General features: G+C 53.2%; 56 protein-coding genes, 1 tRNA gene and 1 pseudogene (1 of these 58 only partly in view). 27 read left to right on the top strand and 31 right to left on the bottom strand.

Features of this window, described 5'->3' with window-relative positions; translation table 11 throughout:
* The 4 genes from ctaD to CKL79_RS13890 all read right to left on the bottom strand — a co-directional run.
* Positions 1–428: the start of a cytochrome c oxidase subunit I gene (ctaD, locus tag CKL79_RS13905; protein WP_121970180.1), read on the bottom strand. It extends 1294 nt beyond the left edge of the window; only the first 428 of its 1722 coding nucleotides appear in the window; it begins with the start codon at positions 426–428; its stop codon lies beyond the left edge, outside the window.
* A complete protein-coding gene (locus CKL79_RS13900) occupies positions 421–1338 on the bottom strand; it encodes a cytochrome c oxidase subunit II (protein WP_121970179.1) in 918 nt (305 codons plus the stop codon). Before CKL79_RS13900 ends, ctaD begins: the two co-directional genes overlap by 8 nt.
* Before the next feature lie 113 nt (positions 1339–1451).
* Positions 1452–2108, bottom strand: a complete 657-nt coding sequence (locus CKL79_RS13895; protein WP_121970178.1) for a DUF2231 domain-containing protein — start codon at positions 2106–2108, stop codon at positions 1452–1454.
* On the bottom strand, positions 2105–2608 hold the full coding sequence (locus CKL79_RS13890) for a DUF2231 domain-containing protein (protein ID WP_121970177.1): 504 nt from the start codon (positions 2606–2608) through the stop codon (positions 2105–2107). The genes CKL79_RS13895 and CKL79_RS13890 overlap by 4 nt, the downstream gene beginning before the upstream one ends.
* Positions 2609–3049: 441 nt before the next feature.
* Between CKL79_RS13890 and CKL79_RS13885 the strand changes: the two genes are divergently transcribed.
* Complete coding sequence (locus CKL79_RS13885; protein ID WP_121970176.1) at positions 3050–3520, top strand: hypothetical protein; 471 nt, start codon at positions 3050–3052, stop codon at positions 3518–3520.
* 27 nt (positions 3521–3547) lie between these two features.
* Here the strand turns inward: CKL79_RS13885 and CKL79_RS13880 are convergent, their stop codons facing one another.
* Positions 3548–4414, bottom strand: coding sequence for a GNAT family N-acetyltransferase (locus CKL79_RS13880; protein WP_121970187.1), 867 nt, complete (start codon positions 4412–4414; stop codon positions 3548–3550).
* 91 nt (positions 4415–4505) lie between these two features.
* On the opposite strand from CKL79_RS13880, the gene puuE reads away from it, so the two are divergent.
* The 5 genes from puuE to CKL79_RS13855 all read left to right on the top strand — a co-directional run bounded on the left by puuE (position 4506) and on the right by CKL79_RS13855 (position 8946).
* Positions 4506–5426 (top strand): allantoinase PuuE, encoded by a 921-nt coding sequence (puuE, locus tag CKL79_RS13875; protein WP_121970175.1) that lies wholly within the window; start codon positions 4506–4508, stop codon positions 5424–5426.
* Between the two features lie 82 nt (positions 5427–5508).
* Positions 5509–5991, top strand: a complete 483-nt coding sequence (locus CKL79_RS13870) for a hypothetical protein (protein ID WP_121970174.1) — start codon at positions 5509–5511, stop codon at positions 5989–5991.
* Between the two features lie 304 nt (positions 5992–6295).
* The gene (locus CKL79_RS13865; protein WP_141242212.1) at positions 6296–6862 is read left to right on the top strand and encodes an HdeD family acid-resistance protein; all 567 of its coding nucleotides are present in this window, start codon (positions 6296–6298) and stop codon (positions 6860–6862) included.
* A 271-nt stretch (positions 6863–7133) separates the two neighbouring features.
* Positions 7134–8618: a DUF3370 domain-containing protein gene (locus CKL79_RS13860; protein WP_121970172.1), complete on the top strand. Its 1485-nt coding sequence runs from the start codon at positions 7134–7136 to the stop codon at positions 8616–8618.
* Between the two features lie 88 nt (positions 8619–8706).
* Positions 8707–8946 carry a hypothetical protein gene (locus tag CKL79_RS13855; RefSeq protein ID WP_121970171.1) on the top strand — a complete coding sequence of 80 codons (240 nt, stop codon included), beginning with the start codon at positions 8707–8709 and terminating at the stop codon, positions 8944–8946.
* Positions 8947–8978: 32 nt separating this feature from the next.
* On the opposite strand, the gene ald is transcribed toward CKL79_RS13855, so the two are convergent.
* The 4 genes from ald to CKL79_RS13835 form a co-directional block, all read right to left on the bottom strand.
* Positions 8979–10076 carry an alanine dehydrogenase gene (gene ald / locus CKL79_RS13850; protein ID WP_121970170.1) on the bottom strand — a complete coding sequence of 366 codons (1098 nt, stop codon included), beginning with the start codon at positions 10074–10076 and terminating at the stop codon, positions 8979–8981.
* A 236-nt stretch (positions 10077–10312) separates the two neighbouring features.
* Positions 10313–10804 (bottom strand): photosystem I reaction center subunit XI, encoded by a 492-nt coding sequence (locus CKL79_RS13845; RefSeq protein WP_121970169.1) that lies wholly within the window; start codon positions 10802–10804, stop codon positions 10313–10315.
* Between the two features lie 89 nt (positions 10805–10893).
* Positions 10894–11022 carry a Photosystem I reaction center subunit IX gene (locus CKL79_RS13840; protein WP_121970168.1) on the bottom strand — a complete coding sequence of 43 codons (129 nt, stop codon included), beginning with the start codon at positions 11020–11022 and terminating at the stop codon, positions 10894–10896.
* A 165-nt stretch (positions 11023–11187) separates the two neighbouring features.
* Entirely contained in the window at positions 11188–11688 is a 501-nt protein-coding gene (locus CKL79_RS13835; protein ID WP_121970167.1) for a Photosystem I reaction center subunit III, read from the bottom strand.
* Positions 11689–11930: 242 nt separating this feature from the next.
* On the opposite strand from CKL79_RS13835, the gene tsaD reads away from it, so the two are divergent.
* On the top strand, positions 11931–12986 hold the full coding sequence (gene tsaD / locus CKL79_RS13830) for a tRNA (adenosine(37)-N6)-threonylcarbamoyltransferase complex transferase subunit TsaD (protein ID WP_121970166.1): 1056 nt from the start codon (positions 11931–11933) through the stop codon (positions 12984–12986).
* 21 nt (positions 12987–13007) lie between these two features.
* Here tsaD and CKL79_RS13825 read toward each other — a convergent pair whose 3' ends face one another.
* Both CKL79_RS13825 and CKL79_RS13820 read right to left on the bottom strand, forming a co-directional pair.
* The gene (locus tag CKL79_RS13825; protein ID WP_121970165.1) at positions 13008–13973 is read right to left on the bottom strand and encodes an alpha/beta hydrolase; all 966 of its coding nucleotides are present in this window, start codon (positions 13971–13973) and stop codon (positions 13008–13010) included.
* 59 nt (positions 13974–14032) lie between these two features.
* Positions 14033–14773, bottom strand: a complete 741-nt coding sequence (locus tag CKL79_RS13820; protein WP_121970164.1) for a hypothetical protein — start codon at positions 14771–14773, stop codon at positions 14033–14035.
* Positions 14774–15151: 378 nt separating this feature from the next.
* Between CKL79_RS13820 and CKL79_RS13815 the strand changes: the two genes are divergently transcribed.
* Entirely contained in the window at positions 15152–15673 is a 522-nt protein-coding gene (locus tag CKL79_RS13815; protein WP_121970163.1) for a GNAT family N-acetyltransferase, read from the top strand.
* 54 nt (positions 15674–15727) lie between these two features.
* On the opposite strand, the gene CKL79_RS13810 is transcribed toward CKL79_RS13815, so the two are convergent.
* On the bottom strand, positions 15728–16135 hold the full coding sequence (locus tag CKL79_RS13810) for a DUF4332 domain-containing protein (protein WP_240518858.1): 408 nt from the start codon (positions 16133–16135) through the stop codon (positions 15728–15730).
* A gap of 781 nt (positions 16136–16916) precedes the next feature.
* On the opposite strand from CKL79_RS13810, the gene CKL79_RS13805 reads away from it, so the two are divergent.
* Positions 16917–17879: an MBL fold metallo-hydrolase gene (locus CKL79_RS13805; RefSeq protein ID WP_121970161.1), complete on the top strand. Its 963-nt coding sequence runs from the start codon at positions 16917–16919 to the stop codon at positions 17877–17879.
* Positions 17880–17893: 14 nt separating this feature from the next.
* Here the strand turns inward: CKL79_RS13805 and CKL79_RS13800 are convergent, their stop codons facing one another.
* Positions 17894–18733, bottom strand: coding sequence for an LPS biosynthesis glycosyltransferase (locus tag CKL79_RS13800; protein WP_121970160.1), 840 nt, complete (start codon positions 18731–18733; stop codon positions 17894–17896).
* Between the two features lie 119 nt (positions 18734–18852).
* On the opposite strand from CKL79_RS13800, the gene CKL79_RS13795 reads away from it, so the two are divergent.
* The 6 genes from CKL79_RS13795 to CKL79_RS13775 all read left to right on the top strand — a co-directional run bounded on the left by CKL79_RS13795 (position 18853) and on the right by CKL79_RS13775 (position 24088).
* On the top strand, positions 18853–19593 hold the full coding sequence (locus tag CKL79_RS13795; RefSeq protein WP_121970159.1) for a hypothetical protein: 741 nt from the start codon (positions 18853–18855) through the stop codon (positions 19591–19593).
* A gap of 119 nt (positions 19594–19712) precedes the next feature.
* Positions 19713–21218, top strand: coding sequence for a cryptochrome/photolyase family protein (locus tag CKL79_RS13790; protein ID WP_121970158.1), 1506 nt, complete (start codon positions 19713–19715; stop codon positions 21216–21218).
* 239 nt (positions 21219–21457) lie between these two features.
* Complete coding sequence (locus CKL79_RS13785; protein ID WP_121970157.1) at positions 21458–22615, top strand: pentapeptide repeat-containing protein; 1158 nt, start codon at positions 21458–21460, stop codon at positions 22613–22615.
* Positions 22616–22760: 145 nt separating this feature from the next.
* Positions 22761–23213, top strand: a complete 453-nt coding sequence (locus CKL79_RS13780; RefSeq protein WP_121970156.1) for a hypothetical protein — start codon at positions 22761–22763, stop codon at positions 23211–23213.
* Positions 23214–23255: 42 nt separating this feature from the next.
* Positions 23256–23390 (top strand): hypothetical protein, encoded by a 135-nt coding sequence (locus CKL79_RS24210; protein WP_276300288.1) that lies wholly within the window; start codon positions 23256–23258, stop codon positions 23388–23390.
* 86 nt (positions 23391–23476) lie between these two features.
* Positions 23477–24088 carry a Uma2 family endonuclease gene (locus CKL79_RS13775; RefSeq protein ID WP_121970155.1) on the top strand — a complete coding sequence of 204 codons (612 nt, stop codon included), beginning with the start codon at positions 23477–23479 and terminating at the stop codon, positions 24086–24088.
* A gap of 30 nt (positions 24089–24118) precedes the next feature.
* Here CKL79_RS13775 and CKL79_RS13770 read toward each other — a convergent pair whose 3' ends face one another.
* The 4 genes from CKL79_RS13770 to CKL79_RS13755 form a co-directional block, all read right to left on the bottom strand.
* A complete protein-coding gene (locus tag CKL79_RS13770; RefSeq protein WP_121970154.1) occupies positions 24119–26767 on the bottom strand; it encodes a DEAD/DEAH box helicase in 2649 nt (882 codons plus the stop codon).
* Between the two features lie 87 nt (positions 26768–26854).
* On the bottom strand, positions 26855–27523 hold the full coding sequence (locus tag CKL79_RS13765; RefSeq protein WP_121970153.1) for a dienelactone hydrolase family protein: 669 nt from the start codon (positions 27521–27523) through the stop codon (positions 26855–26857).
* A gap of 161 nt (positions 27524–27684) precedes the next feature.
* A complete protein-coding gene (locus tag CKL79_RS13760; RefSeq protein WP_121970152.1) occupies positions 27685–28257 on the bottom strand; it encodes a type 1 glutamine amidotransferase domain-containing protein in 573 nt (190 codons plus the stop codon).
* A 77-nt stretch (positions 28258–28334) separates the two neighbouring features.
* Complete coding sequence (locus CKL79_RS13755) at positions 28335–28760, bottom strand: OsmC family protein (RefSeq protein WP_121970151.1); 426 nt, start codon at positions 28758–28760, stop codon at positions 28335–28337.
* A gap of 419 nt (positions 28761–29179) precedes the next feature.
* Here CKL79_RS13755 and CKL79_RS13750 point away from each other — a divergent pair, with 419 nt between their 5' ends.
* The 4 genes from CKL79_RS13750 to CKL79_RS13730 all read left to right on the top strand — a co-directional run bounded on the left by CKL79_RS13750 (position 29180) and on the right by CKL79_RS13730 (position 33209).
* Positions 29180–30415, top strand: a complete 1236-nt coding sequence (locus CKL79_RS13750) for an HhoA/HhoB/HtrA family serine endopeptidase (RefSeq protein WP_121970150.1) — start codon at positions 29180–29182, stop codon at positions 30413–30415.
* Positions 30416–30617: 202 nt separating this feature from the next.
* On the top strand, positions 30618–31298 hold the full coding sequence (locus tag CKL79_RS13745; RefSeq protein WP_121970149.1) for a hypothetical protein: 681 nt from the start codon (positions 30618–30620) through the stop codon (positions 31296–31298).
* 798 nt (positions 31299–32096) lie between these two features.
* On the top strand, positions 32097–32759 hold the full coding sequence (locus CKL79_RS13735) for a LemA family protein (RefSeq protein ID WP_170944061.1): 663 nt from the start codon (positions 32097–32099) through the stop codon (positions 32757–32759).
* A gap of 165 nt (positions 32760–32924) precedes the next feature.
* Entirely contained in the window at positions 32925–33209 is a 285-nt protein-coding gene (locus CKL79_RS13730; protein ID WP_121970146.1) for an MSMEG_0570 family nitrogen starvation response protein, read from the top strand.
* 26 nt (positions 33210–33235) lie between these two features.
* Here CKL79_RS13730 and CKL79_RS13725 read toward each other — a convergent pair whose 3' ends face one another.
* From CKL79_RS13725 to CKL79_RS13710, 4 genes are all read right to left on the bottom strand, one after another.
* Positions 33236–33691: an SRPBCC family protein gene (locus CKL79_RS13725; RefSeq protein ID WP_121970145.1), complete on the bottom strand. Its 456-nt coding sequence runs from the start codon at positions 33689–33691 to the stop codon at positions 33236–33238.
* A gap of 24 nt (positions 33692–33715) precedes the next feature.
* Complete coding sequence (locus CKL79_RS13720) at positions 33716–34438, bottom strand: transaldolase family protein (protein WP_121970144.1); 723 nt, start codon at positions 34436–34438, stop codon at positions 33716–33718.
* Positions 34439–34602: 164 nt separating this feature from the next.
* A complete protein-coding gene (locus tag CKL79_RS13715) occupies positions 34603–36192 on the bottom strand; it encodes a matrixin family metalloprotease (protein WP_121970143.1) in 1590 nt (529 codons plus the stop codon).
* 435 nt (positions 36193–36627) lie between these two features.
* Positions 36628–38079 carry a TldD/PmbA family protein gene (locus CKL79_RS13710; RefSeq protein WP_121970142.1) on the bottom strand — a complete coding sequence of 484 codons (1452 nt, stop codon included), beginning with the start codon at positions 38077–38079 and terminating at the stop codon, positions 36628–36630.
* Positions 38080–38260: 181 nt separating this feature from the next.
* Here CKL79_RS13710 and CKL79_RS13705 point away from each other — a divergent pair, with 181 nt between their 5' ends.
* On the top strand, positions 38261–38818 hold the full coding sequence (locus tag CKL79_RS13705) for a DUF3611 family protein (RefSeq protein ID WP_121970141.1): 558 nt from the start codon (positions 38261–38263) through the stop codon (positions 38816–38818).
* Between the two features lie 24 nt (positions 38819–38842).
* On the opposite strand, the gene CKL79_RS13700 is transcribed toward CKL79_RS13705, so the two are convergent.
* A complete protein-coding gene (locus CKL79_RS13700) occupies positions 38843–39460 on the bottom strand; it encodes a DUF924 family protein (RefSeq protein ID WP_121970140.1) in 618 nt (205 codons plus the stop codon).
* 85 nt (positions 39461–39545) lie between these two features.
* Between CKL79_RS13700 and CKL79_RS13695 the strand changes: the two genes are divergently transcribed.
* From CKL79_RS13695 to CKL79_RS13680, 4 genes are all read left to right on the top strand, one after another.
* Entirely contained in the window at positions 39546–39836 is a 291-nt protein-coding gene (locus CKL79_RS13695) for a hypothetical protein (protein WP_121970139.1), read from the top strand.
* 336 nt (positions 39837–40172) lie between these two features.
* The gene (gene gmd, locus CKL79_RS13690; RefSeq protein WP_121970138.1) at positions 40173–41252 is read left to right on the top strand and encodes a GDP-mannose 4,6-dehydratase; all 1080 of its coding nucleotides are present in this window, start codon (positions 40173–40175) and stop codon (positions 41250–41252) included.
* A 210-nt stretch (positions 41253–41462) separates the two neighbouring features.
* Positions 41463–42410 carry a GDP-L-fucose synthase gene (locus CKL79_RS13685; RefSeq protein ID WP_121970137.1) on the top strand — a complete coding sequence of 316 codons (948 nt, stop codon included), beginning with the start codon at positions 41463–41465 and terminating at the stop codon, positions 42408–42410.
* Between the two features lie 137 nt (positions 42411–42547).
* Entirely contained in the window at positions 42548–43117 is a 570-nt protein-coding gene (locus CKL79_RS13680; RefSeq protein ID WP_121970136.1) for a DUF2996 domain-containing protein, read from the top strand.
* A gap of 128 nt (positions 43118–43245) precedes the next feature.
* Here CKL79_RS13680 and purH read toward each other — a convergent pair whose 3' ends face one another.
* Complete coding sequence (gene purH, locus CKL79_RS13675) at positions 43246–44811, bottom strand: bifunctional phosphoribosylaminoimidazolecarboxamide formyltransferase/IMP cyclohydrolase (RefSeq protein WP_121970135.1); 1566 nt, start codon at positions 44809–44811, stop codon at positions 43246–43248.
* A gap of 115 nt (positions 44812–44926) precedes the next feature.
* On the opposite strand from purH, the gene CKL79_RS13670 reads away from it, so the two are divergent.
* The 3 genes from CKL79_RS13670 to coaBC all read left to right on the top strand — a co-directional run bounded on the left by CKL79_RS13670 (position 44927) and on the right by coaBC (position 47363).
* Positions 44927–45598 carry an esterase gene (locus CKL79_RS13670; RefSeq protein WP_240518857.1) on the top strand — a complete coding sequence of 224 codons (672 nt, stop codon included), beginning with the start codon at positions 44927–44929 and terminating at the stop codon, positions 45596–45598.
* A 231-nt stretch (positions 45599–45829) separates the two neighbouring features.
* On the top strand, positions 45830–46099 hold the full coding sequence (locus CKL79_RS24205; RefSeq protein ID WP_276300269.1) for a DUF2555 domain-containing protein: 270 nt from the start codon (positions 45830–45832) through the stop codon (positions 46097–46099).
* Positions 46100–46112: 13 nt separating this feature from the next.
* Positions 46113–47363 carry a bifunctional phosphopantothenoylcysteine decarboxylase/phosphopantothenate--cysteine ligase CoaBC gene (gene coaBC / locus CKL79_RS13660; protein WP_121970134.1) on the top strand — a complete coding sequence of 417 codons (1251 nt, stop codon included), beginning with the start codon at positions 46113–46115 and terminating at the stop codon, positions 47361–47363.
* A 28-nt stretch (positions 47364–47391) separates the two neighbouring features.
* Here the strand turns inward: coaBC and CKL79_RS13655 are convergent, their stop codons facing one another.
* From CKL79_RS13655 to CKL79_RS13620, 8 genes and pseudogenes are all read right to left on the bottom strand, one after another.
* Complete coding sequence (locus tag CKL79_RS13655; protein WP_121970133.1) at positions 47392–48129, bottom strand: Tic22 family protein; 738 nt, start codon at positions 48127–48129, stop codon at positions 47392–47394.
* Positions 48130–48320: 191 nt separating this feature from the next.
* Positions 48321–48394 (bottom strand) — tRNA-Pro (locus CKL79_RS13650).
* A 300-nt stretch (positions 48395–48694) separates the two neighbouring features.
* A complete protein-coding gene (locus tag CKL79_RS13645) occupies positions 48695–50866 on the bottom strand; it encodes a GAF domain-containing protein (protein ID WP_240518856.1) in 2172 nt (723 codons plus the stop codon).
* Positions 50867–51104: 238 nt separating this feature from the next.
* The gene (locus CKL79_RS13640) at positions 51105–51614 is read right to left on the bottom strand and encodes a cupredoxin domain-containing protein (protein WP_121970131.1); all 510 of its coding nucleotides are present in this window, start codon (positions 51612–51614) and stop codon (positions 51105–51107) included.
* 15 nt (positions 51615–51629) lie between these two features.
* The gene (locus tag CKL79_RS13635; RefSeq protein WP_121970130.1) at positions 51630–53897 is read right to left on the bottom strand and encodes a heavy metal translocating P-type ATPase; all 2268 of its coding nucleotides are present in this window, start codon (positions 53895–53897) and stop codon (positions 51630–51632) included.
* A 44-nt stretch (positions 53898–53941) separates the two neighbouring features.
* Positions 53942–54136 (bottom strand): heavy-metal-associated domain-containing protein, encoded by a 195-nt coding sequence (locus tag CKL79_RS13630; protein WP_121970129.1) that lies wholly within the window; start codon positions 54134–54136, stop codon positions 53942–53944.
* 152 nt (positions 54137–54288) lie between these two features.
* A complete protein-coding gene (locus CKL79_RS13625; protein WP_240518855.1) occupies positions 54289–55842 on the bottom strand; it encodes a multicopper oxidase family protein in 1554 nt (517 codons plus the stop codon).
* 84 nt (positions 55843–55926) lie between these two features.
* Positions 55927–56193 (bottom strand): annotated as a pseudogene (locus CKL79_RS13620) (arsenical resistance protein ArsH); the annotation flags it as partial.
* Positions 56194–56460 lie beyond the last annotated feature (267 nt).

Below are 56460 nucleotides of genomic sequence, written 5' to 3'. Positions count from 1 at the left end.
GGGATAAAAAAGCTGGTAATGAGAATAACGCCGAACACAGGCACCATCCAAAAGGCAGCGGCGTTCAGCCGAGGGAAAGCCATATCCCTCGCCCCAATCATCAGCGGCACCAGATAGTTCGCCAGCCCGTTCAGCATCGGGAAGGTCCACATGAACAGCATGATCGTGCCGTGCATGGTGAAGAGCCCGTTATAGACCGTGCGATCTACCAGATCTGCCTCGGGCGTAATCAGCTCGCCGCGCATCACCATCGCCAGCAGCCCGCCAAACAAAAAGAAGGTAAAGGCCGTGACAATATACTGAATACCGATGACCTTGTGGTCGGTGCTGAAGGTGAAAAACCGCTGCCAGTTATCCGGTGCGCCCGGTTCGGGCTGCATAACCGGCTGCGCCTCAGGCGGCTTCACCTCCAAAGATGCATTACTCATAAGAATCCTTCACTGAACTGCTGTAGTTGACAATGGGTGCGGGGGCAGGCTTCACAGTCGCCCAGCCCAAGCTAATCGAGCCTTCAGCAGCGCGGCTAAAGGCTTCATCGGCCACATTTTCGGCGGCGGCGGGCGGCATCTGGGCAGCAGCTAACAGCCACTGCTCATAGTCTTCTTCCGATTCGACGACGACATTGGTTTGGTTGTCGGCGAAGTAGGTGCCGCTATAGGCCGAATCCCGCAGGCGGTAGCGACCTGCTCGAATGGGTGTGAACGAAAAGTCAATTTCCCTGCCGGGAATAATGTCTTGCTTCACCCTAAACGCGGGGATGTAAAAGCCGTGTAATACGTCTTCTGATGTCAGTTTGAAGCGGGCTCGCTGGTTTATCGGCAGATGTAGCTCGGTGCTGCTAACGTCGTCCTCTGGGTAGCGAAACTCCCAGGACCACTGCCGTGAATGTACTTCAATCGGCGGCCAGTTTTTGGTCGGTTCGGTATCGCCTGGCACTTTTTCCTTTTTGTCTCCAGGCACGGTGCCCGCCGTTTTCATCTCCCTCGGAGCAAAGGGGCTCAATAGGCTCATCTGATCGTAGGTGTTGTAGCTAACCGACCCAATCCAGATAATCAGCACAATAGGAACCGCTGTCCAGACGATCTCCAGCCAAAGATTGCCTTCAATCGGTGGGCCATCGGTAGGGTCGTACTTGGCTGCTCGCTGAAAGACCATGGAATACAACAGCGTCCCGACCACCCCGATAAAAATAAAGGTGCCAACGGCGGTCATAAAGCTAAAAAGCTTATCGACTAGCACCGATTCTGCGGAGGCTTGGGTCGGCATCCATTTGTAGGCTTGCTGGCCCATCCAGTAACTAATGCCTAGGTTTGCAGTCGCTAACCCGGCCAGCCCCATAATCCTGCGCCGATTGAGTACCCGGTTTAGATCGCTTGTCCTCTCGTTCTCAGTATTCACTCGACTCTCTAGGTTTCATTTTCTAAACTAATTCTCTAAACTAATTTTCTGGGCTAACCTTTTGGCCCAAAATCCCTTGGCCCAACGACCCGTGGCTGGGTCAGTACCTCGGCTGGTGGCGTGCCCGGTACCTGCTCGTTAGGATTGATCCCCGCTCGAATCAGCCGGTCGGCGGTCACATGAACGCCGAAATCACCGCCCAAATGGGCACCTAGTGTCCCCTGGGCAAACATCAGCCCAAAAATAAACAGCCCAGCAGCCAGATAGCTCCACTGCACCTGCCTAGCCCGATCTTCGCGCCATGAGTAGCGCTGAAAGCCTCGCCAAATCGTCATGCTGACAATCAGCGCCAGCAGCAAAACACCGCCAAGGCCGTGCCATACCATGGTGTCGGTGGCGTTGAGTCCCCAGGGGCTCACGATGTCATCTGGCGGATCGGCCAGCAAAATTTCGTAGAACCCAGCCGCGACTGTAAAAAAGGTGATGATGGCAGCTGCGACCAGGTTAAACCAGCCCACATCGTAAAGGCCAGAGCTGGTGACCGGAATTGCCAGAAATTTGAAAATGGGCTTTTCTAGTGGGTAAAGGGCGGCGACGATGTCGAAGGCGATCGCCACAATAAACAGCCCCAGCGTCAGATGCACCAGATTGGGATGGATCGGGATACCGTAAGGGAGGCCATTGTTGCCTGCTAAGCCAAACATCATCATTTCAGCAGACCTCCTCGCGCTGCCTCAACAACCGCTTCTGTGTGCAGACCGTACACCCACACCAGCTTGTCACCCAAGTAAACTTGAAAACCGACGAGCAGCGTCAGCACCGCGTTCAGACCCATGTAAGCCTTGGGTAACGATCCCGGTGAATTGAGCCGAATGATGTAGCGCCAGCCGGTGATCGCCGCCAAAATGCCCGACAGCGACCAACCCAGCAAAGTATGCAGGTTGAGGTCGCCCACCGCTGCCGCGTAAGGCATGGCTAATCCCGCTTCCACCTGGCCAAACAGAATCGCGATAAAAATAGAGATGGTCGCAAAGACCATATTCCACCAGCCCACCTCATGCAGTTGAGCATTTTTGGTAAAGTAGCCAACCCCATCGCAGATGACGGCAAACAGCACCATAGCGATAACAAAGTGCACCACAATCGGATGAATCGTGTCGGGATAGGGCAGATTGTGATCGTTCAATGGGGGCAATAAATTCTCGAACACTGGTTTCTCCTGAGAGCCTGAACTAACTGGGCCTGTCGGGCGGCTTATACCCGAGCTGAAGTTTTTAGCTGAAGTTTTTATAACTGGGTTTTACCTGAGGTCTTAAAGAAGGGATGATTGCGCTATCGGGCATAGCAACCTCTAGCAGCATAGACACCCCAGGTTAAAATCAGCCGCCTATCTATTGGTCCTACTACTGGTCATGATAAACACGTTTTCAAAATTCGATCAGGGCCAGCCGCGCCGCAAATGTATGAAGTAATGATCCCCGCGCCAACATAGGCATGTCCTTAGCGGGTTTTTAGCACAGTGATTCTACGGATGCTCTATGATTTAAATCAGTGCTAGAGCGAGCCGGTCAAATAGCTTAATTTAAGTGGCCTGATGACGCACTAGCTAACCCTTGACTTGCTTTGGCTGTCACCAATCGCAATAGCGCGCATGAAATTTTTTATCAGCTTAGGGACGGCTACCGTCTCGCTGCTTTTTTTGACGACGGCGGCCCTGGCACAGCAGGCGGCGACGGCGGTGCCCGCTGATACCTGCTATGTCGAATGGGAGAATGATGTTCGGGTGAGCTTGGCAAGTCTTTGTCGTGAGGTTGAGGTGAGCAGCGATCGCCCCGCTTCATCCCGCACCACCGAACCTCGCACCACCGCAGAGGTCAGATCGCCAGCAGTAGCCGTTGAGGTGGTCTCTAATGTGGGCTCTGCTGTCTATGTGAATGGCGTCCTGGTCTCCCCGCCAAACCGCGCCCAGCTTTATCCATCCCCTGCGCCCAATGCTGATAGCGCTAGCCGCAGCCACTATTCGATAACTATTCGCCCAACGATTGGTCGCCCAACGACTGGTCGCAACCGACGATACGTTCGATATCAAAGGTTTTACCCTTACTCGCAGCCCGTTCATTAGAGGATTCTTCAGCCCTTGTCGCTGACGCTAACCTAGTTCGAAGGTGGTCACGCCGAATATGCGATCTAGCGGTAGCGGGGGTATCTGCTGGTTGTACATCCTAGCGGTTTCAAAGACGCTGATTAGGCCATATCTCTCGGCTAGGGTAACGGCTGGTGAATTGGGCTCGGGTACGTCTAAGTAAAACGTGCTGCCGAGTTCAATTTGAGCAATTAGGGCGAGAAAAATTTCCTCTGCAAAGCTTGGCGTGTCTGCAAAGAGGGGGCCAATTTTGTATCCTTCTCGGCAAGGTCGCATTACGCCGTAACCGGCTAGTTTTTGATGATGGACTAAGCCGATGGCGTGGCTTCCAGGCTGAGCTAGCCAGCATTTGAGAAAGGCGGATCGCGCTGCTAAAAAGACGGCTTGGTCGTACTCTAAGACGGTGCTAAAGGGCAGCGAGGCTAGCGAGACCAGGGAAGATTGAACGCTGGGTGGCAGATCTGGCAGCTGGGTCGGACGGATTCCCTGATACCGAATGTTGCGGTGGGCTAGTCGGAATCCAGACCTGATGTAGTTATCCTGCTGAGCCACGACGCCATCTAACGCTACATTGCGTCCTTTCAGGGTCTCAAGCCCAGCGTGCCAAAGCTGCAGACCGTACCCCTGCCCCCTAAAGGCTGGCTTCACGATATACAGGCCCAAAAATCCAAAGGTGGCTCCGTATTTGACGACCGAGATCGCGGCAATCGGTTCGTCTGCTAGCTGGCCCATCAAAAAACCGGTGGGGTCAGCAGCATAAAAGCAATCGGCATCGTATAGGCCAGGGTTCCACCCTGCCGCTGCTGCCCAATCTATCGCCAAGTCTAAATCAGGGCGAGTCATGGGCCTGATGCTGTAGTCAGGCGAGATCATCGGACAAGTGCCCTCGTAGAGTGCCATCGTGGGATGCAATAATTTTAGTCAGCCCTGACCCAACTGCACTAACCCTTAGGTGATCGTTCCGATGTCTTCCAGCTATCCCCGAGATCTGATTGGCTATGGCCAAAATCCACCGCACCCTCGCTGGCCCAATGACGCCCGGCTAGCGCTGCAGTTTGTCATTAACTACGAAGAGGGAGGCGAAAACTGCGTTTTGCATGGGGATGCTGCTTCGGAAGCCTTTTTATCTGAGACGATCGGCGCTGAGCCGCTGCTGGGCGTTCGCAATATCAATATGGAGTCGATGTATGAGTACGGCAGCCGGGCCGGGTTTTGGCGGCTGCACGGGCTGTTTACCCAGCGGGATGTGCCGCTGACGGTTTATGCGGTGGCGATGGCTTTGGAGCGCAACCCGGACGTGGCGGCGGCAATGGTGGCAGCCGGGTGGGAAGTGGCTAGTCACGGCTATCGCTGGATTGACTATCAGTATGCGGGTGAGGCAATGGAGCGATCGCACATTCAAACCGCCATCGACATTCACACTCGGGTAACGGGCAGTCGTCCGCTTGGATTTTATCAGGGTCGTGTGAGCCCCAACACCCGCCGCCTGGTGGTTGAAACCGGTGGCTTTCTCTACGATGCCGACAGCTACGCCGATGACTTGCCCTACTGGAATCACGACTATGGCCAGCCCCATCTGGTCATTCCCTACACGCTAGACAACAACGATATGCGCTTTGCCACCTATCAGGGGTTTAACTCAGGCGAGCAATTTTTTACTTATCTCAAAGATGCGTTTGATGTGCTCTATGCCGAGGGCGAAACCGCCCCTAAGATGATGAGCGTCGGCCTACACTGTCGGTTGTCCGGACGCCCCGGCAGAGCCGCTGCGATCGCTAGATTTTTAGACTATGTGAAAACGCACGACCAGGTTTGGATTGCCCGCCGAGTGGATATTGCTCGCCACTGGCACACCCATCACGCGCCCGCTGTCCTATCTGCGTAGATTGTCTTTTCTATATCTGTTTTTTGAACAAGCGACCGCATCTAGCCTCTAGTATTTGGCCTAACCTTAGTGAGGAAAACCCATGTTGTTATTCGCTCAGAAAATATCGCAAATCACCAGGCAGTGGCATAGCCGTAAGGTAGTAGGACTGCTGCTGGCGTGTTTGGCGATGTTTGCTCTTACCGGCTGCGGTTTGCTCAATCAGCTGCCGCCCGATCAGGTTGTTAAGTTAGCGATCGCTCAGCAGCTCACCCAAACGCAGCAGACCATCACCCAAGCCTTAGGTCAGCCGAGCGCAGCTGAGCTTGAGCCCAACTTTAAAATCAAACAGCTAGCAGTTTCTGAACGTGAAAAGCTGTCCGGCCCGACATTGCAAAAAGCGCTAGGTGATTCCCTGTCCAATCGTCTCTCTGGGGATGTCTACCGGGTGCGCGGCACCTTCAGCGCTGCGATCGCCGCCCGGCCCCGCCAAACCCAAGACAGCCCCTTCGAGGTGTATCTCAGTCCCGATTTTCAAGCGGGAGATGCCGAAGTAGAGACCTGGTATCTCCTCAAACCGTCCTGATGTGGTCATTATCTGCAAAGCTACATCCCTTGCCTGCGCGAGCTGTCCAGAAAATTGTCTGAGCGACTGCTTAGCCAAGATTTAACTACTTTGAAATTCATTTGCAACTTATCATTGGTTTATGGAGAGAGCTAGCGCAGGCTGCTCTCTAGATTTAGAGGGATGAAATTTGAGGTTGACTTTACATACTTTACATAATAGGAACGCCGGGTTTGATTAGAGGGCTCTAGAACTACGCTCCATAACGCTAATCGTCAGAACAAGCGCAAGTCGAATGCTGACAGCCAGAAAAAGGAGATGAAAAGTGGAAAGCCGTGAACAAGTTAAGCGAGGGTCAGGCTGGGTAGTTGGCTTAGGCGCTGTCATGATTATATTGGGGATTTTGGCGATCGCCAGTCCTTTGCTAGCAGGGGTTGCAGTCAGCATATTTTTGGGCTGGGTGTTTGTTATTGGCGGCATTGTTCAGGCGGTTGATGCTTTTCGGCACCATCGCAGTAGTGGCACTCTTGCACTCCGGCTCATCCTCAGTGTTTTGTACATAGTCGTGGGCGCTTTGCTACTGTTCAATCCATTGGCTGGCGCAGTCTCGTTGACTTTGCTGATCGGCATTTTCTTTTTCGTAGACGGCATCTTTCGCGTCTTTCTCGCTTTTAGAGTGAAGCCTGCGTCCCGATGGGGATGGATTTTGCTCAATGGCATCTTGATGATTATTTTAGGCATTTTTATCTGGTCTCAGTGGCCTCTGAACGCCCCCTGGATATTGGGCTTATGGATAGGCATCGGATTATTAATCAATGGGGTAACCACGTTGGTATTTGGTACTGCCGTTTTAGCCGCTGGCGCAAATGAGGTAACTCGACGCGAACCCTAGTGGGTCAGGGTTAAGAGGCGCGTGCTTCCTTTTGAATACAACTTTAGGGAAATAGAAGATTCATAAAGGTAGCCCTCCAGGTTTAAGCGCTACTGGGCGCTAAGTTTGCCGAACCAGCGTTTTTGCTGGCACGACTGACCCTAACTGTCCACTTCCAATTGCGAGCTGTTCACCTGCAGTGATATGGTCTTATCCGTCCGTTTGACCGGGTGTCTGATCTTCTGTACACCTTGCCGAACGGTCTGTACGTTTGAGCAGGTTTCTGGAATTAATGTTTTCGCTACTCTCTTTTTTGTCACTAGCTAACGTTCTGGCTACCCCACTTTCAGCCGACACTTCACTGCCCTGGGCTGAACCGATAGAAAGCGCGCCGCTGACAGCTCAGGCCGAGAGTACCCTCATCACGATTCCGCAAGAGGTGCGCCCTCTACCCGGTGGCTTAGACAGCGTCCCAGTCTTCAATAGCAACAGCCCCGAAATCATTGAGTCTGATGGCATTTTGCTCTCTACTTTTCCCTCCCGAGGTAAGAGTGCGCCCGAAGCTCACCTTGACTACGCTTTTAACGGTCGCTTTGATATTTTTTCTCATCACGTGGCCCGAGGCCAGGACGATGCCGATACGCGAACGATATACGAAGGCATTATCGTTCATAACCCTGGCAGTCGCCCGGTGACGCTCTCTGTGCGAGAAGGCGCTTCTCAAATTAGCCAGGAGTCTCCCTGGAATCAGATCGCCTCAGGTAGCTCTAACCTGTATAGCAATAATTTTTCTGGGCCGGGTAGCCGGGTGATGAACGATGTGCTGCGCGATCGCCGTCAGTCTCCTCTACCCGATCAGCTCACCCTCCCGCCTGGTGAAAGCCGCCTGCTCTTAAACGCCCCCATTCCCTTACGTCGCTTGAGCGTGGCTACCGATGGCAGCTTACCCCCCGGCAGCGAGATTTTGCCAGCACCCGTTCGCGTCTCATCGGGAGAAGGCCCCCGGCTGAACGGCCGCTCTACCCTGGTGCGGTTGCACAGCAGCGGCCCGGTCTATGTGGCGAGTTTGGCCATGCATGCCCCTCAGGTCAATGGCACAGAGCGCGTTCCGAGCTTAGAAGATTGGAAACAGGTCTTATTCCGGGGGCGGCTAGCGACCCCTCGTGACCAGCCGCCCAGCCAGCCGGGCAGCCGCGCTAATCCCTTTCGCTATGGCCGGGTCTCCGGCGTCGCTCGGGGCTCGCAGTGGAAAGCAACCCTGACTGATGGTCGGAGCGACCAGCTAGCGATTCCCAAGCCAGGCGAGCAGTTTTCCTACGGGCTCAGCACCCTGGAGCGCAATACGTTTGGCACTGGCCAGATTCAAAGCGCGCCGATTGACGCTCGCTACTCGGACACGGCCTATCGTGCTAACGGCAACTATGGCGTCGAATATAACCTGGACCTACCGCTGACCAACAATACAGGCAGTGCGCAAACGGTGTCACTGTCTGTACAGACGCCTTTACAAAACGACAATCTGAGCGATGCGCTTCAGTTTTACACCTCACCCAGTTCTCGCATTTTCTTTCGAGGGACGGCGCTGTTTATCTATAGAGAAGACGATGGCAGGTCTCGCGCTTACTACACGTATCTAGAGCAAAGCCAGGGGCAGCAAGGTCAGCCGCTGATAGAAATTACGCTTGCCCCCGGTGAACAGCGCAACGTTAACTTTCAGTTTCTCTATCCGCCGGATGCCACGCCGCCTCAAGTGCTCACGGTTAGCACGCAAGATTAGCACATAAGATTAGCGCCCCACCACGGGCAGAGTTCGGCAGCAAATGACCTGTGCTAGTCTGCATCAGAACGATACGATTAGGATAATTATGAGCGACTATACGCCTGTGAGCTGCGAGCTATATGACAAGCTAGAGGCAATCGCCACTCTCCACCGCACCAGCCAAATCGCTTACCGCAACGAAGCTGGTGACAAAGTAGACGTAGAAAGCAAAATCGTCGATGTCTATGCCAAAGACGGCGCAGACTACTGCAAGCTAGAAAATGACACCATCATCCGCCTGGACAAGCTAGAAGCTATTGAAGCAGGCGGAGAAAAAGTGCTCTAGCTCAGACCAGCAGGCGCGCAGACCTAACAGCACTAAGCCGCTAGATCTGGGAAGACCTCTTGTACAGCTGGATGTACCAGCCGATGGTTATGAACGTTGAGGCCAGTCGCTAAACCTTTGCCGACAGCAGAGCTACTCTTGAGCGCGGTCAAACCACCTTCAGCTAGCTGTAAAACGTAGGGCAAGGTGCTATTGTTCAGCGCCTGAGTGGCTGTCCAGGGCACTGCGCCTGGCATATTGGGCACGCCGTAGTGAACCACCCCAGACTCTGTATACACCGGCTCACTATGGGAGGTTACTCGCAGCGTTTCAATGCAGCCGCCTTGATCGACAGCCACATCGACGATCACCGAGCCCGCCCGCATCTGAGCGACTATCTCACGAGTTACCAGCGTCGGTGCTTTGCGACCCGGTACCAGCACCGCCCCAATCACCAAGTCAGCGGCGGTAACGGCGGCAGCGACGTTGGCGCTGTTGCTATACAGCAGATTTACTCTAGAGCCAAAGAGCGTTTCTAGTTGCGACAGTCGCTCTATATTGATGTCGATAATAGTGACTTGCGCGCCTAGCCCAACGGCCATTTTCGCCGCTTCAGTGCCGACCACGCCGCCGCCCAAAACAGCAACGCTACCCGCAGCGACTCCCGGGACGCCACCTAACAACACACCGCGCCCGCCCTGCTGCTTTTCTAAAAAACGCGCGCCAAACTGTACTGACAGCCTCCCAGCAATCACGCTCATGGGCATTAGCAGCGGCAGGGTGCCCTTGTGTTCGACGCTTTCGTAGGCGATCGCACTCACCCCGCTCGCCATCAGCTTCTCAGTGAGTTCTCTGCCAGCGGCCAAATGCAAATAGGTAAACAGCAGCTGCTCTGAGCGCATATAGCCATATTCGGCGCTTAGCGGCTCCTTGACCTTCACCACCATTGCCTGCGCCCAAGCCGTCGCTGCATCAGGCGCAATTTTAGCCCCCGCTTTTACATAGTCCTCATCGCCAAACCCGGCTCCGATGCCCGCTTGGGTCTCGACGACCACTTGGTGATTGCGATCGCATAGTTCCTTCACACTCGCAGGACTCAGCCCCACTCTAAACTCCTGGTCCTTTATCTCTTTGGGAACACCAATATCCATGAAAAGTCGCCTGAGGCTAAGCTACGGTTAAAACATGACTATTCTAGAGCGATTTTTTCAGAAGAGCTGTAGCTTTACAGTCGCCTTTCTCTAATCTGCAACCCAAAGACAAACTGCCCAACGCCAAATATCTAAACATAAAGGAATCCCCTGCAGGCCAAGTGACCAGACAGGGGATTCTTTACTCCAATTCAATCAGTAGGCCATGCCCACCCAAATCAGATAATGGTCAGACGCTACTGAGCGCCTGCCATCAGACCAGATATCAACGGCAAATTCGCTGATAGCAGGTAGGCAAAGGCCGCGCCCCCAATACCGCCAATCAGGAAGCTGCCAGCAAACTCACTCCAGCCCTCATCGGTGCTCAGCCCTTCGGGCGGCTTATAGGGCAGAGTGTTACGAGAGATGGCGGGGCTGACGTTAGCACCGCTATAGAGCGAGAGGCAAACGGTCAAAATGATCACTAGGCCAACTGAGGCCAGCAGGCCAGCGATCGCAGGTACGTCAGTATCTCTTAGCGGCCCTAGCAAGAAAAATGGGCCATATAGCAAATAGCCATGGGCCATCCCTACTTCTAACCCGCGACGCTGAGGAGACAGCCCCTCACGGTAGGCAGGCAGGTTGCTAATGAATGCTTCTGACAGACCCGATGAATTTAACGGGGTCTCCAGGTTGCCAATCTGCGGATCGCCAGACCAGGGTTTAATAAACTGTGATGATGTCGGCATATCTTTATTATGGGTTCTCCAAACTTACTCAACACGCTACGAAAATGTTAAAAACCCGCCAAGTGTGCTCGCCACTGCGGGTACAGCCGCTACTGCGGGTACAGCAGCATGTCAGGAAAAAACCGATTGATCTCAATAATGATGCCAGAAGCAATGATCGTCACAACGGTCGCTAGCACTGGCGCTGTTGAAAGATACTTCAAGAAATTACTGCTCATAAGAACTCCTCCTGTGGAGCAATAGACAACAAATTGGCTACTTCATCAACCGGCCTCTATGTACCTTATTCATGCACCTCGTCTTTTGTTCTACTGCTGAAAAGCAAGCGATCAAAAACGGATGGCCAGATCAAAAGTAGCCCAGACTAAAATCAGCTAAGACAGCTAGCGAGGTGAGACCGTAATCTCTTCGCGCTTGGCAAACATCTCACCCGTCGTAATCTCTTTAAAAGCCAACAGAGGCCAGGTCAGTGAAGTTAGCGAACATTTGATAGCTAGCGGCACATCAATGATGACCTCTTTCTCTTCAGGAGACTTAGTCTCGCGGACGGCAATCACATAAGAACGACCGGCCCAGCCAATCCATCCAGCAATCAGCAGGAATAGAACGCTAGGAACTAGAAACTCGCCAGCATGGGCAAGATCGCCGTCTACGACAAGATGGGGAAGTCCTTCAGGGCCACACAGAAGGCTAGTGTTGGCATAGAACTCGAAGCGAGCCTTATCGGAATCAGTTGCCGCAGCAGCGGCGCGCTTTTGAAAAGCGGCTGACTCGCCACAGGGCACTAGACCTGACACATCGTCACCTGCAATGCCTGCGGTAGCCGGAGAGGCAAACCCCAAGGAAAGACAAAGAACTAAAGCCAGAGCAAACAATCGTCTCATAAATCGGTTTCCTCTCATTTGATTAAAAAGACGTAGGCTAACTTATATTTTGATTAAGTCTTAATGAATGAAGACCTACAAGCTCAGCCCAGCTTTTAGGTAATCATACTCCTCAGTCGGAAATCCCGTAAAGAAAGCATGGCAAGGCTTTACATCCCGACACACTTGCCCGCAGCGGCTCAAAAAATACCTAAAAAAGTAAATTTATCCTCTGCTACAAATCTACCTAAAGAGCCAAGCCAATGAGTACTGTTTTAGCCATAGAGACTAGCTGCGATGAAACAGCAGTTGCCATTGTTGAGGGTCGGCAGGTCCTGAGCAGTGTCGTGGCCTCGCAAATTGAAGTGCATCGGCGCTATGGCGGGGTGGTGCCTGAGATCGCCTCTAGAGAGCATGTGAGCGCTATTGGGGTGGCGATCGCACAGGCCCTCACCGAAGCGCATCTCCCCTGGTCTGCCATTGATGCAGTAGCCACCACCTGCGCCCCGGGTCTAGTCGGTGCGCTCATGGTGGGCATCACCGCTGCAAAAACCCTGGCAATGGTACACAGCAAGCCCTTCCTCGGCATTCACCATTTAGAAGGCCATATCTACGCCTCGTATTTGAGCGATGCGGCTGTAAATCCGCCGTTTTTGTGCCTGCTGGTTTCTGGCGGACATACCAGCTTTGTACATGTGCGGGGCGCTGGAGACTACGTGATTTTGGGTAAGACTCGTGACGACGCGGCGGGTGAAGCTTTTGACAAAGTGGCGCGGCTGCTGGACTTAGGTTATCCCGGCGGCCCCGTGATTGATCGATTGGCGCAAACGGGTAATCCCAAAGCCTTTGCTTTGCCAGAGGGAAAGATTTCGTTGCCCGAGGGCGGCTTCCATCCTTATGACGCCAGCTTTAGCGGGCTGAAGACAGCGGTGCTGCGACTGACTGAAAAGCTGAAGACTGAAAAAAATGAAAATGGGGGCGAATTGCCGGTAGCTGATATTGCCGCTAGCTTTCAGTCGACTGTCGTGCGGGCATTGGTGAAGCGAGCGATCGCCTGCGCTCAAGACCATAGCCTCTCTACTATCGTCGTTGGCGGTGGCGTAGCGGCCAACAGCGGTTTGCGCCGGGAACTGCAGGCAGCAGCCGCTAATCGTCATTTAAAAGTGCTGTTTCCCCCGCTCAAGTACTGCACCGACAATGCCGCGATGATTGCCTGCGCAGCGGTTGAGCATTTTGAGAAAGGAGAGCGATCGCCCCTCACCCTCGGCGGCCAATCCAAGCTATCTATCACCGACATTGCTCAGCTCTACCACAACTAGCGCCCGCCCAATGCCTACTGCCTACTGCCTACTGCCATTCTCCAAAACCACCCGCACCACTTCCCCCACCGCCTCCGGCTGCTCCACCATCGCCATATGACCGCAGTCTGCCAGCTCAGACACCGACATGCCGGCCTGAAAGTGAGGGTGAAAACTGGCCAGATAGTTCACATAGCGAGGCGGCATTACCTGATCTTTGCTAGCGGTGATGAAGTGAACAGGCTGCTTAAGCTGAGCAATTAGCTGAGGCAGTTGATGCACCGCTTCGCAGGTCGTCGATTCTAACAGTGCGCCCGCTGCCGCCTGCTTATCGGCTTGGATAAAGTCATCTATGCGCTGCCGTCCCCAACGAGTATCTAAAGGCTGGTGTACCATCAGCCGCGAAAATAATCGAGGCAACAGGGGCACGGCTGGCAGCCAAGTAGGTCTGTACTTCACCATCTGCTGACCCGCCGACCGAAACTTTTCAAACTCTTTGGGAATGTAAATGCCGCCCCCAGCATTGATACAAATTACCCCTTTGACTCGCTCAGGCAGTAGATAAGCGGCCCATAGCGCAATGCTGCCGCCTAGAGAATGGCCGAGCAGCCATACCTGGTCAAGACCTAGCCGATCTAGCAGTTCACCGAGATCTTGAGCATAGGCCGCCAAGCTATACGCCGAAGCGGAATGGGGCGCTGTCCAGCTATAGCCAGTGGGAATTTTGAGCTGACGGGGCGGCGATCCTTTTGCAGCCTGTCGTCCTTGCTTATCAGCATGAGACCCTTGAGCAGATCCACCAAAGCCGCGCAAATCGTAAGTCAGACAGCGGTGATGAGCAGCCAGTTGCGAAACTAGCGGTTGCCAGTAAGCGCGGCTCAGCAGCCAACCGTGGATAAAGACCAGCGCCTGGTCACTGCTGACAGGCTCGCTGCTAGGAGGCTCAGCAAGGGCTGGCTCGGTGAGTGTGTAACTGTGGGGGACACCCAAAATTTTGACAGTCGGCATACTTAATATGCTAGCGCCAAGCGTCACCCAGAGTCAGACAAAAAACTGTCTACACGCGGTTAGCTGACCGGCTCTCTGACCTGATGTTCTAGCAGCCGACAGCGGACGCCCTCGGCAATTTTCTGGCCCAAATACTCCGGAATCACCCCTTCGTTAGGCCCCAGCAAGTACAGAATCAGCCGAGTACGGCCTCGCCACACCAGTAAATTAGCGTTGACCACCAGCAAGTCTTCCTGCCAAATGGTGTACATCACCTTGTAAAACAGGCCGGGCTGATTGTCGGCCTCAATCAATAGCGCTGGCAGATGAAACACTGGATCAACATAAAACTCGGTTTCTACCTGCTCTAGTCCCGCATCTAAATTAAATTCTATATTGAGCATATTTTCGACTTCAAAGCGGCCCGACAGGGCCTCTCGCATCGCTCTTCGCACGTTGTCAGCGGTTTTAGCCGAAAGCTCTTTGCCCCCTCTGGAGACGACTAGCTTGGCAAATACCAGCATCGGCGGATAGATTTGCCCGTACAGGCTCAGGCTGTGGATCGTCAGGCCATAAGCGGCTAAAACGCCGAAGATATCGCTGAGTAAAAACGATTGATTGCGGTAGGCAAAATGTAGGGTGGTGCGATCGCCCTCAGCGGTCAGCTCAATCACTGCTTTTCGAGTTCTAAACAGCTGATAGGCCAGCCGCAGATTTTGCAGCTGAATATCGCTACCCACAAACTGCTCGTAGAACTGGGGAAAAGCTCTATTAAAGCGTTTGAGCAACTCTAAAGTAGAGGGGTCTAAACCAGATGCCATAAGGGGCCTGACCTCTTAAGAGGATATTTAAAGAGCATTAGACGAAATATCAGTACCCACAGAGATATAGCGGTTCCCGGATGTATTCGGGGACCGCGAGTCACTTTGCCCGTTGCAACATCAGGCTTTCAGCCGGTGTGATGTACCTTAGCAAAGTGACCAACGCTATAAACGCCTGGTACCCAATCTGAGCGCCGCTTTAGTTTGCCCGGTTTGCTGGCAATTCGTTAGGTTCTATTGGGTTCATTTGATACATTGACGCTGCGTTGAGGCTATTGCCTCAGGTAATCACAGACAATCTGGCTCATGAAGTGAGCTGACAGAGGATATACTTCTATTAAGCGCCGCTTGACTTGACGACATCATTACTTTGCCTGCATGGGTTTCTGGAAAAGCTTATTTACCACCTCTGAAGTTACTTCAGCTTCCCAGCAAACAGCCTCCGCCGGTTATCTTGCCGAAGCCCCGACTGCCGACAGTGCTGCCCGCATCTTTTTCAGCACCGACCGCGCCATCGACCTCTACGAGCTAGAGGAGCTGTGTGATGCGGTCGGCTGGTCGCGCCGCCCCATTCGCAAAGTGCGCAAAGCCATTCAAAATAGCTTTCTGGTAATCACGATGTGGGAGCAGCAAGGCAACCGCAAGCGCCTGATCGGATTTTCGCGGGCAACCTCTGACCATGCCTTTAACGCCACCATTTGGGACGTGGTCGTCCATCCCGATTCACAGGGTAAGGGATTAGGCAAAGCGCTGATGAAACAGCTGATCAAAAAGCTGCGCAGCGAAGATATCAGCAACGTCACTCTGTTTGCTGATCCGGACGTGGTGAACTTTTACAAGCAGCTTGGTTTCATGCCCGACCCAGAAGGCATTAAAGGCATGTTCTGGTATCCAGATTAAAGCAGCGATGAAATAGGAACGATGCGCGATGAATAGGGAGCGCGCCTGGTTACCTCATCGGTTCAGGCTTTTCGCCTGTTGAATCCAGGTAGCTACCTGAGCGGTGTCTGGCGCTAAATCGGCGCGGTTAAGCAACTGCACCTGAAAACGGCGAAGCTGGGGATGCAGCTGCTGTACGGACATCGCCGCTAGTTGCTGAGGAGTGCTCACGCCCGCATGCAGCAGCAGTCCGCAGTGCTGACAGCCCACGCCCGGAATCCGAGCCAGATTTGCCAGCGCCGTCCATTTATTAATGTGCTTGATGTGCGTGTCCAGCTGTCGCGAAAGCTGCTGGCGCTGGCTGAGGCTGTTACCCTGACGCAGTAGGTCGAAGGTAGTGGAGATGCCCAGGGCGCTGAGCTGCTCGATCTGAGGTTCGCTCAGGCCGGGCAAATGGGCAATTGAATGGTTGGCAGACTTCACAAGGCGGATCCGGCTGAATTGGAATGGCTGAACTTGGAATTATATAGTGGTGTGCGGATGCATCTGTACGCTGCGAGTCACTTGGCCTGTTGTTATGCAAAGGTTTTACCTGTCCTGCGCTGCTGTATTCAAGCTAAGTGACCGATGCGATCAGTGCGATCGGTGCGAGTACCTGCTCGACATATAGGTCAAAAACGTGATGCCGTCGGTACCGCCTTGCCAAGTCATCGGGGCCAGCAATCCGCTCACGCTCAAAGCCTCGATCATCTTTTTCCGGCTGAGTCCAAGGACTCGGGTGATTCTCCTCATGGTGGAATGGCTCACCCTGACTTTTTCCTGCTCTGCTACTTCAAGTGCTCAATAGTCCGGACAAAAGAAGGAGAGGCTTAGACAGAAAAGCTACCCAGGATGTAGGGTGTCAATAATCACAAAGAACCCACCTGGATAGCTATGGAAACTATTGTTCACCCGTGCCCTCCTAAGCAAGCTGCCCAACGAAACGATTAGTCAAACTACCGGTCTACCCATCACTGAGAGAAAGCGACTCCGAAATGGCGATGAATAGGTAGGCGATCGCTATCCAAGGTCCCGTTCCCGAAGTAGAAGCCGAAATTGCCGCCGTTCATCAGCGCTTTTGGCAATCGAACCCATAATACTCATTTCAGCTTGAGCGTTATTTCAACAGCTAGTAGAGGCTTAAAGTCTCTATTACGGTACAAAATATGAATACTCACTATCGTACACACCGAGCAATTTACCTGTAGAAATTGGGATATAAACAATGTCGCTATCCACGACCGCTGAAGTGATTGACTTTTCTACGCCCGCGCCCGGTAGCCTAGAAGTGAACTGGATATCGGGGTCAGTTTCCGCCAAGCACAACACCGACCCCGATATCCAAATTCACACCTACAACGAGCACACCTTTATCCTTCGGCAAAACATGGCGGTGCATGTCGAAGCGCCTTTCATGTTTTTGCTTTTTGGCAATGAGCGCGTCATTCTGCTCGATACCGGAGCAACGCGATCGCCCGAGTACTTCCCCCTCCGCCAAACCGTAGATACCCTCATCGCCCAGTGGCTAGCTAATCACCCTAGAGACGGCTATCCCCTCGTCGTGGCCCACACCCACCTGCACCGCGATCACTTTGAAGCCGACTCTCAATTTGCCGACCGGCCCGACACCACCGTCGTCGGCAAAAGCCTAGAGGCCACCATCGCCTTTTATGGCTTTCAAAACTGGCCGCAGGATGAAGTCACCTCCGACTTAGGCGATACTCCGAAGGAGTGGCTTTGCCATCGCACTCTTCGCATCATCGTCACGCCCGGCCACGAAGCCGCCGAAGTCTCCATTTACGATCCCTACACCCACATTCTGTTCACCGGAGATATCTTCTATCCTGGTAGGCTGTATATCGAAGACTGGAATGCCTTTGTCGGCAGCATTGAGCGGATGATTGCCTTTTGTGAGGCCCATCCGATTGCCTATCTTTTGGGCTGTCATATTGAAATGTCGATTTACCCCAAGCTTGACTACCTGATTCGCAGCAGCTACCAGCCCTACGAATGCCCCTTGCAAATGACGGTAGACCAGTTGAAATCGGTAAGGGAGGCGATCGCTCATGTCAACGGCAAACCAGGCACCTACATTTTTAACGACTACATCATTTACAACGGCGTCCCCGACCGCTTTTTCAGCTACGAAGATGCCCATCCAGAGGCCGAACCTGGCGACCTCTGCTGAGCCCAAATTGGCGTTTATAGGGTGAGCTGACGAGCGATCGCCCACCGAATTAGCTGCCCGCCCTGGCTTGATTTTTTAATGACTGCGCCGCGTAAATATTTCATCAGCAACAACCTTCCAAATCCTTTAATCCGACCGTATACTCTCCCTTTCAGCCACTGCCAGCGATTCACTTCACCATTTATCTCAGCGTACATCGGCGCAAAAGCGAGTTTGCCGTACAGCACATCAGCTCGGTGGGCTTTGCTAAGTTTGTTCTTGCCATGTTCAGGGTTGGGGCGTCCTCCATGTTCGCCATAGTTGCGAAAAGGCACATAGTTATGCAGGTGGCGATCCCTCAGGTAGTATTCAATTCCCGAGTCCCAGGGCGAATAAGCTCTCGGCCCCGGCTCTTTTTCTATCTGCGCAGCTAGCTCAATCAGCAGCCGGGCGCTTTTAGCGGTCACCACATAGGCCACCATCGAAGTTGAGTAGCCCTGCGCAAAATCGCTGCGAATGCTGTAAATTTGCGCTGCGCAAGTATAGAGCCAGGCAATTCCTACATCTGCATCAGCCGGGTCAAAAGGCGGCGGCAGCTCAGAAAAATTCTTCACTGGCACAAAATCAGCTTCTACGATCAGCGTGGGCTTTTCGGAGCGAAGGGCTAGCTCCCAGGCACTGCGGTGGTTTAGCAGGCACAAAAAACTGGGTGAGTAGGTTTCATAGCCCGGCTGATGGACCTGCCGCAGTACCGTACAGTCGCACCCGGCTTGAGTTAACGCTGTCGTCAGTTGCTCAGTCGGTTCTTTATAAGCAATGACAAAAGTCTGCGCGAGGCAGTCTACCAGTTTGCTGAAAGTTCCCGGATTTTGCATAGAAATACTGACTCTTTATATTAGTACGCTGTGTCTGTTTATTCTGACTTTCTCAGTATTTACACGGTAATATATTCAAACCTCAGACTACGTTAGAAAAGCTAGTGCCCCTAACCCCTATGAATCGCTACGACGATACGGCTCAAACGCCTAGAGCGTCAAGCCCTCTCAATCAATTCAATCTGACCCAGGTGCGTCCGGGTCTGTCCCGTTCTCCGCAGACCATCCGCGCCGATTTCAAGGTGCAGTCAAGCGATCAAGTGCTAAAAATTCAGTTTTCTCAGCATCGCATTCGAGAAGCCCTTTTCCCAGTTACTTCTGAAAGCCGTTCGTGGGACAGCGTCAGTCTGGGCGTGTTAACGGTTTTATGCACAGTCGTCTTTGTCGGTGGCGCTGTTATTTTTACCGGGGCGGTGTGGCCGGGTGTGATGGTGGCGGCAGTTCTGCCTATTTTCTTTGGGTTGGCAGTTCCTCCGATCAGGGTTCAGCCGGTTCGGATGGCAAGCCTGGCGATCAGCCGCTCGCCCGATGGCCGAACATTGTTGAGCCTGTCTACAGCGCCGCTGCCGCCGAGAAGCCACCTACAAAACAGTTCTAAGTCAGCCAGACACTTGAAGGGTACCCATCATCTCTTTAACATGCCGCTACGAAGCATCAAGCTAGCCCCGACCAGATGGCACAGCCTCTTGCAAGGAGAATCGCTCTCGGTCTGCTTGAGTCCGCTGAGCTGCCAGATCAGTCTTACGCTTTACGAACATCAGTCGCGCCGTATCAACCGGCTGCGCATCGGCGGCACTCGTCATGAGATTTTGTGGCTGTGTAACCATCTATCTCAGTGGGGCGTTGCGATCAAGCGTTAACGGCCTGCCCCAACACTTGATCAATGAAGCCTCTGAAGCTCTCAGCCTACCGACAGTCAAAATCCCATAGGTTCAGCGATACACTACGGCTGAGATGGGTTGGGAGTTTGAGAGTATATATGACTATCGGCATTTGGGTGTTGGGCGATCAGCTGTGGGCTGGGCAGTCGGCGATCGCTAGCTGCGCAGCGGACAAAGCCCACACATCGATTATTCTGATCGAGTCATTGAGCCACGTAAAAGAGCGGCGCTATCACCGGCAAAAGCTGATCTTGCTCTGGTCGGCAATGCGTCACTTTGCTGAGGAACTAAAAAATGACGGCTGGTCGGTAACTTATGAAACGGCTGAGATGTTTAAAGAACCTTTGGCTCAGTGGATTGAGCAAAACAAAATTAATGAGCTGAGGGTGATGGAGCCCGCCGACCGGCCTTTTGCAGAGTTTTTAGCGGGTCTCACTCTCTCTTGTAACCTGGTGCAGATGCCAAACAATCACTTTCTCTGGTCGAAAGATGAGTTTGAAGACTGGGCGGCAACTCGCAAAAGTCTTTTAATGGAATCGTTTTACCGGGAAGGTCGCAAACGATTCAACATTTTGATGAACGGCAAAAAGCCAGTGGGAGAGAAATGGAACTTTGATAAAGAGAATCGCAAGCCCCCAAAAGGTAAAATCTCTCCGCCTGCTCCGCTAGAGTTTGAGCCGGATGAGATTACCCAAGCTGTGATCAAAACGATTGAGTCGGCTGACTATTCTACCTTTGGAGATGCTGAAGGGTTTGGTTGGGCGGTGACCCGAGAGCAGGCATTGGCAGTATTGGACTATTTCGTGAGCGATCGCCTCAAAACCTTTGGTCCCTATCAAGACGCGATGGTCACAGGCGAAAGTACTATGTGGCACGCTCTCCTTTCTCCTTATCTTAATATCGGTCTGTTGCAGCCGATGGAAGTCATTGCAGCGGCAGAACATGCCTACGAAGAAAACGATCTGCCGCTCAACTGTGTAGAAGGCTTCATCCGTCAGGTCATGGGCTGGCGTGAATACATGCGCGGCATTTACAACCATGTTGATGCTGACTACCCCTCGCGCAACTACTTTGAGCATATTCAGCCACTGCCCGACTTCTTCTGGAGCGGCGACACGCAGATGAACTGCCTGCATCAGACGATTACCACGCTCAAGCAAACCGGCTACGCTCACCACATTCAGCGGTTAATGCTGCTGGCAAACTTCTCCTTAATTGCCGGGCTCTCTCCCCAACAAGTAGAAGACTGGTTTCACGCCGCCTTTATTGACGGTTATGACTGGGTAATGCAAACCAACGTGATTGGCATGGGCCTATTCGCTGACGGCGGTGTTTTGGCAACCAAGCCTTACGCGGCCAGCGCTAACTATATCAACAAAATGAGCGACTACTGCAAAGGCTGCCAGTACAATCACAAAGCCCGCACCGGAGAAGACGCCTGCCCTTTCAACTTTTTCTATTGGGATTTTTTGGCCCGTCATCGCGACAAGCTGAGCCAGCAAGGGCGGATGAACTTCATTTTGAACAACTTAGACAAGATGTCTGACGAAGAGCGCGATGACATTAGTCAGCAGGCTAAAGACTGGCATCAGACTGTACAGTAGGCTGTGCAATTTTGCTCTCGAAGGGCAGGCGCAGTAAAAAGATAAAAAGGCTGATCCGAAATCGTACGCTGCAGTCATTAGTTTGTCTAATCTGAGAAGGCAGCCGTTGGCAGCGGATCTTACGCGGGCAGTCTGATACTGTGAAGTAACATGAATGCGGGCAACAATACGGCTCTCTAGCGAGTCTAAGAAAGCGATTCTAGGAGCCGGCTAAGCTTTTCAGCGGAGCACCATAGCTCATGGTAGATATTGACTTTTTAGATTTAATCGCAGAGGGAGCCGAGAGCTGGAATCGCTGGCGCACAAATCACCCTGACGCTCAGCCGGATTTGAGCGCAGCCTATCTGTTTGGTCAAGCCCTGGAAGGGTTCGACTTAAGCGGTGTTAACTTGAGCCGGGCCTGCCTGATCGGGGCGAATCTACGCAAAGCTAATTTGAGTGCCGCCTGTCTGCAAGGGGTTTATGCTAGCAGCGCCGATTTCAGCGGAGCCGACCTCAGCGGAGCCGACCTCAGCGGAGGCAACTTTAGTGAGGCCAATTTTAGTCATGCCAATTTATTGACTGTGCAAGCGCAGGGAGCGAGTCTGGCAAATGCTCGTCTTGAAGGTGCTCATCTAGGATACTGGCAGACCGATTTGGCGACTGCGCTTGATAACCTTGGCGGTAGCTACATCTACACGGGGGATACAAAGTCCGCCGGACGGCAGCGACAGCCTTGGAAGGGCGCTTTTCAGCCGGGCGAGCTGGCGGTCTTTATTCGACAGTTGCCCGACTTGGAGCCAGCGGCGATCGCCCCCAAAAGCGATACCCGACAGCGCTTACTTGTGGGCCTCGGGACAGCAGCGGCGATCGCCCTCACAGGGACAATCTTCGCCTTCCGCGAAAATGACGCTATCATCTCGACTGGCGAACAGGCCACTGCAGCTTCGGCTGACGAACTGGCACGCTCCCCTGATTGCCAAGCATCAACGCTGCCAACGTTGCCTGTAGATGCAAACCGCTACAGATATGAAAACGATGCAATTTACTATGGCAAATTGATTGACGGACAGCCAGCTGACGGTCGCGGCATCATGGTCTATGCCAGCGGCAATCGCTATGACGGCGAGTATGCCAACGGCCAGCGCAGCGGCTGTGGTACCTTCACCTTTATTAACGGCAGAAGCTACGTCGGTCAGTTTGAAGCCGATCAGTTCAGCGGTCAGGGCATTTGGACTTTAGAAAATGGCGATCGCTATATCGGTGAATTTAAAGGCAACCAGTGCAGCGGTCAAGGAACCTTTATATATGCTGACGGGTCTTCCAAGTCAGGCGTGTGGACGCAGGGAAAGCTATCAAACGACGACCTTTCCTGTGACCAAGGCGACCTAAGTTTGCCGTCTTCTCTCAACGGTTAGCGGTGTTCTCTCTGTTAAGCTTTTCTCTATGAAACTTTTACGGCGAAACTTTCACTGCGAAACTTTTAGGAGAAAAATCGCGCCTGTTGAGTGACCACATTCCCGTCCGATAGCACAATGCACAATTATCAAGAGGCCAATCACGATGCGTCAGCAGCCCTTCGCCCCGGCAAAGCGTTTGCTTGTAGCAGTTTCTATCTTGTCTACAGTCGGACTATCGGCAGCCTGGCCCATAGCCGCCTCAGCTCAAGACACGCCTGAGTCGACCCCTTCTACCATGCCGCTGCCTGAAGCAACGCCCAGCGTCACCCCAGAGCCGACGCCAGCACCGATGATGGAAACTGATCCGGATACTGGCTCAGAAATGCCAGTCGAGGAAACGCCAGTTGAGGGGACGCTGGTTGAGGAAACAGAGCCAGGAACTGGAGCAGCGGCTGAAGCCGAAGCAGCAGAAATGCCAGACGCTGACGTAGGTGCTCCGGCAGTCCCTGCTGCGACGCCCGTCGTGTCCCCAGCAGCCACCCCGTCGCCCTCGCCAGCAGCCACCCCAACGCCAACTGGGGGCAGTACCGGTTCTAGCCCGAGAGCGCTGTGGTGATTTTTTGACTGCGCTGACCAGGTTGTGAGGGTGCGAGTCCGTATGAATCCTACCGGCTACGCCAGTCAAGCGATGCAGGGCAGTGTCAGTAGCGGCTTTGAGTCAGCCGCGCTGCCGCCCAGTTTCGCCTTAGAACTGGTCGAGGCTGAGCCACAGCCCAACGGCTGCGCGTTCTGATGTTTGCTTGTTATCTGGCATTTTTAGAGATCACCAGACCTTTGCTAAGATCAGCAGCAGCAGCCCTCTGAGGAGTTAATGCTACGATGACCCGCCTGCAAATTAAAAGTGAGCTGACACCGCTGACAGTTGATATATCGTCAATTATGCAGCAGACGACAATGACGGCTAAGCAATTCTATGCATTTTGTCAGGCCAATCGAGATCTACGGATTGAGCGAACCGCAGAGGGGGAAGTCATCGTCATGCCACCAGCCTTTTCGGATACGGGCAACCGGAATTTTGGAATTGCGGTGCAGCTAGGCATCTGGGCAGCAAAAGATGGCACTGGAGAAGGATTTGATTCTAGTGCGGGGTTCACCTTACCAAATGGAGCGGTGCGATCGCCCGATGCCGCTTGGATTAAGCTTACCCGATGGAACACCCTTTCAGAAACGCAAAAGGCTTCGTTTGCACCCATTTGCCCAGATTTTGTTATTGAGCTGCGATCCGCTAGCGATTCGCTGACGAGTCTTCAAAAAAAGATGGCGGAATATACAGAGAATGGGGCTCTACTCGGCTTACTGATTGACCGAAAACAGCGGACAGTCTCTCTCTACCGACCCAACGCTTTGCCTCAAGTCTTAGAACATCCTGACAGCGTCAGCTGTGACCCAGAGCTGCCCGAATTCAGGCTTCAGATGAGTAAAATCTGGTGAAGCTTTTGACTCACTTAGACTGAATAAAATTCACTCAGAGGCTTCCTTAACTGGAAATCGGTCAACGAGAAAAGCTGCTTGCCGGGCAGTGTTTTTTACGGCACTCGACAGATAGGGAACGTGAGAAATGTGCGAGAGAAAGTCCAACGTCCGGCGAAGAATGCGCACGATGTCACCTTCATCGAGGCTGGTGTTATCGCACAGATCTTGCCAACTGGCCTCTAGCGCCCAGTGCTCTACCAGCGCAATAAAATCCCACTCCAGCCAAACCGGAATTTGAATATCCTGTCGCCGCTGCTCTTGAAAGATTCGCCGTCTGAGCGGGCGTAAGCCTTCTAAAGCTTCGACCGCTGGGCTGCTAGGCCGGTAGTAAATCCAGGTGTCGGGGCGGTTGTTTTCCATTAGCAGGCCAGCGCAGGCGGCGGCAAACTGCTGCGGCTCTAGATCGTCAAATTCGCCTGAGGCTAAGGCCAGGGCCAGCCAAAGCTCATTGTCACCGCGAATAGCAGCGGCCATCTGTCCTAGCGGCGTTGGAAAGTTGTCTTCTAAGCACTCAAAGTTTTCTAGTACCTGCATCAGGCTGGCAAATTCTAGCCAGTAGCGGTGGGTTTCTTGTTCGTATTTTTGCGTGCGATCGCTTTTCTCTTCTTGCAGTCGCTGCAGTCGCTGTCGCTGTTTAACCACCGCTTTAGGCTTCTCTAACTGACCCACCGGATTAGCCGCGATCTTAGCCCAAACAGCGTCTATCTTCTGGCTCTGTTCTTTGACCTCCGGGGCTTGTTCTTCAAAAGGAACAATCTGGGGCATTTCAGCGACGACTGCCGCTGTTGTGTCATCTCCTTTGTAAGTAGAGCCAGGCTTCATCTCCCAGTCTGTTGGCAGGGTGAGTGTCTCCGCTGCACTGACGCGCTCAGCCTCGCTATGCAGTACCACAACGTCCTTCACTGCCGCCACATACCAGCGATTGTCTTGCCCCAAACACACCAAAAAAGGAAACTGCCCGGGCCCCGGCACCTTGCTCACCAGCACTGCCGGTAGAGGCACAGACACTTTTATGTTCTGCCCCTTGAGCGAAAGCATGGTGCCGGTCATCGCAAATGAAACCGTTACCGAATCGCTACCGCCTAGCGTTTCTCTAGCTTGCTTGTGCAAGATTTTTAGCAGTCTCTGCTCTTCTTTTAGCCAGCCGCGCAGCTTTTCGTACTCCGCGATCGCGGCCTCATCCACATGCGCTAGCTGATCTTGCAGCATTGCAATCTGGTCATCTACATCCGTCAGGGCCTGACGCTGCGGAGTCAGGTGTAGCGTCGCCAAATACTGCCCAAAGCTGCGTTCGATCAGCTCTTGGGCCTCTTCTACAGTGTGGATTTGCAGCAGGTTGAGCACCATGCCATAACTGGGCGTAAACTGGCTCACCAGCGGATCAGGCGGCGATAGGGCGAGCTGAGAGGCTTCACGCGCACCTTCAAAAGGCGACTCTACGGTGACCACATGACCCTCACTATCCATCCCGCGCCGCCCGGCCCGGCCTGACATCTGTAAAAATTCAGAAGCGTGCAGCAGTCGGTGGCCGTCATCGGTACGCTTAGACAGGCTGGCAATGACGGTGGTGCGGGCGGGCATATTGATCCCAGCGGCCAGGGTCTCGGTCGCAAAGACTACTTTGATCAGCCCCGATTGAAACAGCTGCTCGACCAACCCCTTCCAGGCAGGCAAAATACCGGCATGGTGAGCGGCAATGCCCTGATAAAGCGGCTCTAGCTGATTGTCTCTGACCGCGTCGGGGTGCCGCTGTAAAAAGCTATCGATGCGGCGCTTGAGCAGTTCAGCCTCGGCGGCAGTAACCAGGTTCATATGAGTGACTGCTTGCACCGCGCGATCGCAGCCTTTACGGCTGAAGATAAAGTAAATAGCGGGCAGCATATCTTCTCGCTGAAGCTGCGCGACGATACCCGGAATGGTAGGGACTGCCTGCTTTTTTTTCTGGCCGCGCTGCTGACGAGGGGGCTTGCGGCGTCTCTTAAGCCGGGGGTGCATACCGCCGCCGCGCTCATTTAGCAGCGGAAAAATGCCTTTATCTACAGCAAAGTGAAAATTGAGCGGCACCGGGCGAAAGTCTGAATAGATCAGTCGGGTAGGGCCGTGGACTTCGGAAATCCAGTCAGTAAGCTGCCCCCCATTGGCAACGGTGGCAGAAAGGCCGACTAGCTGCACTTCGGGCGGGCAGTAAATCACCGATTCTTCCCAGACGGTACCGCGCTGCCGGTCGTTCATGTAGTGACACTCGTCTAGCACGACGGCCTGCACGCCTCGCAGGGAGGTGCCGACTTCGCCGATGGTGGTGCCGTAGAGCATATTGCGAAAGATTTCGGTGGTCATCACCACGACGGGCGCATCGCGGTTGACGGAGCTATCGCCTGTGAGCAGGCCGACATTTTCGTCACCAAAGGTCTGTCTGAAGTCTCGCAGTTTTTGGTTGGAAAGGGCTTTGAGCGGCGTGGTGTAAAATACCCGCCGCCCCATTGCTAGCGCCCGGTGAATGGCATATTCGCCGACCAGGGTTTTTCCGGAGCCAGTCGGCGCACAGACAATCACCGATTCGCCCTGATTGAGGGCAGTGATCGCCTCTAGCTGAAAGTCATCTAGCGGAAAAGGAAAAAGGGTTTCAGGCGCTAACACAAAGTCATGGATAAGTAGAGAACCCCTCTATTGTGCCAGTCTGTGCAAAAGTCGGGGCAAAATCACCTATTTTTCGTGCCCAATGGCTTAGAGATGCTTATCTAAAAAGTCGAGCGATCGCTCCCATGCCAGCGCTTTAGCCTCAGGATTATAGCTATCGCCGGTTTCGTTACCAAAGGCATGTTCAGCCGCGTACCGATAAAACTCGTAGGCTACTTCGTCATCTTTGAGCGTTTCCTCTAGCTTATCTACCTGCGCGATCGGAAAGAAGCTGTCCTTTTCGCCAAAATGCCCCTGTAGCGGAATGTCAATATCGCCAGGATCGCCTGCACCCTCAGGAGGCAAGCCATACCAGCTAATCGCCGCATCGACTTCCGGCAGGTGAATCGCCGCCAGCATCGTCAGCACACCGCCCATACAAAAGCCCATCACCGCCACGTCAGGGCTGGCCTTTTGTAAATACTGCGCGGCCCCGCGAATGTCTTGCTGAGTGGCATCTTCAAAATTTAGCGATTCCATTTTATGCTGAGCTTCAGCCGCTTCGAGCGTGACTTCTCCCTTGTACAAATCAGGGACTAGCACGCGATAGCCCACGTCTACTAGCTGGTTAGCGACACCTTTAATCTGGTCATTTAAGCCCCACCACTCCTGGATCACAACCACGCCCGGCGCGCTGCTGCCTTCGTCATTCGGTTCTGAGTAGTAGCCTGAGCAGCTTTTCCCATCAGGACGTTGGAAGGTGATTATTTCAGCCATTTTATTTAAGTTCTCTCTTACGCGAATATCGGGTTTCTGTAGAATAAACAGAATCTCGTCAGGCTTTTAGGACGAACGGACACGCCGTCAGAGCACTATACCCTGACGGCATGAAGCGATCGCCCTGCTAAAACCTGATTAAAACCTGCAGTCGAAGCTAACTAAGCAGCCTGCTGAGCGTGATAGCCTTCGCTAAATTCTTCAATTGCCTTGGCGCAGAAAGCATCCAGGTCGCCAGGTTTACGACTGGTCACCAAGCCACTATCCACATGCACCTCTTCATCAACCCAGGTGCCGCCCGCATTGCGAATATCAGTCTGCAAACTCGGCCAAGACGTGAGCGTACGGCCTTTTACTACGTCAGCTTCTACCAATAGCCAAGGGCCGTGGCAAACAGCAGCCACCGGCTTAGACTGCTCAAAAAAAGCTTTGACAAACTTCACAGCCGCTGGCTTAGTCCGCAGCGTATCGGGGTTGTGCACGCCGCCCGGCAGCACCAGCCCGTCGTAGTCCGTCGGTTTAACTTCTGAGAGCGTCTTATCGACTGAAAACGCATCTCCCTTGTCGGCATGGTTCATGCCCTGAATCTCTCCAGACTCTAGAGAAATTAGCTCCACCGTTGCGCCTGCCGATTTAATTTCCTCCCAAGGCTGAGTCAGCTCTACCTGCTCAAAGCCATCGGTTGCCAAAAAGGCGATTCGCTTACCACTGAGCTGATTGGTCTGAGTTGCCATACTATATAACTCCTGTTTAATCTCTGACATCTTTGCTTTAGTTTTTTTCTGTGCTACCTCTGTAATGCTTTAAGTTCCTAGCGCTCTACGTGAGTATCCATGGTGATATCAGCATTGAGCAGTCTGGAAATAGGGCAGTTTTCCTTTGCTTTCTGAGCTGCCTTTTCAAAAGCTGCTTTATCGTCACCTGGTAACTTGGCAGTGACATCCAGGTGAATTTTAGTCACCTCAGGCGCATTGCCCTCTGTGCTGAGCGTTACCTTAGCGACCGTCCGAATGCTGTCGGGGGTGACGTTTGACTCACCGAGAAAATCAGTGGTCGCCATCGTAAAGCAGGCGGCATGAGCGGCGGCAATTAGCTCTTCCGGATTGGTACCCGGATTGTCTTCAAATCGGGTGCCGTAGGTATATACCGACTCCTTGAGTACGCCGCTCTCGGTCGTAATCTTGCCCTGTCCTTTTTTAACGCTGCCTTGCCAAACAACGGTAGAGGTACTGTCCATAGTGAATCTCCTTAAAAACGATAAGAACCTCTCCAAAAGCCGCTAGCTAATGGAAATAAGCTGATGAGAACTGAAAGGTAAAAGTTGACCGACAGGCGGCTGCCACTGAAAACTGGCTGACTTGAGAAGATACCTGCTTTTACAGCGTTTGCCCTACAGGCTTACCTACTACCGAGCTATCAGCGACAAATCGCTAACCATCGCTTTGGAGTCAGTTCTAGTAACTGCTCTCAGTTATTTCACCCCAATTAGAACAGCTAACCGCATCTGAGTTATCCTTCGCCGGGCTGATTTGCCTGGGGATGCCGGGAAGACATGTCCGCTTATCTTTCACACGATAGCCATACCTTTGTCATCTCCCTGTCAAATCGACTCCTTATATTGATATTAAAGACATTCGTCGATACGTGTAGGGATTTATGAAAGCCAATCACTCCAACCATTCATCTGATCAGCCGCTGCCTGCTGGCAAGACCGTCAGCAAACGGGTAGCGACTTCTCTAGCACTGGTGCTGCTCGGTGCGGGCACAGCCACGACGGGTGCCTACTATGCTTGGGGCCAACCTCGCAACCTAGAGCCAGTTGCTGCTAATGCGGCTCAGCCCACCTACGAGACGGTGCCAGCCAGTCTAGCGTTGCCAGCAGAGGTAGGGTCTGTCGCAGATGTAGTGCAAGCGGTGGGGCCAGCTGTCGTCCGGATTAATGCCTCCCGCACGGTGACCAGCCAGTCTCCCCAGGTGCCCGAAGCTTTTCGCCAGTTCTTTGGCGATCAGGTGCCCTCAGAGGGGCCGCAAGAAAGAACTGAGCGCGGCGTCGGGTCGGGGTTCATCGTGCAGGAAGACGGACAAATTTTGACCAATGCTCACGTGGTAGAAGGAGCAGATACGGTTCAGGTGACGCTAAAAGACGGACGCAGTTTTGAAGGGAAAGTGCTTGGCAGCGACCCGGTGACCGATGTGGCTGTAATCGATATCGACGCTAATGACCTGCCGACGGTGGCTATCAATCAGGCTGAGCTACAGCCGGGGGAAGTGGCGATCGCCATCGGCAACCCCCTCGGACTCGATAACACGGTGACAGTGGGCATCGTCAGCGCTACCGGACGCACCAGCAATCAGGTCGGCGTTCCCGATAAGCGAGTAGATTTCATTCAGACAGATGCGGCCATTAACCCCGGCAACTCGGGCGGGCCGCTGCTCAATGCCCGGGGCGAAGTGATCGGCATGAATACCGCGATTATCAGCGGCGCGCAGGGATTAGGGTTTGCCATTCCGATCAGCGACATCGAGCGGATCTCTGAGCAGATTGTCGCGACAGGTAAGGTAGAGCATCCTTTCATCGGCATTCAGATGGTGAACCTCACGCCTGAGATTCGAGACGCTACTAACCAAGACTCTAACAGTGGAGTGAGCGTAGAGGCCGATAGCGGCGTCTTTGTCGATAAGGTCATCCCAAATTCGCCAGCAGCTAGAGCCGGGCTACGGGCGGGCGATGTGGTGCGTCGGGTCAATGGTACGGCGATCGCCGATGGTCAGGCAGTGCAAGATGCCGTAGAAGCCAACGGACTGAGCCGCGACCTGCGTTTAGAGATTGAGCGCGATGGTGAAAGCCAGACGGTATCTCTGCGACCAGCCCCGCTACCGGCTCAAAGCTAGCACTCTGGTTTAGCTCATTTTGATAGCTCCTCACTGCCGCCGTAGGTCCTGTTAAACAGGCATCTGCGGCGGTTTTCTATCTGGGCAGCTTATTGACAATTGCAACAAAATCAAACGATTTTCTGCAGAAGAGAGCATCGCCAGTGAAGCTATTAGAGGTAGTGACTGAACCGGCCCAGCTATCGGGTCTAGTAATGTGCAAGTGGATAAAAACCTAACGATGCGGCCAGGGGCGATCGCGGCTATTGGCATCACAACCGTATGCTTGGGCGGGCTCTTGATAGACCAGGTAGCCGCTGCCCAGCTAGAGATTAGCTCTGAGACATCTGCCTTCAGCCATCTGACACTCAGCGAAGGATCGGTGTCTATCAATTTAGACTACACACCGCCTGACTATGACGCTTTAGCGGACGATGTCGGCGAGCATTTGCAGTATCAGGTTTATTACGACGGTGTGCCGTTCATCGAAGCGGCAACTGAGGCTTTTGGCTTCTCTAGCATCAGTCTGCAAGATTTAGACGGCGATCGCACCGCAGAAGTCATCGTGAAAGACTTTAACGGCGGCGCTCACTGCTGCACTAACACCGTAGTTTACAGCTGGCAAGGAGATAACTTCAGCCAGGTCGAGACAGGCTACCTAGACGGTGACGGCGGCCAGTTTGAAGATTTAGATGGCGATGGCAATTACGAGTTCGTCTCCGCTGACAATGCCTTTCTTTATGCCTTTTCTTCCTACGCAGGCTCTTTTCCACCGCCGCTGGTGATGGCCTTTAGTAACGGCACCTTTACCGATACCACTCGCCAATATCCTGAGCTGATTAGAGAACGCATTGACGGTATCGAAGAGCTGTTGGCCGAAAGCGAGGTTGTCATAGAGAGCTGATCGACAGCGGCCTTAAGCTGTTGTTTTTGTGCTTCATACTCGTGTCTATATCGAGGCTGTTTATTAAAGAGAAAGTATTTCTCGCTCCTTTGCTGGCTTGGGTATGGCTTGGATATGAGCTTTGGCTCAGCGTCAAAAAGGAGCAGACAAATAAATTAACAAATACCGGGCTGCGATCGCTAGTCGGTCAAAATCTGTTTTGGGTTATTAGCGTCAGCTTTGGCTTTGCTTTGTTGTGTACCTTATCAGCCCCTCTTATTGAAAACGCTGCAGCCTGGATAATGATGGCTGCATTGACCTCATTTTATGGCGCTGGTGCGGGCGTTTTACGGCTATTGCGATCGCTGCCGGCAGAGCCGTCCGTTGTTTGCCAAAGCTGTGAGCATCCTCTACAGTTACTGAGCGGCAGCCAGCTGAAACCTTACCTGAGCCAGCCAGCGCAGGTTGAAATACAGCTTCAAACCAAATTTTATGAAGGGTGGCGCTGTACACACTGCTCTCCTAACGCGGATCAGAACAGTTCGAATATCCACTTGTGGTCTCAGTTGTTGGGCAAGCGAGGTTTTGTGGACTGTCCGACCTGCGAAGCACTCACTGTTGCAGTCAAAGATGTCACCCTCGAAGCGGCGACTACTCGATCAAGTGGTTGGGCGAAAACTATAGGGCAGTGCCACTGCTGCAGTCACCGTAGTGAGCATGAATACGTGATTCCAAGGATTAGTAGCTCTAGTTCTAGCAGCTCTGGCTCTAGCAGCTCTAGTTCTAGCAGCTCTAGTTCTAGCAGCGGTAGTAGTTTCGGTGGTGGCAGCAGCGGTGGCGGCGGTGCCGGGGGAGTTGGTGAGCCAAATGAATTCTGACAACAATATTTCTAAAGACTTGGTGCCTATTGCTTCAGAAAAGGACATTCTCCTCAATCAGCAGCAAATTTTTTCAGACGATGCGTTCTCCTTAGAAGAGCTAATAGCAGCCCTCTCTTTAGCCACTGCGCTTTGGATAGGCAGCGTTTACAATTCGTTAAACAAAGCAAAAACAACCGTCGATAGTAGATGGGCTCAGGTCGAAAATCAGATGCAGCGCCGGGCCGATCTCATTCCTCAGCTAACGCAGGTGGCGGAGTCGTATGTCGGGCGCGAAACGCAGATCGTCGAAAATCTGAGTGCGGCGCGAGCGACTTTTTTATCAGCGGCAACCGTAGCTGAGCAGAATGTGGCAGATCAGAAGATGAAGGGAGCGATCGCCAATTTTCAATCCTTTTCCGCCAATAACCAACAGCTTCAGGCCAGCCAGCTCTTTGTCAATTTACAGTATGAGATTGCAGGCAGCGAAAACCGAATCGCTACAGAGCGAATGCGCTACAACCAGGCGGTTGAAAACTATAACCGCTCAGTTGAAGGCTTTCCAACCGTCGTGGTCGCTGGGATGTTGGGGTTTGAGACGCAGCCGTTTTTAGGGAGAAAATAAGCAACTGCATTTGCTGCATTCGGCAGGCTAAGAACTTTGCCCGAACCCTGAAGTCTGCAAGACTTGACCCTGATTTTTAGCAGACAAATGTAGTTTGGCAGACAAAAGAGCGAGCAGCCGGTAGCTACTCTATTCGCATATCCTTTCTCTCTATTCCCATTATCTATGCCTGAAATTCATTTCAAAATTCAGTGGCCCGATGGCAAACAAGAGAGCTGTTATTCTCCTTCTTTGGTGGTCAAAGACTACTTTGATCCGGGTGAAGCCTATACCGTGACTGAGTTTTTGAACCGTTCTCGTGAATCGCTACAGATTGCCAGCGATCGCGTCCAGGCCAAATACGGATTTCCTTGTAGCCGCGCGCTAGGCCAGCTCAGACAGATTGAAGCAGCAGCTCAGCCCTATCTGACTCAGCCTGAGAGCAAAGTGACCGTCCTGGATTTTGTCTGAGCCCGCTTTCTGCTCAATGCCAGCAGTCAGAGTCTTTCGGCAATTTGCTTGAGCCGCTGCAGTTGAGTCTCCATATCTTGTTTGGTCCAGTCAGCGGCAAACTGCTTAAAGCCAAAGCTGACTAGGGGATTAGGAATGGTGAATTCAAAGCGATTGAGCAGGCGAGTGCCCCTAATATTGTTCTGATTTTCGGGCTGGCATTCCCAGCGATCGCGTCCCCGAAAAAACCCATCAAACGCCCAGACAATCAGCCCCGGCGCGCGTTCTATCACTGTGCTAGGTAAGGCCGGAGCCAGCAGCGGCACCTTCAGCTTAAACTTAAATTCGCTGCCCAGCGTCGTCTGCCATTGACCGACCGGCTCGCATACCAGGGCCGGGTTGAGCCACTGGTGCATTAGCTTTTGCTCGGTAAAGCAGCGCTCTACCTTAGTGGCGTTAGCTTTAATAAATACAGACTGCTCGTACAGGTTGGGCTGAGACATGGCAGTGCAGGAACGACATTAGGTTTAACGGCTGATGGCTTGGGCGGCTCGCTCAAAGTCGGCGGTAGCGGTGAGTGTAGCAGGTACCTCAAAAAGGGATTGGGCGATCGCCGCCGAAAAAGTAAACGTATCAACGCCCCGAGCCGCCAGGACAGCAATATCTTCTACCTGGCGAATGCTCGCAGTGAGGATGCGGGTCTGGCTGCGAACGCCATTGAGCGCCTGCTGCATGGTGGCAATTTCCTCACGGCCGTCGCGACCGCTGTCATTAATCCGACCCAGATAAGGCGCGACATAGCTCGCCCCAATCGCCGCCGCGATCAGAGCCTGATGGACTGCGTATGCCGCCGTCAGCGTCACCAAAATGCCCTCTTGAATTAGCGTTTTAGCCGCCGCTGTCCCCATGCGAGTTGCCGGTAGCTTAACGACAATGCGACTATCGGCACTGCCCAGCGCCTTGCCAACTCGTAGCAGCTCATCAACGGAGCCACCCCAGGCTTGCAGGTGGACTTCTTGAGCGCCCAAGTCAAACGCTTTTTTAGCTAAATCCTGTAGAATCTCTGGCTGACAATCAACTCTCGCCCGCTCAGTCAGCAGCGGATTGCAGGTCACCCCATGAAAAAGTCCTACTGGGAGCCAGGTCTGCCAGGCAGCCACATCGGCAGTGTCCAGATAAAGCCGTAAATGAGGCTGATCGGTAGACAGCAAGGGGCCATTCGTATCGTCGGGCGTGATTCGCGAAAGCATTGGGCGCAGTCTGGCGAGAGGGCATGGGGTATACGCTACCTAATAGTATGCGGCCAGCCGAAGAAAAAGCCATCTGAACAGGTTTTATACTGTCCTGATAGCTAGCGATAGATCAGGATTTGTCAGCGATCGCAGTTGGGCTACGCGGGTCTCATTAGGATCGCTTAAACGAAACTGGATACAGTCGGAAAGGGGCTAGCCGTCGGGTCGCTAGCACTCGGAGCTGGGGTAAAGTCGGGCGCTGGGCTCGGGTCATCGGGCAGCGGCTGAGTACTCATCCCCAAGCTGTCTACCTCGGCAAGAGCCAGGGGCGATGCCTTAGCGGTCACAGATATATTGTCAATAAAGCCGCCAATGCCATCAGCAGGGCCAATGGCACGAAAAGCCAGGGTACTCATAGCGCGATCGCCGCCCTTCACCTCATAGTCAAACCTGAGCCACTCGTCGAGACCACCCCCCGTCAAGACATCTACCTGCTGACCTTCCCAAAATACTTGGATATCTGCGGTATTTAGTAACTGTCCGCGACCTCTGTAGCTCCCAGAAAGGCGATAGGTCTGGCCTGTGACGGTGTCTATATTTTGACCAATAGTGCTGTTCTGACCGTAGACATCAAGCGTTGCCCAGGCCACGCCCTCAGCCGCCGCGCCTAGTAGCTCAGTGCGCTTATCCACCTGTATCCCTAAGCCAGAGATAACAGACCAGCCCTTAATCGGCTTATACACACCAGATTCACCCGGACCAATTGGGACTTCTTCAAAGCTACCGTTCACCACCAGGTTAGGCGCAAGCAGCGGCATCGCCAACGTCTTTACCGATCCGAGGCCAGCCCCGTAGAGGCTGCGAATACCGTTGATATCATCTGCTAGCAAAAACGGCCGATCTACGCCAGCAAAGCGGTTGGCCAAAACCGAGTTCATAATCGCCTCGGTGCCGTCTTCGTGTGCTAGGCCCAGCGAGTGCCCCAGCTCATGCACAGCCGTCTCTAAAAACAGCGGCTCAGTCCAGCTTTCACCGATGTCAAAAGTAATGTCGCCAATGCTAGGAAAGTAAGCGAAAGCCAGCGTACTGCCCGGCCCATCAATGTTAGCGCTTTGCGCCCAAATATCTACCGCATCACCCGAGCCCGGATTCTCGATTTCAAAAAAATCTAGCGGCGCATAGTCTGCCCAAGTCTGCAGTGCCGAGGCAAACAAAGTTTTGGCCCGGCCCGTCTCCAGTCCGGTGATGGCGAAGCTGTCAGCAAAGGCAAACGTGACGGCAGTGCTCGTCTTGCCATTGGCTTTGGTGTTGAGCTGAGTCCATTTGAGCTGGTTAGGACTCTGAGGGTTGCCGTTGCTCACAAGCTGACCAGTAGCAGTCACCGTTGTAAACGCGGCGGCATCCCCAGGAGTGACGAAAGGCACAGCAGCTAAAAGCTGACGGATTAGCCCTACTCCGTTCAAAGTGTCATTCAGGCCCAGATTAGCGCCCAAACTAGCGGCTTTCTGCTGAAAATCACTCAGCGTCGGGTTAGCTGATGCTTGGGGAGCCGTTAACAAGTCTGTTAAAGAATTGACTAACTCAGCGCGAGGATCACTCTCATCGCCGCCGCTCTGAGAACTGACGTATGCGGCGATGCCAGAAAAAACTTCCGCAATCATGTCCTGATTGAGGTCAGGCAAAATTTCTAAAAGAGCAGTACGGAAATCGCTCTCCAGCGACTCTAAGAATGAACGGCTGAAACCGTTCGCTGTATTAGCAGGCAAAGACATTACTTTATCGAAGAAGCTTCAGGCGAAGGTGACCAAATGAGGGGTGTAGCAACCCAGCCTGTAAAAATTCATCAGCGAAGAATCACCTTATAAAAAAGGCATTAATCACTAGAAAAATGATGGTTGCTACCGACAACTGCAAAGGTACAGATGCTCACGCAAGCTATAAGCCTAGAGTGCTCCCAGCTGGCTGATAGGGGCAGTCGTGAACGATGGGAGCATTAGGAACGCTCAACCAATACCTTTAAACAATTATGGTAGATGCTTCTTAGATAGCCGCATTATAGTGTGAAGCTGGGGTCAAATGCTCACAGATTCTGATGAAGATTGTGTAGCGAATTTTACAGTTTGGGCACTTTTAGAGGCGCTTAGCCGGGGCGGAGGCAGCGTCCAATCTGCGATGTGGTCCCAGATGTAGTCCTAGATATGGCCCAGCTAGTCAGCGTCGCCGCCAATGACAACGTTTTTAATGCGCAGACTTGGCCCGCCGCAGCCAACCGCCAACCCGCTCTGACCGCCTTTACCGCAGCCACCCGATTCATCCCAGTAAAAGTCATCGCCAATTGCTTCTATATTGGCCAGCGTGCTAAATACGTTGCCCGATAGCGTGACATCCTGCACCGGCTCAGCAATTTCGCCCTGGCGAATCATCCAGGCTTCTCCGGCAGTAAAGGTAAACAGCTCACCGTTGGTTTCACCGCCTACCCAGTTACGGGCGTAAATGCCGGTCTCGATGTTGGTAAACAGGTCGGCGACGGGCGTGCTGCCACGCTCAATCCAGGTATTGGTCATGCGAACCAGGGGAGAATGGTGATAGTTCAGGCAGCGGGCGTTGCCAGTGGGCGCTTCGTCTAAGCCGCCAGCCGTTTCGCGGGAGTGCAGTCGGCCTGTGAGTACCCCATCAGTCATCAGCTGCGTAGTGGTAGCGGGCGTGCCTTCATCGTCGTAAAAGTAGCTGCCGCGATGACCAGTAGGCGCTGCGCCGTCAAAGATCTGTAGGTTTTCAGGGCCAAACCGTCGCCCCAGTGTCATGGTCTCTAGCAGCTCAGGATTTTCGTAAATCATGTCGGCTTCAGAGAGATGACCAAAGGCTTCGTGGACAAACAGCCCGCTGAGGATAGGGTCAATCACCACGGTATAGATGCCGCCTTTGGCTGGAGGCAGGGTGAGGGCGGTGACGCTGCGATCGCCTGCCGCTTTCACTTTCGCTTCGAGCCCCAGCACATCTTCATAGGCCCGCCGCGATCCGACTGTTTCTCTGCCGGTTTGCACTTGTTCGCCCCGCCGCGCTGTCGCTACAAAGCGCATTTCAATATCTGCCCAGCCCTGCTCAATCAGCGTGCCTTCAGAAGTCGCTAGCAAGATCTGCTGATAGCTGTCTTCGTAGCGGACGGCGGTGGAGGCAATGTCGGCATGGGCGCTGCGCAAAACCTCGGTGTAGTGATGGCACAGCGCTTTTTTATCAGCCAGGGAGACCTGCCGGGGGTCAGTACCGCTCAGGGGCAACACGCAGCGGGTTTGAACAATGTCAATCGGGGCGAGTTGGGTGGTGTCATCGCCAATCAGTCGGGCGGCGGCGATCGCATCTTCTAGCCTCAACCCCAGATCGGCTAGCCGATTGAAACTGGCAAAGCCCCAGCCGCCTCTGTAGCAGGCTCGCACTTGACCACCGATGGAAATGTCTTCGCTGAGGGCTTCGGGGCGATCGCCGCGCAGTCGAATTTCGCAGCCCTGCGATCGCTCCAGCCGAATCGCCAGATAATCTACCCGGTGGCGATGCCGACCGATCAGATCGCTGACCTGATCTTTATAGCTATCCAGGGTAAATTCAGTCCGCTGGCGACTGCCCCCAATTTGTGACCCAAATGAAGCGTCAGATGTCTGCATGTCAGTCCTATGCCTGCATTCTTTAGTGGTGTTATTGTGCCGTGAAATGTTGCGCGATTGTTGGGGGATGCCTAACGGCAGGCGTCTCGTATTACCATAGAGCTAGGCCCATAGAGCTAGACCCATAGAGCTAAGCGATTTTTCCGACCCGCCACCCCCATTACACTAAAAAAATGACGCTATGACAGGTGAACTTGGTTACTCCTTGCCTCCGGCCATTCGCCGCATTGCTACCAACTTTCGGCTAGCGGGCTGGATTGGGCTGTGGGCTCAGGCCGTAATTGGCGTCGTAGCGAGCGGGCTGTTTGTCATCTACTCGCTAGAGCCGGAGACCGGGCCAGGGGAGGCCAGTGCTGGCATCTTTACCTCCATCGGCATTGTGACTGCCTTCGTCAGCGCGTTCTGGGGTTTTCGCTACACCCGTTTGGCCCGCAAACTGCGCAACCCCAACCCCGACCTGCGGCCCAAGCCTAAAGATGCCGCTAGAGCTATCCGCATTGGCCTGATTATCAGCTTAGTGGGCATGTTGGTCACTATCTTAGGCACTCAGTCCATCGTTGGGCCGCTGCTGCTGCGCGGGCTCAGGCAAGGGCCGGTAGTGATTGGGGCCACGCGAGATTCCTCAGCCTTTATCAACGCCGCTGATATTGCTGTGGTGTGCTCGGCAACCAATACTATTTTTGCTCACTACATTGGGCTGTGCTGCTCGCTATGGCTGCAATATGTGGTCAACCGCTAGTAGAATTCTTGACCAGGGATGCCGCTAAAAGCGCGATCCGGGCTGCTGAAGGAAGGTGATTTCTGCAGGCGTACTCTGGCGTCCTAAAATTTCGTTGCGATGGGGAAAGCGACCAAAGCGCTCAATCACCTCCCGGTGGCGAATGGCATAGTCGAGCCCGCCCTTTAGCCCGTCATCGAGTTCGGGTGTCGTTTCAATAAAATCCTTCATCAGTTCAACGCAGCGATCTTGATGGGCCATCACCTCGCTGTGCTCAAACGGCACATAGATAAAGAAACGATAGACAGGCATCAGCGCTTTGTCTGCGCCTGTCTCGACGAGCTGCTGGGCCACCGCTAGGGCTTGAGCATCGGTCGCAAAGCTGCGCGGGCTGCCCCGGAATAGATTGCGCGGAAACTGGTCGAGTAAAAGGAGGAGCGCGAGAGCGTGGCGCGGTGAGTCTTGCCAACTGGCATAGTCTCCGGCAGCGGCTTTTTCGTAGTCAGCTAAAAAATGCTGCCGAATTTGAGCGTCAAAATCGTCACGCTTACTAAACCAGGCTTGACGATAGCTACCATAGTTAGGGGCAGAGGGTTCGCCAAACCAAAAGGTCAGAATGGTGTCTGCCCGGCTCTGCTGAAGAGAGGAGGGTTGTGAGGGCATAGTTTTAAACCAGTGGCACGGCAGTAACAGCGACTTGAGTGCGGTTCCTCCTAATATTACTGAAACGTCTTTACATTCAGTTTTTATGTCTTTTCTACCGATTGTGCTGGCGATCGCCAGCATCCTAGCCGTATTTAGCTGGCTCACCGGTCGCCGATTGCCCATTCAAGGCCGCCGCCCGAGCCGTAGCCGCAGCATTCAGCGCGACCGGGGCGTATCGCGGTCTACCCGTAAACAGCTCATGAGATTAGTGGGGGGCAATGCTGCCGTGGCTCAGCGGCTAGTAAAAGACGTGCAGGTACACAATCCGGGCCGCACAGAGCAGTGGTGCTGGGAGAAAGCTATTTATGATATTGAGCGCGATCGCAGGGTCTAGCAGCGCGGCTTTTCCCTTAATGCTCTAGCGATTTTACCTGAACACTCCATAGACATTTTGCACACACATCACAGACTCTTGATGTGCCTGACCGGATTATCCGCCTAAGGTTATGTACTCTTGAATGAAGCGCGGCGTACAAACATACCGTTAGCTTTCTTCTACCGTTTCTACACAAAGCTTTATCTAGCTCATCTGAGTAGCTAGACCCAAAGATAGCTATCGGAGGTTTTTCGGCCAGTTGCTGTTTTTGGGCACCCTATACTAAAGCTTGCTGAGTAGCCCTACTGCCAGAGCTACATCTACACACTACACACTTCAAGGACGCTGAGAATAATGACGCAACCGAAGCGGGCACTTATCACCGGAATCACAGGGCAAGATGGTTCATATCTAGCGGAGCTATTGCTCGACAAAGGCTACGAAGTTCATGGCGTCATCCGCCGAACTTCTACCTTCAATACTGACCGCATTGATCACATCTATGTAGACCCTCACAAAGAAGGTGCCAAGCTTTTTCTGCACTACGGCGACCTCAACGACGGCACTATGCTGCGCCGCATTCTAGAGCAGGTAAAACCCGCCGAAGTCTATAACCTGGGCGCTCAGTCACATGTGCGGGTCAGCTTTGATTCACCAGAGTACACCGTAGATACGGTCGCTATGGGCGCACTACGTCTGCTAGAAGCCATTCGTGACTATCAGCAGCGCACGGGTGACGAAGTTCGCTTTTATCAGGCAGGCTCATCAGAGATGTTTGGTAAAGTGCAGCACGTCCCTCAGTCAGAAGAGACGCCTTTTTATCCGCGCAGCCCCTACTCCTGCGCCAAGGTGTACGCGCACTGGCAAACGATTAACTACCGTGAGTCTTACGACATGTTTGCCACCAACGGCATTTTGTTTAACCACGAATCACCGCGTCGGGGCGAAACCTTTGTCACGCGGAAGATCACGCGGGCGATCGCTCGCATCGTCGCCGGTCAGCAAAAGCAGCTTTACTTGGGCAACCTCGATTCTAAGCGCGACTGGGGCTACGCCAAAGACTATGTCAAAGCAATGTGGCTGATGCTGCAGCAGGAGAAGCCCGACGATTTTGTCGTAGCGACCGGTGAAACTCACTCTATCCGCGAATTTTTGGAAGTGGCTTTCAACTATGCCAACCTCAACTGGCAAGACTATGTCGCTTTTGATGAGCGCTATCTGCGCCCGGCAGAAGTAGACCTGCTGATTGGCGACCCGACCAAAGCAAAGAAGGTTCTGGGCTGGGAACCTGAAATCACATTTGAAGGCTTAGTGAAGTTAATGGTCGATTCTGATCTAGAAGCGATCGGGCAAAAGGCAATCAGCGCCTCCGAGTCCGGTAGCAATCTAGATATGGCGACCATCCGCCGCGAAATGATCGGTTCGATGTCCTAAGCGCCCTATATTTGAGCGTTCTGTATCTGAATATCAAGAGCATGTGAAATGTAGACTGCGAGCCAACGTCTTGCGGATGGTGTTGGCTCACATTTGTATGCGTAGAGAACTAATAAATTTCAGCTCTCAGGTTTGAATGAGTGCGAATGATAGGGGTATCTATTTCGTAAAGATGTCTATAAGTGCGTATTCAAAGCAAGATGAAAGACTATGGAATTAGCGAATAAGAAAATTCTGGTAACCGGCGGCGCGGGTTTCTTAGGTAAGCAGGTAGTAGCGCAGCTCCAAAAGGCAGGTGCTGATCCTGACAATATTTTTGTGCCGCGATCGCGCCAATACGACCTCACCCAGATGGAAGCCTGCCAGAGAGCTGTGCAAGGTCAAGACGTGATCGTCCATTTGGCAGCTCACGTCGGCGGCATTGGCCTCAACCGAGAAAAGCCCGCTGAGCTGTTTTACGACAATCTGATGATGGGCACCCAGCTGATTCACGCAGCTTATCAGGCCGGAGCCGAAAAATTTGTCTGCGTCGGCACCATCTGCGCCTACCCTAAGTTCACCCCCGTCCCCTTTAAAGAAGACGACCTCTGGGCGGGCTATCCCGAAGAGACCAATGCTCCCTATGGCATTGCCAAAAAAGCGCTGCTGGTACAGCTAGAAGCCTATCGTCAGCAGTACGGATTTGACGGCATCTACCTGCTACCGGTTAACCTGTACGGCCCCGAAGACAACTTTGACCCGCGCAGCTCGCATGTGATTCCGGCTTTGATTCACAAAGTGCATGAAGCGCAGACCAATGGCGACAAAACTCTGCCGGTATGGGGCGACGGTAGCCCAACTCGCGAATTTCTCTACTCCACCGATGCGGCTCAAGGCATCGTCATGGCCACTCAACACTATTCGGATGCCGCCCCGGTCAATCTGGGTACGGGTTCTGAAATTTCTATTCGCGACCTGGTCGAGCTGATCTGTGAGCTGATGGGCTTTGAAGGTGAGCTGATCTGGCAGACTGACAAGCCCAATGGCCAGCCCCGGCGCTGTCTGGATACGGAGCGTGCTAAACAGGCGTTTGGTTTTGAAGCGCAAACTGATTTCCGTCAGGGACTGAAAAGTACGATTGAGTGGTACCGAAAAAACGCAGTCTTGCAGCCCGCGTAGGTCAGCCATAGGTTAAATGGAAAATTAAACCGCATAGCTTCTATAATTAGGGCGCGGCAGACCTGTAGCCAGTATCAACGCTATAGATTTGCTGCGCTTGCAGCTTGCTCAGGCGTTTAGAGGACATTTAGCTAGATATGGCAGAAGAAAACCCGTCAAACAAGAACGCTCAGGAAACCGATCAGGCAGCGAAGTCCGAAGCTAAGTCAGAAGGGGCAAAAGCCGACGCTAAGGCCGATAAAGGGTCTGATAATAAGGCCGCGAAATCTGCCGACAAATCCGGCGAAAAACCCGCTGCTAAGGCCAAAAAAGAAAAGCCGCCCAAGCTAGAAGACAAGCCCTTTGACGAGTTTATGGAGCAGCACTACCTGCCCAGTCTCAAGGAAGCTTTGGCGAAAGAAGGTATTGACGATCTCAGCTTAGAATTTGCCAAGCGCAAGCTAGTGGCCGTTGGGCAGACCGACAGCGACCCCTACTGGCAGGTGCAGGGCGAGTGGCAAGAACCAGAAGAAGGCCAGCGCCAGTTTAATATCGCTTTCATTGACGAGGATATCAGCGGCCAAAAGGTTTTTACACTAGCCTCTAATGGCGCAGTGCCCAGCACGATTGAGCAGTTTATGGGCGACGAGCGCCGAATTACCTTAGATCTGATGGTGCTGTACACCTTGCAGCGGCTAAATGGGCAAAAGTGGCTGACCCGCAATTGACCTATAGTTGGCGAGCTATAGCGTTGGTCACTTGGCTTGAATACAGCAACGCAGGCAAAACCTTTGCATAACAACAGGCCAAGTGACTCGCGTTGCCCGAATGCATCCGGGTAACGCTATAGATGGGCTCAGTGCAAAAAGTGACGAGTGCCGGTAAAGGCCATCATTAGCCCGAGTTCATCAGCGGCGGCAATCGAGTCTTGGTCGCGAATACTGCCGCCTGGCTGCACGATAGCTTTAACGCCAGCAGCAGCGGCAGTGCGAACCGAATCGTCAAATGGGAAGAACCCATCGCTAGCCAAGGTTGCGCCCTGGGCTTGCTCGCCTGCTTGCTCCAAGGCAATTTTCACAGCACCCACTCGGTTCATCTGACCTGCGCCAACGCCTAGCGTAGTTCTATTGCCCGTTAGTAAGATCGCGTTAGATTTCACATGCTTCACCACTCGCCAAGCGAATAGCATTTCAGCGAGTTCGGCTTCATTAGGTTTTAGCTGGGTGACAAATGTCCACTGGCTGGGGTCGGGGCGCAAATCGTCTGTCGCTTGGCTGAGGAATCCACCGGCGATCGCCCGCACACTCTGACTCGGCCCTGCCACCAGATCGGGCAGTACCAGCACCCGCAAATTTTTCTTTTGACTGAGAATTTCTTTGGCTGCCGGGTCACAGCCAGGAGCCACGACACACTCCAGGAAAGTGCCAGTCAGCGCGTCAGCCGTTGCTTCGTCAATTGGCTGGTTAAGCGCCACAATGCCGCCAAAAGCAGAGGTCGAGTCAGCATTGAACGCTTGCTGATAGGCGGTAGAGAGCGCATCGCTGAGGGACACACCGCAGGGATTAGTATGCTTGAGGACAGCGGCGGCAGGCTGCTCTGAGCTAGGAAATTCGGCCATGATCCGGCGGGCTGCTTCTAAATCGATCAGATTGTTATAGCTGAGTGCTTTGCCCTGGAGCTGCTGAGCGGCTGCCCAACCGCTGGCAACTGCACCATGCTGATACCAGCCTGCGGCCTGATGCGGGTTTTCGCCATAGCGCAAAGTTTGCTTGAGCTGCCCGCTGATGGCGTAGTGGGCCGGGAGTGCTGCTACATCGGGCTGGTTGGCGAGCGTTTGTACCTGGGTCAGATATTGGGCGATCGCGCAGTCATAGTTAGCCGTATGCCAAAATGCCTGCTGCGCGCACGACGCTCGAAACGCCAGCGGCGGGTTGCCCTGGTTAGCCTTGGCGACGACCAGGTAATCCTCATACTGATTGGGATTACACAGCACAGTCAGATAAGCGTAGTTCTTGGCAGCGGCGCGAATCATGGTCGGGCCACCGATGTCTATATTTTCTACCGCGCCCGCTAAGCTCACGTCAGGTTTGGCAATGGTCTGCTCAAACGGGTATAGATTGACCACGACCAGATCGAAGGGGCGAATGTCATTGTCTGCTAGGTCTTGCGCATCGTCTGTCTGGTCGGGCCTGGCTAAAATGCCGCCGTGGACTTTGGGATGCAGCGTTTTTACCCGCCCGCCTAGAATTTCAGGTGATCCCGTGTAGTCAGAGACCTTAGTAACGGCGATCCCAGCGGCGCTGATGGCTTTGGCCGTGCCGCCTGAGCTGACAATTTCAAAGTTGAGGTCTTGGGTCAGCGATCGCGCCAGCTCAACTAGACCAGTCTTATCTGAAACACTCAGCAGGGCAAGGCGGGACATGGGCAGACAAGCAAGGAAAGGACAGGTTTAAAACATTACAGGCAATAGCCAAGATTAGGGAAGATCTATTCTCTTCTATGATGAACAAGTTGATTTTTTTGCAAGGAGGTCTCCTTTGGCTTTGCGTGCGATCGCTCTCACCCCCAAGGCTACGACAGCTGCTCACAGCGATTGTCTGCTGGTGCTGCTTCACGGCTGGGGAGCCAACGCTCAAGACGTTGCCGGACTAATCGAAGGTATCGGCATGGTCAGCGCCCCCATCGCAGCCCGCTTGCCCAACGCTCCCTTTGCCCATCCGATGGTGCCAGGAGGACTTGCCTGGTATAGCTTTCCGCCCAACTACAACTTTCAAATGCCGCACGACTTTTCGGCCCAGGCCGATCTGCAATCGAGCCGTCGGCAGCTCACAGCTTGGATGGAATCACTGCCCGAGAAAACCGGCATTCCGCTGGAGAAAACCATTATGGGCGGTTTTTCTCAGGGCGGTGCGATGACGCTCGATGTAGGGCCTCAGCTTCCCCTAGCCGCTATGATGATCTTGAGCAGCTACAGCCATGCGCCCATTGCCAAATGCATCACGCCGCGCCCCGTGCTGCTGCTACACGGCAGGCAAGATCCAGTCGTGCCCCTAGCCAAAGCCCACGACACCAAAGCGCAGCTAGAGCAGCAGGGACTAACTGTTACCTATCAAGAGTTTGACATGGGACACGAAGTCACTTTAGAAGCGCTCAAAATTGCCGGTCAGTTTTGCCTGAAAGTGAGTCAATCAGCCAGAATAGTAAGCTGAAACAGCTGTTTTTAAGGCTGAGGGTAGGCACAACCCAAGTATTGATTGAACTCTTTAACGTTTAGACAATGATTGGTAGCAGTTATTTCTATAGCGCCTACACTAAAAATAGCTAAGCTAGGCTAGTCTGTTGTAAGCACAAATCGACAGCGGTTTGTGAGTAAGCGAATAGTCTTAGCTCTCGGGTTCCACTCAAGTTTGAATCTGTCACTGCAAGATAGGGGATGGGCAATGCAGCAATCAGCAGAATATCGTCAGTCCAGGCCGAGTGCCGGATCGACCGCTAACCAAGCTTCAACACATATTTCCGCTCAGGAAATCGCCCAGATGACGCCAGATGACGTGGCTCAGCTGGCCCAGCGTCTGGAGCAGGACGAGTATAATACCGCTTTCGCAGGTTTGCAAGATTGGCACCGGCTAAGGGCGGTGGCCTTTCAACGTTCTGAGCTAGTCGAACCTTACATGCATCTGCTCGATTTAGAAGCGTACGACGAGTCTTAGTACCAGTCGCTGCATGCGTGTACTGATCGGCATAACCGGCGGGGTCGCGGCCTATAAGGTCTGTGAAGTGGTCTCGACCCTGGCAAAATCGGGGGTCGCGGTACGGGTGCTGATGACCGATCAGGCACAGCACTTTGTGTCAGCAGTGACGTTTGCAGCCCTATCGCGTCATCCGGTCTACACCGATGCCGACTTCTGGTCAGCGCGCTCAGATCATTCAGATCATTCGGTCTATAAACCGCTACACATTGCGCTGGGCGAATGGGCCGATGTGTTCATAATTGCACCGCTGACGGCCAACACGTTAGGTAAGCTGGCTCACGGCCTGGCGGATAATTTACTGACTAATACTGTGCTGGCCTCTGTCTGCCCCGTGCTGCTAGCCCCGGCGATGAATACTGATATGTGGCAGCAGGCTACCGTACAGCGCAACTGGCAGATGCTGCTACAGGATGCTCGCTACCATGCTGTCGGGCCGGGGGCAGGTCGGCTAGCGTGTGATCGCGTTGGCCCCGGTCGCCTGGCTGAACCAGTGACCGTCGTGGCTCATATCACTTCGCTGCTGCATACCAGCGGACGGCGAGATCTGGCAGGGAAGCATATTTTAATCAGCGCGGGCAGCACCCGAGAATATTTAGACCCCGTAAGATTTATCGGCAACCCGGCTACTGGGCGGATGGGGCTGGCCCTGGCAGCAGCGGCACAGCATCGAGGGGCGCAGGTGACCGTCGTTCACGGCCCGCTTGCTTTAGAACTAGAAGCGACTTTGCCGGTGGGCGGGCGGGCGATCGCCACCACCACCGCTGCCGAAATGGAACAAGCCATGCTCACCTGCCTGGCCGAGGCCGACTGGGTAATCATGGCCGCTGCCGTTGCTGACGTTCGCCCAGTCGATACGGCCCCGCACAAGCTCCCCAAAAAGGACCTGCCCAGCCAGCTACCATTGGACACCGTTCCCGATATCGTTGCTCAGCTCACAGCTCGCAGAGCGCCGGGCCAGTGCATTGTTGGCTTTGCCGCCCAGACCGGTGAAATTGTCGCGCCAGCGCTCGACAAACTCAAGCGTAAACAGCTAGATGCCATTGTCGCTAACCCAATTGATAAACCAGGCAGCGGCTTTGGCAGCTCGAATAATGAAGCCGTCATTTTGTCTGCTGACGGCAGGCAGCGGCAGGTAGTGCATGGCAGCAAGCTAGCTCTCGCTCACCAGCTGTATGATTTCTTGCTAGAAGATTTCTTACTGGTGAGCGAAAGACAGCCGTAATCAGCGCGATTTTGCCAGTCGCCGGTTATTAGTTACCTGGTCTCGGCGCGGCATTCTGCTGAATGTCGCTGATCGTCTCAGAGTCGGGCAGCAGGCGAATCTGATTGAGCGTTTCATCGTCGCTATTGCGCATTTCTATCAGCATCGCCTCTAATGGCAACACTCCTACGCTAATAGCCGCGCGAGCTTCAGGATTGCGCTCCCCTAGTTCATTCAGCAGCGCCTCTAAATCTGCGCGTGAGAAAAACATCGGGAAGATAGTCTCACCGTTATTCTGCTGTACCGGAGCGAGCGAACCATCTTCAAACCGGGCAAAAAACAGCGGCACACCGCCTCTGTAGCTGGTATTGACTTCAGCAGCCTGGCTAGCCTCAGCTTCCTCAGGCACGTAGACCAGCTGTAGCGGCTGCTCGCTGGACTGGGTCTCCTGGTAGAGCCGCTGGAGGCTGGTGACCCCTACTTGCGCATCGGGCGCGAATTCGGGATTAGATTCGTTAGCCCGTGCCAAAAAGGTTTCAGCGTCCTGCTCGGTCATAAAGACGTAGAGACTGGGCTGCTCAGGCTGACCTTCTTGAGAGCTGGAGATGAGAATCAGGCCACTGTCATTACCTAAGATAAAAACCGGCACGCTAGAGAGCTTCTCAGCTACCTGCTCTGGCGTGAGTGCAAAGGCAGGGCGTGCCGCCAGCCCCGTTCCTAAAAGAGTGGTGCCGATAATCCCTAAGGCCAGGGTTTGACTACAGACGCGGCGAATAAAAGGCTTCATAGATTCTCCCGATTCGGCAAAAATTGCTCATCTATCATGGGCGAGCTGTTCCACATCACTCAAGCCCGGGTGGACAATTAATAAACTGATCTGTTTGGTAAGATTTATCAATGATCAAGTAGAAATCGGCCTCGCGCTGAGCTTTAGCATTCAAAGCTTAAATGTTTGAGACTCAATCATTCTAGTAAAAATCGGGATGACAGGATTCGAACCTGCGACATCCTGCTCCCAAAGCAGGCGCGCTACCAAGCTGCGCTACATCCCGGCTATCTAGGATAACACTAAATGGCGATCGCTCTCAGCAATCTATAGCATCGTCGGTGCGACTGATCGCACCGACGTTATGGGCGGGAGCCTGCGTCGTTATGGATAACTTCATAGGTCCCATACGGAGCGATCGCAGGGGAGATGACCACAACCATTCAGCTATGCGTTGGTAGAGCCTCTCGTCCAGAGAATCGCGTTACTGAACTTCCTAATTGCACCGAAAGCGTAATCCTGGTTTGATCCACCCCATAAGTAGCAGCGTTTCGAATGTATAGAATAGTTGCGTCGTGAGCAGAACTCAATGCTTTGCCGCAAGGCTACTTTTTAGTTTGATGGGCAAACAGACAATAAACTCTGCGCCTTGCCCAGGCACGGCCTTTACACCAAGCGTACCAAAATGTTTTTCCGTGATGATATTCCTGGAAATAGACAAGCCTAAGCCGGTTCCCTTGCCAACCGGCTTAGTGGTGAAGAAATGGTCGAAGACTTGAGGGGCAATGGTCTCCTTCAAACCTATGCCGCTGTCTCGAATCCGAATTTCCACCTGTTCTTGCCCGGTTACCTGTGTACTGATCCAAATCTTATGCTTTTGGCAATCTGTGGATGTTTCGTTGGTTGGCGTCTCCGCTTTTATGGCTTCTTCAATAGCATCTAGAGCATTGCTCACGAGGTTCATAAACACCTGATTGAGTTGGGCTGGATAACATTCTACAGGTGGGATATCGTTATATTCCTTGATGATTTCCACGACACGCTGACCACCACAATCCTTTATTCTGCTACCAAGAATCAATAAGGTGCTGTCAATGCCTTCATGAATATCAACCGCTTTAAAGTCAGCTTCGTCTAGTCGCGAGAAATTACGAAGCGAGAGAACAATATCGCGGATGCGCTCGGCACCCATTTTCATCGAGGTCAACATTTTGGGTAAATCTTCTAGGATAAAATCGAAGTCAAGCTCCTCTATTTTCTCCTTGTATGTGTTGCTATCTTTAGTCGATTCAGCAGCCTGTTTCTGATGGAAGTCGATGAGTGCCAGTAGAGCCTTAACATATTGATCTATATGGCGTATGTTGCCATGAATAAAGTTGACAGGGTTGTTGATTTCGTGGGCGACGCCCGCAACGAGCTGGCCCAAGCTGGCCATTTTCTCGTTCTGAATTTGCTGCATTTGGGACTGCTTCAAGTCTTTAAGAGTCTGCGCTAGCTCTATAGACTGCGCTTGTATTTTTCGCACTGATTCGGCTTGTTGTAGGGCAATCCCGAGTTGTTCGCCGATCTGCACGAGTAAATTGATCTCATCTTCGCGCCAGTGGCGGGGGGCAGCGTTTTGAAAAGCGGCTAATAGACCCCAAAGACAATCGCCTCGAAAAATGGGGGTAATCAAATAAGCTCTCGCCTGAAATTCTTCTAGCAGAGCCAAATGGCAGTCGGTATGGCCATCTGCGTAAATATCGGTGACGGCAAAGGTTTCATTGTTGGCATAGCGCCCACCCTGGGTTTCCATCAGGTGCGTATCGGCAATCGTGGCAGAAACGCCGACGAGGGGCTTCCATTCATCGGCCACCGATTCGCTCACAAAGTCCCCACTCCAGTCTGAATTGAAGCGATAAATAGCAACGCGATCCGCCCCGAGTAAATGACGCACTTCTTCAGACGCCGTTTCGCAAATAGTCTCCCAGCCCAAGGCACGCCGTATCCGATTAGTAATCTTAAACAGGGCGGTTTCCTGTGCTTTTGCTCGATCTAGCTGAGCGACTTTGTCTTGTAGTTGCTCTACGTATTCTGCCTGCTGAAGGGCGATCGCAAAATGACCTGCTATTTTTTTGACAAACTCAATTTCTCCCAACTGCCAGCGTCGAGGATGAGCACACTGATGAATGCACAATAATCCCCATAGTTCATTGCCCTTGAGTACCGGGACAATCAAGTTGGCCCGAATTTTGAACTGTTCGAGTACCCGAATATGGCAATCGCTGAGACCGGCATCTCGGATATCGGCAACAGCCTGTACCCGACCTTGGGTGTAGTAGGTGGCAAACTGCGACCCAAAGCAGTGGTCATAAACTTTCTCAGCCATTGCCAAAGGAAAGCTGTCGATCACATCTTCTGCTACAAACTCGCCTTCATCCCATCCACTGCCTGGTGTAAATCGAAAGACGCCCACGCGGTCCGCATTCAGCAACTCTCGAATTTCTGTTGCCGTCGTTTTAAAGAGAGCGTCTAGCCGCATTGATGTCCTGATGCGGTCAATAATTCTAGTTAACGCCTCCTCCTGCTTAATTTGTAGGAAGATTTGATCAGTACATGAGGCTAGCTGGTACGCCGCTTGCTGAAGTGTATTAGAGGACTGATCAGCGTCTGGAAAGGTAGACATAATATAAGGGCCATCTTTCGAATTGTTATTACCCCGAGAATTCCCTCGGTTTATTAGGAAGTATCGGATGGCAACTACCTGCTGGGGTGACACAACGGCTGCAGTTAGTGCATACTTTGATGCGGCTAAATTCCGGAAAATTCACTATTCTCTCAAGGGATTAAGCGTTATAAATGCTGTCTTGGCTGCGCTGTAGCCATTGCGTCATCCCGGCAGTCGATTTTCTTATGTTTGCGGCCAGGAGAGATCATCCCCCTGATTGATCCGGTGACCACAAGCGTTAGGAGCCCTAATGCGGTTGCTCCTCTTTTGCTCAAAAGACAGGCCAGCCTTACTGCGCGATGAGGGTGCCGCGAAACATGTTCATGCCGCAGTGAAAGGTATAGTTGCCTGCTTTCTCGGGCAAAACTTCTACCGTCGCCTCCTGATTTAGCGGCAGGTCTATCGCTTTGTTGAAGTCGGGGAGAATGATTTGCTCCAAGCAGCTACTGGGGTCTTTGCGCAAGAAGTTTAGCTTCACTGGCTGACCGGCCTGCACCACAATCTGGTCGGGGGAGTAGCCGCCGTCTACGGTGATGTCTATTGACTGAACGCCGTCAGAGGCTTGTGCGCTCTGAGCTTTAGTTTTGCTGAAGAGAAACCACCACAGCTCTAACCCGATGAGTCCAAGGCCAACAGCCGTAACGCCGACCTTCAGACCAAGCGACTGGTTGATTCGGCGAAATTCACCGGTGTCGGACTGAGAAATCTGAGCCTGGGCGGTATGGGCACCTCCCAGTAACAGGCTGGTGCTGAGCAGACCGCTGAGCAGCCATTTGTTTTTTAAGGATGTGAGTTTCATGGGTTCGGGGGTGCTTTAGCGAACACCTTTGGGTTGAAAGTTTCTTAGACGAAGCGCGTTAGTAACCACTGAAACTGAGCTGAAGGCCATCGCGGCCCCGGCGATAATCGGGTTCAGCAGCCAGCCGAAGATGGGGTAGAGAATACCTGCCGCAATCGGAATGCCCGCTACGTTGTAAATGAAGGCAAAGAACAGATTCTGGCGAATGTTGGCAATGGTGGCTTTGCTGAGCTGAATGGCGGTGACGATGCCTTGCAGGTCGCCGGAGATCAGGGTGATGTCACTAGCTGCGATCGCTACATCCGTCCCCGTCCCAATCGAAATCCCGACATCGGCCTGAGCTAGGGCAGGCGCGTCGTTAATGCCGTCGCCGACCATCGCCACCTGCTTACCCTCGGACTGAAGCTGCTTGATCTGATCGGCTTTTTGGTCGGGGCGCACTTCTGCAAAGACGCGGCGGATGCCGACTTCCTGGGCGATCGCTTCCGCTGTCTGCTGGTTATCGCCAGTGAGCATCACCACTTCCAGGCCCATTTTTTGCAGGGCACTCACTGCCTGAGCGGAGGTTTTCTTCAGCGCGTCAGAAATTCCCATCAGCCCTTCCGCTTCGCCATCTACGGCAATCCAGGCGGTGGTTTTGGCGGCTGCTTCCCAAGCCTGTCGCTGGGACTGAAGTGAGCTAGTGTCAATACTTAAGCTTTGCATCCAGCGCTCGGTGCCGATTTGCACCAAATGGCCGTTGATGGTTCCTTGAACGCCTCTGCCGGTCACCGCGTCAAAGTCCTGCACGCCGGTCAGCTTTTTCTGCTCAATGCCCTGAGACCCGGCATAGTTGACAACCGCTTCAGCCAGGGGATGTTCAGAATTGCGCTCGACCGCTGCCGCCATTTGCAACAGCTTAATTTCGTTGCTGTTGGCGGTGCCTCGCACGGTCAGATAGTCTGTGACTGTTGGCTTGCCTTCAGTCAGCGTACCGGTTTTATCGACAACAACAGCCTGTAGCCTGTGGGCCCGCTCTAAGCTTTCGGCGTCTTTGATCAAAATACCGTTTTCAGCGCCTTTGCCGGTGCCGACCATAATCGAGGTGGGGGTAGCCAGGCCCAGGGCGCAAGGGCAGGCGATGATCAGCACGCCGACTGTAGTGAGGAGGGCTAATGTCGTATTGCCCATGATGTTGAACCAGAGGATGAAGGTGATGAGCGCGATCGCAATCACCACCGGTACAAACCACCCAGTCACCTGATCGGCAAGCTTTTGAATAGGCGCTTTCGAACCCTGAGCATCTTGCACAAGCTGCACAATTTGCGCGAGCACGGTATCTTTACCCACGCGCGACGCTTTGAACCGGAAGCTACCCGTCTTATTGATGGTTGCCCCGATCACTTCTGCGCCCTGCCCTTTTTTCACCGGCACAGGTTCGCCCGTCACCATCGACTCATCGACGGTAGAAGACCCTTCTACAACCTCACCGTCTACCGGGATCTTCTCACCCGGGCGAACGATGATCACATCGCCGACAACCACTTCTTCCAAGGGCAAGTCAATCTCTTCGCCCTGACGCACCACCCGCGCCGTATTCGCCTGCAACCCCATGAGCTGACGAATCGCGTCTGAAGTTTGTCCTCTAGCTCGATTCTCCAGATAGCGGCCTAATAGTAGCATCGCGATAATCACGACAGCGACTTCATAGTACACCTCCGGGGCAAGGCCCTGCGCGATCAAGAAGCCAGGAAACAGAGTCACGAAAATAGAATAGAGATAAGCCGCTCCCGTCCCTAGCGCGACTAGCGTATTCATATTTGCAGCGCGGTGGGTAAAGGCTTTCCAAGCGCCGACGTAAAAAGATTGCCCGCACCAGAACAGAACCGGCGTGGCTAGAACAAGCTGAAGCCACGGGTTGTGTAAAAACATTGGCCAGCCAGGAATATCGACGCCCAGCATCATCGGCAAAGTGCCCAGAATCAGAACTATGCCGACTACACCGCTGACGATGGTTTTGGTCAGCAGTGCTTTTTGCTGAGTCTTGCGTTCTTTCTGTTCCTGGGCATCTTCTTCACCGATGCTCAGGTCTTCTTTTTCGCTGGCTTCATAGCCTGCGTCGGCGACAGCGGTCTGAATCTTTTCTAAGTTGGTATTGTGCTCGTCGTATTCAACGCTGGCCTGTTCGGCGGCGAAGTTGACCTGCGCGCTGCTGACTCCCGGCACCTGTTGGATGGCTGTTTCGATGCTGTTGGCACAGGAGGCGCAGCTCATGCCTTTGAGCTTTAAGGTGGTCGTGGTCATGGTAGTTGCTCGTGGGGGCGGAGGGGGAGGGAGAGCAGAGGAGATTAAGAGACAGCGTAGCCTGTGCCTTTAATGGCTTCTCGGATGGCGGTTTCAGAAGATTCTGTTTCGACTACGACCTGCTTGGTCTTGGGGTCAGCTTCGACTTTGGCGGTTTGGTCGACTGATTTCACGGCGTTGGTGATGGTTTTGGCGCAGGAGCCGCAGGCCATGCTAGGGACGTTGAGTTGGAGTTTCATAAGCTTGATGACTGTTGAGTTTGCTGTGTCTGAATTTGCTCGGGCGGGCGGAGGCTTAGGACTGCCTAACCCGTTGTTGCTATCAGTATAAACTCTCTAGTTCGGTCGAGGGTAAAGGGGGGTAGAGAGATTTGGTTTAAGGCGGGTCGAGGCTATGCCTGTACGTCGATCACGCTCATCATGCCTAGCTCCTCATGGTCGAGAATGTGGCAGTGATAAACGCTTTTACCCGGAAAGTCCTTAAAATGAATGCGAATCCGCAGAGTTTCGCCGCCCCGGACTAAGACGGTGTCTTTCCAGGCAGGGTAGGGCTCGGGCTGACCGTTGCGGCTGATTACTTGAAAAGGAGCGGCGTGCAGATGAAAGGGGTGATCCATCATGTCGGCATCGACGTTAGCAATTTCCCATTCTTCTACCGTGTTGAGCGGTACCTGAATGTCTGTGCGGTCTTCGCTGTAGGTTTTGTCATTGAGGGTAAACGCCATGCCTCTCATAAATAACATTCGCATGGAGAGTTCTATGCGCCGCGTGTTTTGGGCCGCAGGCAGCGGCTCTATCGGGATGAGTTGAGCTGGGAGCACGGCTATTTCATTCTGCGGAGAATCGCTATAAGTAAAGGTGGCTAAGGGCAGGGTTTCTCCGCTCGTTGCCGGATCAGATGAGTTCATATCCATGCCGCCCATCGAATGGCCTTCGCCCATTTGCATGCCGCCCATTGAGTTGCCGCCCATCATGCCCATGCCGCCCCGGTCGTAGGGTAGGTTTAGTAGGCGGTATGAGCCTGGGGTGCGATTCTCCTGCGGAGAGGCTTCGCCATCGCCGCGAATCAAAACTTCTGCCCGCTCTCCAGGCACCAGCAATAGCTCTTTCACCTCCACTGGTGCCGATAGCGCTCCGCCATCGGTCGCGATCAGCTGCATCGAATGCTGCTCTACCTGCAATCGGTAAAACCGCGAGATGGAGGCGTTGAGCAGACGCAAGCGCAGCAGTCCGTTCGCTGGAATTGAGAGACTGGGGTTGACCTGTCCGCTGGCCGTCACGAGCGCCCCTTCCCGGCCCATCATCACCGCCATCCGGTCGGGCGAGGCGATATTGCCTTCATCGTCTAGCTGAAAATCTTTTAGGGCGAGAAATGCTTCTGAGGCGGCTTTTACCTCGGGAATTTCATCCAGGTCGCTGCGCACCACAAAAAAACCGCTGAGTCCGGCAAAGACCTGATTGGCGACAAAGCCATGACGGTGCGGGTGATACCAGAAAGTTCCCGCCGGATGGTCTTCAGGCAGGCTGAATTCGTAGGTGAAAGTTTCACCTGGCTGAACGCTCAAAAAGACGTTGTCGGCATTGCCGCTGTGCGAAATATTCAGCCCGTGATAGTGGATATTGGTCGGGTCTGGCAAGTTGTTGGTAAAGCGAATCCGAACGGTATCTCCTGGTCTGGCTTCTAGCCGTGGCCCTGGCACCTGCCCGTTGTAAGCCATGAGTGTGGCTGGTTTGCCGTTCAAGTTGATGGTTTTATAGCTCGCTTCCAAATCCAGGTCTAGTAGGCCATCGGTACTGGTATAGACGGCGGGCAGAGACTTTTGGCTAAAGGACTGAGCAACCTTTTGAGCTTCATTGGTCGAAGACGTAGATACGCGGCTGCACTGAGCTAGGAAAACCGAACCGGCACCTGCTGCGCTTATGGAGAGAAAATGTCTGCGTTTCATAAACTGCCCCATCGCAAGATTTCTACATCTACATTCTCTTTTGCGAATGTGAAATCAAAATGAAATCAGGGCTGCTTGCGTTCTTCAAAGGTTCAACGCTTGTTTGACGGTTTCCTGGATCTGTTTAGCCGTTTCTGCCTTGCGTTCGCTGTAGCGATCTGTTAGTTCGTCTACGTTTTCCCGTAGAAGTAAAGTGAAGCGATAAAGTTCTTCCATTACGTCAATGACGCGATGGCGAGGCCACTCCGAAGGAGTATCGCGATAAGCCGATTCTTTCATCGTGCCATCTTCATTAAATTCCTGATACGCTTTCGCTACCGATGACTGATTCGGAATCGTAAACATCTGAAGTGGACCCCAGAGACTGGACAACTTGAAAGGGCAGTTAAGCTCTGAAGGGTCTACGTAATCAATACGCTTTCAACGAGTATTACACATCCCCTCCTTTTCAGATCGACGTTCATAATAAATTTCATCAGGTGTCCGATAGTCTAGCGACTGATGCGGTCTTTGCCGGTTATACCAATGAAACCAAGTCGTCACCTCTCGTGATAGATGTCGTCCGTCTTCAAACGCTTTGAGATAGATCAACTCATACTTTAAGGATCTCCATAATCG

The sequence above is a fragment of the Leptolyngbya sp. BC1307 genome, from assembly GCF_002286735.1.
In the GTDB taxonomy this organism is placed as follows: Bacteria; Cyanobacteriota; Cyanobacteriia; order Phormidesmidales; family Phormidesmidaceae; genus Phormidesmis.
The sequence above is the reverse complement of the archived record's forward strand: the minus strand, read 5'-3'. Positions and strand labels throughout refer to the sequence as shown.

What these genes read in the sequence shown, in the direction of transcription:
- CKL79_RS13900 (WP_121970179.1), bottom strand. Translation starts at nt 1,338, where the DNA reads ATGGGGCTGGCCGGGTTAGCGACTGCAAACCTAGGCATTAGTTACTGG.
- CKL79_RS13895 (WP_121970178.1), bottom strand. Translation starts at nt 2,108, where the DNA reads ATGATGATGTTTGGCTTAGCAGGCAACAATGGCCTCCCTTACGGTATC.
- CKL79_RS13885 (WP_121970176.1), top strand. Translation starts at nt 3,050, where the DNA reads ATGAAATTTTTTATCAGCTTAGGGACGGCTACCGTCTCGCTGCTTTTT.
- CKL79_RS13880 (WP_121970187.1), bottom strand. Translation starts at nt 4,414, where the DNA reads ATGATCTCGCCTGACTACAGCATCAGGCCCATGACTCGCCCTGATTTA.
- puuE (WP_121970175.1), top strand. Translation starts at nt 4,506, where the DNA reads ATGTCTTCCAGCTATCCCCGAGATCTGATTGGCTATGGCCAAAATCCA.
- CKL79_RS13870 (WP_121970174.1), top strand. Translation starts at nt 5,509, where the DNA reads ATGTTGTTATTCGCTCAGAAAATATCGCAAATCACCAGGCAGTGGCAT.
- CKL79_RS13860 (WP_121970172.1), top strand. Translation starts at nt 7,134, where the DNA reads ATGTTTTCGCTACTCTCTTTTTTGTCACTAGCTAACGTTCTGGCTACC.
- CKL79_RS13855 (WP_121970171.1), top strand. Translation starts at nt 8,707, where the DNA reads ATGAGCGACTATACGCCTGTGAGCTGCGAGCTATATGACAAGCTAGAG.
- ald (WP_121970170.1), bottom strand. Translation starts at nt 10,076, where the DNA reads ATGGATATTGGTGTTCCCAAAGAGATAAAGGACCAGGAGTTTAGAGTG.
- CKL79_RS13845 (WP_121970169.1), bottom strand. Translation starts at nt 10,804, where the DNA reads ATGCCGACATCATCACAGTTTATTAAACCCTGGTCTGGCGATCCGCAG.
- CKL79_RS13840 (WP_121970168.1), bottom strand. Translation starts at nt 11,022, where the DNA reads ATGAGCAGTAATTTCTTGAAGTATCTTTCAACAGCGCCAGTGCTAGCG.
- CKL79_RS13835 (WP_121970167.1), bottom strand. Translation starts at nt 11,688, where the DNA reads ATGAGACGATTGTTTGCTCTGGCTTTAGTTCTTTGTCTTTCCTTGGGG.
- tsaD (WP_121970166.1), top strand. Translation starts at nt 11,931, where the DNA reads ATGAGTACTGTTTTAGCCATAGAGACTAGCTGCGATGAAACAGCAGTT.
- CKL79_RS13825 (WP_121970165.1), bottom strand. Translation starts at nt 13,973, where the DNA reads ATGCCGACTGTCAAAATTTTGGGTGTCCCCCACAGTTACACACTCACC.
- CKL79_RS13820 (WP_121970164.1), bottom strand. Translation starts at nt 14,773, where the DNA reads ATGGCATCTGGTTTAGACCCCTCTACTTTAGAGTTGCTCAAACGCTTT.
- CKL79_RS13815 (WP_121970163.1), top strand. Translation starts at nt 15,152, where the DNA reads ATGGGTTTCTGGAAAAGCTTATTTACCACCTCTGAAGTTACTTCAGCT.
- CKL79_RS13805 (WP_121970161.1), top strand. Translation starts at nt 16,917, where the DNA reads ATGTCGCTATCCACGACCGCTGAAGTGATTGACTTTTCTACGCCCGCG.
- CKL79_RS13800 (WP_121970160.1), bottom strand. Translation starts at nt 18,733, where the DNA reads ATGCAAAATCCGGGAACTTTCAGCAAACTGGTAGACTGCCTCGCGCAG.
- CKL79_RS13795 (WP_121970159.1), top strand. Translation starts at nt 18,853, where the DNA reads ATGAATCGCTACGACGATACGGCTCAAACGCCTAGAGCGTCAAGCCCT.
- CKL79_RS13790 (WP_121970158.1), top strand. Translation starts at nt 19,713, where the DNA reads ATGACTATCGGCATTTGGGTGTTGGGCGATCAGCTGTGGGCTGGGCAG.
- CKL79_RS13785 (WP_121970157.1), top strand. Translation starts at nt 21,458, where the DNA reads ATGGTAGATATTGACTTTTTAGATTTAATCGCAGAGGGAGCCGAGAGC.
- CKL79_RS13780 (WP_121970156.1), top strand. Translation starts at nt 22,761, where the DNA reads ATGCGTCAGCAGCCCTTCGCCCCGGCAAAGCGTTTGCTTGTAGCAGTT.
- CKL79_RS24210 (WP_276300288.1), top strand. Translation starts at nt 23,256, where the DNA reads ATGAATCCTACCGGCTACGCCAGTCAAGCGATGCAGGGCAGTGTCAGT.
- CKL79_RS13775 (WP_121970155.1), top strand. Translation starts at nt 23,477, where the DNA reads ATGACCCGCCTGCAAATTAAAAGTGAGCTGACACCGCTGACAGTTGAT.
- CKL79_RS13765 (WP_121970153.1), bottom strand. Translation starts at nt 27,523, where the DNA reads ATGGCTGAAATAATCACCTTCCAACGTCCTGATGGGAAAAGCTGCTCA.
- CKL79_RS13760 (WP_121970152.1), bottom strand. Translation starts at nt 28,257, where the DNA reads ATGGCAACTCAGACCAATCAGCTCAGTGGTAAGCGAATCGCCTTTTTG.
- CKL79_RS13755 (WP_121970151.1), bottom strand. Translation starts at nt 28,760, where the DNA reads ATGGACAGTACCTCTACCGTTGTTTGGCAAGGCAGCGTTAAAAAAGGA.
- CKL79_RS13750 (WP_121970150.1), top strand. Translation starts at nt 29,180, where the DNA reads ATGAAAGCCAATCACTCCAACCATTCATCTGATCAGCCGCTGCCTGCT.
- CKL79_RS13730 (WP_121970146.1), top strand. Translation starts at nt 32,925, where the DNA reads ATGCCTGAAATTCATTTCAAAATTCAGTGGCCCGATGGCAAACAAGAG.
- CKL79_RS13725 (WP_121970145.1), bottom strand. Translation starts at nt 33,691, where the DNA reads ATGTCTCAGCCCAACCTGTACGAGCAGTCTGTATTTATTAAAGCTAAC.
- CKL79_RS13720 (WP_121970144.1), bottom strand. Translation starts at nt 34,438, where the DNA reads ATGCTTTCGCGAATCACGCCCGACGATACGAATGGCCCCTTGCTGTCT.
- CKL79_RS13715 (WP_121970143.1), bottom strand. Translation starts at nt 36,192, where the DNA reads ATGTCTTTGCCTGCTAATACAGCGAACGGTTTCAGCCGTTCATTCTTA.
- CKL79_RS13710 (WP_121970142.1), bottom strand. Translation starts at nt 38,079, where the DNA reads ATGCAGACATCTGACGCTTCATTTGGGTCACAAATTGGGGGCAGTCGC.
- CKL79_RS13705 (WP_121970141.1), top strand. Translation starts at nt 38,261, where the DNA reads ATGACAGGTGAACTTGGTTACTCCTTGCCTCCGGCCATTCGCCGCATT.
- CKL79_RS13700 (WP_121970140.1), bottom strand. Translation starts at nt 39,460, where the DNA reads ATGCCCTCACAACCCTCCTCTCTTCAGCAGAGCCGGGCAGACACCATT.
- CKL79_RS13695 (WP_121970139.1), top strand. Translation starts at nt 39,546, where the DNA reads ATGTCTTTTCTACCGATTGTGCTGGCGATCGCCAGCATCCTAGCCGTA.
- gmd (WP_121970138.1), top strand. Translation starts at nt 40,173, where the DNA reads ATGACGCAACCGAAGCGGGCACTTATCACCGGAATCACAGGGCAAGAT.
- CKL79_RS13685 (WP_121970137.1), top strand. Translation starts at nt 41,463, where the DNA reads ATGGAATTAGCGAATAAGAAAATTCTGGTAACCGGCGGCGCGGGTTTC.
- CKL79_RS13680 (WP_121970136.1), top strand. Translation starts at nt 42,548, where the DNA reads ATGGCAGAAGAAAACCCGTCAAACAAGAACGCTCAGGAAACCGATCAG.
- purH (WP_121970135.1), bottom strand. Translation starts at nt 44,811, where the DNA reads ATGTCCCGCCTTGCCCTGCTGAGTGTTTCAGATAAGACTGGTCTAGTT.
- CKL79_RS24205 (WP_276300269.1), top strand. Translation starts at nt 45,830, where the DNA reads ATGCAGCAATCAGCAGAATATCGTCAGTCCAGGCCGAGTGCCGGATCG.
- coaBC (WP_121970134.1), top strand. Translation starts at nt 46,113, where the DNA reads ATGCGTGTACTGATCGGCATAACCGGCGGGGTCGCGGCCTATAAGGTC.
- CKL79_RS13655 (WP_121970133.1), bottom strand. Translation starts at nt 48,129, where the DNA reads ATGAAGCCTTTTATTCGCCGCGTCTGTAGTCAAACCCTGGCCTTAGGG.
- CKL79_RS13640 (WP_121970131.1), bottom strand. Translation starts at nt 51,614, where the DNA reads ATGAAACTCACATCCTTAAAAAACAAATGGCTGCTCAGCGGTCTGCTC.
- CKL79_RS13635 (WP_121970130.1), bottom strand. Translation starts at nt 53,897, where the DNA reads ATGACCACGACCACCTTAAAGCTCAAAGGCATGAGCTGCGCCTCCTGT.
- CKL79_RS13630 (WP_121970129.1), bottom strand. Translation starts at nt 54,136, where the DNA reads ATGAAACTCCAACTCAACGTCCCTAGCATGGCCTGCGGCTCCTGCGCC.
- CKL79_RS13625 (WP_240518855.1), bottom strand. Translation starts at nt 55,842, where the DNA reads ATGAAACGCAGACATTTTCTCTCCATAAGCGCAGCAGGTGCCGGTTCG.